The 57,671-nt window shown below is 63.0% G+C and carries 45 protein-coding genes (1 of these 45 only partly in view); 21 read left to right on the plus strand and 24 right to left on the minus strand.

Annotation, left to right across the window (positions count from 1 at the left end; genetic code table 11):
- The 3 genes in view from EA187_RS15610 to EA187_RS15620 are tightly spaced (at most 26 nt apart) and all read right to left on the minus strand, a layout consistent with a single transcriptional unit that may run on beyond the window.
- On the minus strand, positions 1–2,634 hold the 5' portion of the coding sequence (locus tag EA187_RS15610; RefSeq protein WP_127780860.1) for a lipoprotein N-acyltransferase Lnb domain-containing protein. Its footprint begins 159 nt before the window's first position; 2,634 of the gene's 2,793 nt are visible here — the first part of the coding sequence; the start codon lies at positions 2,632–2,634; the stop codon falls past the left edge of the window.
- Position 2,635: 1 nt separating this feature from the next.
- Entirely contained in the window at positions 2,636–4,876 is a 2,241-nt protein-coding gene (locus EA187_RS15615) for a 3-dehydroquinate synthase family protein (RefSeq protein WP_127780861.1), read from the minus strand.
- A 26-nt stretch (positions 4,877–4,902) separates the two neighbouring features.
- A complete protein-coding gene (locus tag EA187_RS15620) occupies positions 4,903–6,492 on the minus strand; it encodes a phospholipase D-like domain-containing protein (RefSeq protein WP_127780862.1) in 1,590 nt (529 codons plus the stop codon).
- A gap of 262 nt (positions 6,493–6,754) precedes the next feature.
- Between EA187_RS15620 and EA187_RS15625 the strand changes: the two genes are divergently transcribed.
- The 6 genes from EA187_RS15625 (at position 6,755) to frr (ending at position 12,107) form a co-directional block, all read left to right on the plus strand.
- Positions 6,755–7,219, plus strand: a complete 465-nt coding sequence (locus EA187_RS15625) for a hypothetical protein (protein ID WP_127780863.1) — start codon at positions 6,755–6,757, stop codon at positions 7,217–7,219.
- A gap of 6 nt (positions 7,220–7,225) precedes the next feature.
- Positions 7,226–8,575, plus strand: coding sequence for a hypothetical protein (locus EA187_RS15630; RefSeq protein ID WP_127780864.1), 1,350 nt, complete (start codon positions 7,226–7,228; stop codon positions 8,573–8,575).
- A gap of 201 nt (positions 8,576–8,776) precedes the next feature.
- The gene (gene rpsB, locus EA187_RS15635) at positions 8,777–9,613 is read left to right on the plus strand and encodes a 30S ribosomal protein S2 (protein WP_115603695.1); all 837 of its coding nucleotides are present in this window, start codon (positions 8,777–8,779) and stop codon (positions 9,611–9,613) included.
- A gap of 103 nt (positions 9,614–9,716) precedes the next feature.
- Positions 9,717–10,625, plus strand: coding sequence for a translation elongation factor Ts (gene tsf / locus EA187_RS15640; protein ID WP_127780865.1), 909 nt, complete (start codon positions 9,717–9,719; stop codon positions 10,623–10,625).
- Positions 10,626–10,727: 102 nt separating this feature from the next.
- A complete protein-coding gene (pyrH, locus tag EA187_RS15645) occupies positions 10,728–11,450 on the plus strand; it encodes a UMP kinase (protein ID WP_115603697.1) in 723 nt (240 codons plus the stop codon).
- Between the two features lie 99 nt (positions 11,451–11,549).
- Positions 11,550–12,107, plus strand: coding sequence for a ribosome recycling factor (gene frr, locus EA187_RS15650; protein ID WP_115603698.1), 558 nt, complete (start codon positions 11,550–11,552; stop codon positions 12,105–12,107).
- 100 nt (positions 12,108–12,207) lie between these two features.
- On the opposite strand, the gene EA187_RS15655 is transcribed toward frr, so the two are convergent.
- Positions 12,208–13,185, minus strand: a complete 978-nt coding sequence (locus EA187_RS15655; protein ID WP_127780866.1) for an FHA domain-containing protein — start codon at positions 13,183–13,185, stop codon at positions 12,208–12,210.
- A 32-nt stretch (positions 13,186–13,217) separates the two neighbouring features.
- Positions 13,218–13,712, minus strand: a complete 495-nt coding sequence (locus tag EA187_RS15660) for a hypothetical protein (RefSeq protein ID WP_127780867.1) — start codon at positions 13,710–13,712, stop codon at positions 13,218–13,220.
- Between the two features lie 153 nt (positions 13,713–13,865).
- Between EA187_RS15660 and mce the strand changes: the two genes are divergently transcribed.
- On the plus strand, positions 13,866–14,276 hold the full coding sequence (mce, locus tag EA187_RS15665; protein ID WP_115603701.1) for a methylmalonyl-CoA epimerase: 411 nt from the start codon (positions 13,866–13,868) through the stop codon (positions 14,274–14,276).
- Between the two features lies 1 nt (position 14,277).
- Here mce and EA187_RS15670 read toward each other — a convergent pair whose 3' ends face one another.
- Positions 14,278–14,964 carry an endonuclease III domain-containing protein gene (locus tag EA187_RS15670; RefSeq protein WP_241250207.1) on the minus strand — a complete coding sequence of 229 codons (687 nt, stop codon included), beginning with the start codon at positions 14,962–14,964 and terminating at the stop codon, positions 14,278–14,280.
- A 316-nt stretch (positions 14,965–15,280) separates the two neighbouring features.
- Between EA187_RS15670 and EA187_RS15675 the strand changes: the two genes are divergently transcribed.
- The 6 genes from EA187_RS15675 to EA187_RS15700 all read left to right on the plus strand — a co-directional run bounded on the left by EA187_RS15675 (position 15,281) and on the right by EA187_RS15700 (position 22,936).
- Positions 15,281–17,338 carry a PrkA family serine protein kinase gene (locus tag EA187_RS15675; protein WP_115603703.1) on the plus strand — a complete coding sequence of 686 codons (2,058 nt, stop codon included), beginning with the start codon at positions 15,281–15,283 and terminating at the stop codon, positions 17,336–17,338.
- A 114-nt stretch (positions 17,339–17,452) separates the two neighbouring features.
- On the plus strand, positions 17,453–18,568 hold the full coding sequence (locus EA187_RS15680; RefSeq protein WP_115603704.1) for a DUF444 family protein: 1,116 nt from the start codon (positions 17,453–17,455) through the stop codon (positions 18,566–18,568).
- A 36-nt stretch (positions 18,569–18,604) separates the two neighbouring features.
- Positions 18,605–20,101 carry a SpoVR family protein gene (locus EA187_RS15685; RefSeq protein ID WP_115603705.1) on the plus strand — a complete coding sequence of 499 codons (1,497 nt, stop codon included), beginning with the start codon at positions 18,605–18,607 and terminating at the stop codon, positions 20,099–20,101.
- Between the two features lie 20 nt (positions 20,102–20,121).
- The gene (locus EA187_RS15690) at positions 20,122–21,210 is read left to right on the plus strand and encodes a quinone-dependent dihydroorotate dehydrogenase (protein ID WP_206524402.1); all 1,089 of its coding nucleotides are present in this window, start codon (positions 20,122–20,124) and stop codon (positions 21,208–21,210) included.
- A gap of 49 nt (positions 21,211–21,259) precedes the next feature.
- Complete coding sequence (locus EA187_RS15695) at positions 21,260–21,703, plus strand: hypothetical protein (protein ID WP_127780869.1); 444 nt, start codon at positions 21,260–21,262, stop codon at positions 21,701–21,703.
- A gap of 54 nt (positions 21,704–21,757) precedes the next feature.
- Entirely contained in the window at positions 21,758–22,936 is a 1,179-nt protein-coding gene (locus tag EA187_RS15700) for a UTP--glucose-1-phosphate uridylyltransferase (RefSeq protein ID WP_127780870.1), read from the plus strand.
- Positions 22,937–23,076: 140 nt separating this feature from the next.
- On the opposite strand, the gene EA187_RS15705 is transcribed toward EA187_RS15700, so the two are convergent.
- Positions 23,077–23,490 carry a hypothetical protein gene (locus tag EA187_RS15705; protein WP_127780871.1) on the minus strand — a complete coding sequence of 138 codons (414 nt, stop codon included), beginning with the start codon at positions 23,488–23,490 and terminating at the stop codon, positions 23,077–23,079.
- A 233-nt stretch (positions 23,491–23,723) separates the two neighbouring features.
- On the opposite strand from EA187_RS15705, the gene EA187_RS15710 reads away from it, so the two are divergent.
- Both EA187_RS15710 and EA187_RS15715 read left to right on the plus strand, forming a co-directional pair.
- Complete coding sequence (locus EA187_RS15710; protein ID WP_127780872.1) at positions 23,724–24,329, plus strand: hypothetical protein; 606 nt, start codon at positions 23,724–23,726, stop codon at positions 24,327–24,329.
- Between the two features lie 155 nt (positions 24,330–24,484).
- Complete coding sequence (locus tag EA187_RS15715) at positions 24,485–25,387, plus strand: bile acid:sodium symporter family protein (RefSeq protein ID WP_127780873.1); 903 nt, start codon at positions 24,485–24,487, stop codon at positions 25,385–25,387.
- A gap of 20 nt (positions 25,388–25,407) precedes the next feature.
- Here the strand turns inward: EA187_RS15715 and EA187_RS15720 are convergent, their stop codons facing one another.
- From EA187_RS15720 to EA187_RS15765, 10 genes are all read right to left on the minus strand, one after another.
- Positions 25,408–26,238, minus strand: a complete 831-nt coding sequence (locus EA187_RS15720) for an AAC(3) family N-acetyltransferase (protein ID WP_127780874.1) — start codon at positions 26,236–26,238, stop codon at positions 25,408–25,410.
- A 24-nt stretch (positions 26,239–26,262) separates the two neighbouring features.
- Positions 26,263–28,737 carry a replication restart helicase PriA gene (priA, locus tag EA187_RS15725; protein ID WP_127780875.1) on the minus strand — a complete coding sequence of 825 codons (2,475 nt, stop codon included), beginning with the start codon at positions 28,735–28,737 and terminating at the stop codon, positions 26,263–26,265.
- Positions 28,734–30,809 carry an ATP-dependent DNA helicase RecG gene (locus EA187_RS15730; protein ID WP_127780876.1) on the minus strand — a complete coding sequence of 692 codons (2,076 nt, stop codon included), beginning with the start codon at positions 30,807–30,809 and terminating at the stop codon, positions 28,734–28,736. The genes priA and EA187_RS15730 overlap by 4 nt, the downstream gene beginning before the upstream one ends.
- A gap of 17 nt (positions 30,810–30,826) precedes the next feature.
- Entirely contained in the window at positions 30,827–31,903 is a 1,077-nt protein-coding gene (locus EA187_RS20465; RefSeq protein ID WP_164856324.1) for a hypothetical protein, read from the minus strand.
- 18 nt (positions 31,904–31,921) lie between these two features.
- Positions 31,922–32,752: a tetratricopeptide repeat protein gene (locus EA187_RS15740; protein ID WP_127780877.1), complete on the minus strand. Its 831-nt coding sequence runs from the start codon at positions 32,750–32,752 to the stop codon at positions 31,922–31,924.
- Positions 32,753–32,780: 28 nt separating this feature from the next.
- A complete protein-coding gene (locus EA187_RS15745) occupies positions 32,781–34,487 on the minus strand; it encodes a serine/threonine-protein kinase (protein WP_127780878.1) in 1,707 nt (568 codons plus the stop codon).
- Positions 34,488–34,648: 161 nt separating this feature from the next.
- Positions 34,649–35,377 carry a tRNA (adenosine(37)-N6)-threonylcarbamoyltransferase complex dimerization subunit type 1 TsaB gene (tsaB, locus tag EA187_RS15750; RefSeq protein ID WP_127780879.1) on the minus strand — a complete coding sequence of 243 codons (729 nt, stop codon included), beginning with the start codon at positions 35,375–35,377 and terminating at the stop codon, positions 34,649–34,651.
- Positions 35,378–35,386: 9 nt separating this feature from the next.
- Positions 35,387–37,105 carry an RIP metalloprotease RseP gene (rseP, locus tag EA187_RS15755; RefSeq protein ID WP_127780880.1) on the minus strand — a complete coding sequence of 573 codons (1,719 nt, stop codon included), beginning with the start codon at positions 37,103–37,105 and terminating at the stop codon, positions 35,387–35,389.
- A gap of 21 nt (positions 37,106–37,126) precedes the next feature.
- Positions 37,127–37,975 carry a phosphatidate cytidylyltransferase gene (locus EA187_RS15760; RefSeq protein ID WP_127780881.1) on the minus strand — a complete coding sequence of 283 codons (849 nt, stop codon included), beginning with the start codon at positions 37,973–37,975 and terminating at the stop codon, positions 37,127–37,129.
- Positions 37,976–38,287: 312 nt separating this feature from the next.
- Complete coding sequence (locus EA187_RS15765) at positions 38,288–39,169, minus strand: J domain-containing protein (RefSeq protein ID WP_127780882.1); 882 nt, start codon at positions 39,167–39,169, stop codon at positions 38,288–38,290.
- Positions 39,170–39,553: 384 nt separating this feature from the next.
- Here EA187_RS15765 and EA187_RS15770 point away from each other — a divergent pair, with 384 nt between their 5' ends.
- The 3 genes from EA187_RS15770 (at position 39,554) to EA187_RS15780 (ending at position 42,075) form a co-directional block, all read left to right on the plus strand.
- Positions 39,554–40,075 carry a hypothetical protein gene (locus EA187_RS15770; protein ID WP_127780883.1) on the plus strand — a complete coding sequence of 174 codons (522 nt, stop codon included), beginning with the start codon at positions 39,554–39,556 and terminating at the stop codon, positions 40,073–40,075.
- Between the two features lie 526 nt (positions 40,076–40,601).
- The gene (gene galU, locus EA187_RS15775; RefSeq protein WP_115604484.1) at positions 40,602–41,510 is read left to right on the plus strand and encodes a UTP--glucose-1-phosphate uridylyltransferase GalU; all 909 of its coding nucleotides are present in this window, start codon (positions 40,602–40,604) and stop codon (positions 41,508–41,510) included.
- Positions 41,511–41,652: 142 nt separating this feature from the next.
- On the plus strand, positions 41,653–42,075 hold the full coding sequence (locus EA187_RS15780) for a hypothetical protein (protein WP_127780884.1): 423 nt from the start codon (positions 41,653–41,655) through the stop codon (positions 42,073–42,075).
- On the opposite strand, the gene EA187_RS15785 is transcribed toward EA187_RS15780, so the two are convergent.
- From EA187_RS15785 to EA187_RS15800, 4 genes are all read right to left on the minus strand, one after another.
- Entirely contained in the window at positions 42,072–45,146 is a 3,075-nt protein-coding gene (locus EA187_RS15785; RefSeq protein ID WP_127780885.1) for a heavy metal translocating P-type ATPase, read from the minus strand. The two genes, EA187_RS15780 and EA187_RS15785, sit on opposite strands and share 4 nt — an antisense overlap.
- Before the next feature lie 30 nt (positions 45,147–45,176).
- Positions 45,177–46,085: a prolipoprotein diacylglyceryl transferase gene (locus EA187_RS15790; RefSeq protein ID WP_164856325.1), complete on the minus strand. Its 909-nt coding sequence runs from the start codon at positions 46,083–46,085 to the stop codon at positions 45,177–45,179.
- A gap of 271 nt (positions 46,086–46,356) precedes the next feature.
- Positions 46,357–47,397, minus strand: coding sequence for a chorismate synthase (aroC, locus tag EA187_RS15795; protein WP_127780886.1), 1,041 nt, complete (start codon positions 47,395–47,397; stop codon positions 46,357–46,359).
- Positions 47,397–49,280 (minus strand): shikimate kinase, encoded by a 1,884-nt coding sequence (locus EA187_RS15800; RefSeq protein ID WP_127780887.1) that lies wholly within the window; start codon positions 49,278–49,280, stop codon positions 47,397–47,399. The genes aroC and EA187_RS15800 overlap by 1 nt, the downstream gene beginning before the upstream one ends.
- 170 nt (positions 49,281–49,450) lie before the next feature.
- Here EA187_RS15800 and EA187_RS15805 point away from each other — a divergent pair, with 170 nt between their 5' ends.
- The gene (locus EA187_RS15805) at positions 49,451–51,634 is read left to right on the plus strand and encodes an OmpA family protein (RefSeq protein ID WP_164856326.1); all 2,184 of its coding nucleotides are present in this window, start codon (positions 49,451–49,453) and stop codon (positions 51,632–51,634) included.
- A 9-nt stretch (positions 51,635–51,643) separates the two neighbouring features.
- Complete coding sequence (gene radA, locus EA187_RS15810; protein WP_115603728.1) at positions 51,644–53,074, plus strand: DNA repair protein RadA; 1,431 nt, start codon at positions 51,644–51,646, stop codon at positions 53,072–53,074.
- A 27-nt stretch (positions 53,075–53,101) separates the two neighbouring features.
- On the opposite strand, the gene EA187_RS15815 is transcribed toward radA, so the two are convergent.
- The 3 genes from EA187_RS15815 to EA187_RS15825 all read right to left on the minus strand — a co-directional run bounded on the left by EA187_RS15815 (position 53,102) and on the right by EA187_RS15825 (position 55,477).
- On the minus strand, positions 53,102–53,485 hold the full coding sequence (locus EA187_RS15815) for a high-potential iron-sulfur protein (protein ID WP_115603729.1): 384 nt from the start codon (positions 53,483–53,485) through the stop codon (positions 53,102–53,104).
- Positions 53,486–53,599: 114 nt separating this feature from the next.
- Entirely contained in the window at positions 53,600–54,145 is a 546-nt protein-coding gene (locus tag EA187_RS15820) for a response regulator (RefSeq protein WP_206524403.1), read from the minus strand.
- Entirely contained in the window at positions 54,146–55,477 is a 1,332-nt protein-coding gene (locus EA187_RS15825) for an ATP-binding protein (RefSeq protein ID WP_115603730.1), read from the minus strand. It lies immediately after the preceding gene.
- A 203-nt stretch (positions 55,478–55,680) separates the two neighbouring features.
- On the opposite strand from EA187_RS15825, the gene EA187_RS15830 reads away from it, so the two are divergent.
- Entirely contained in the window at positions 55,681–57,663 is a 1,983-nt protein-coding gene (locus EA187_RS15830; protein ID WP_164856327.1) for an HD domain-containing phosphohydrolase, read from the plus strand.
- Positions 57,664–57,671: the final 8 nt, after the last annotated feature.

The following is a 57,671-nucleotide window of genomic DNA, read 5'->3' on the forward strand; positions in this document are numbered from 1 at the left end:
CGCGCTGAGATTACGCTCGGAGTGCAGATTGAGGATGTTGAAGAGCTCAGCGTGGCGAATACGCACATCGAGGGCGTTGGCGTAGTAGCCACCCAGGTGGACACGGCCCAGGAGGTAGGCCTGGCCGCCGGCCAGGCCCGCGGTTTCGGTGCGGCCGACGTTGAGGTCGAGCGCCGGGCCCAGCCCCAGCGCGAGCAGGGAGGTGCCGGAGTCGGATCGAAGAAGCGGCAAGACCAGCCCGAAGAAGCCGTGGGTGCGCAGCGGAAGTTCCCCGGCGATATGGCGAGCATCGAGTTCCAGCGCCCAGCCAAAGCGGTCGGTGAAGCCGCGTCGCGAGCCGGCCCGCGGGGTCGCGATGCTGATGTAACGAAAGAGGGTGACGTCGAGCTCCAGGCGCTGCATCGCCTCGGCGTTGAGCGGAGCGCTGGCACGCACTCCCAGCGCGGTAGCCTCCACTTCGGGACGATGGCCATGAAGTCGGCGCTCGCCAAGGCGATCGTCGAGCAACGCCCAGTCCAGGTGCAGTCTCAGGGCGCTCTGCGGGGGCAGGGCAAGGCCATCTGCGCTGAGCATCACCCCCCAGCGTCCGGCGTTGGAGGTGCGCAGGGAGCGTTCGCTGCGTTCAACCTGCGTGGTGGCATAGTGCGTTTCACGCGCGTTCAGAGCGGCGCGGGGGTCGTAAAGATCGCGAAGGACCAGCCAGTCGATAAGCTCACCCTGAGCCTGACTGGCGGCGCGATGGGCGTCGATTAAGAGGGCGTGCCAGTCCAGGGCGCGCTCCTCGGCCCGGGTGGGCTCCTCGCGCGGTGCGCGGCGCAGGTGCTCCTGGACCGCGTCGAGGAACTCGTTGCGCTGGCGCGCTCGCAATCTGGCGCGTTCATGGCGATAGAGCTCCCGACGTAGTGCCAGGATCTCCGCAGCGCTAAAGCGCAGAGGCTCAAGCTGGGCGCGCTCTTCAAACTCCATCAACGTCGCCTCCACCAGCTGCAACTCGGAGGTCTCCAGGGCGATAAAGGCGTCGTAAAGCCCGCTGGCTTCATCGGCCAGTTCGGGGGCCCGGGTGACCAGCTCTCGAAGCGGGCCGAGCAGGTCGTCGTAGCGGCCCGCACGAAGATCGGGAGGGCCACGGCGCAGCGCATCGATCACCTCCGCAAGCTCTGCGGGGGCGGCCGGATGCAGGACAAAGCGTTCGGTGAGTCGGTCGATGTGCTCGCTGGCCAGAATGGCACGCTCCTCAGCGCTGAGCACGTCGGCATCGGGTTTTCTTAAGAGCGGCTCACCGCTCTCGGTGGTGACACTGGCCAGGATGTCGAGGACCTCGGTGGGCATCGCAAAGACTTTGCGGGGCAAAGGCTCCTCGCGGTCGAGGGCCGGGCCGATCAGGTCGATCAAAAAGGAGGCGCAGTTATGCGTTGTGAAAAAGTAGGGGTAGGCAAAGCGCCGCTCCACTTCCCAGATGCGCTCTAAGAGCTGGCGGGTCTGTTGCTCGGTGAGCGCAAGGGGGTAGCGGCGCAGCGTGCGTTGCTCCAGCTGCAGGTAGGTGCGGTCGATGCCCCGAAAGGTCGAGAGATCGAAGACCGCCAGAAAGCCGCCGGCCATACCTTCAAGCACAAAACGTAGAGGGTGAATGTCAGAGTCGGTCACCGCGCCGAACTGGTAGACGTATTCAAACCCCTGACTTCGGAAGAGCTCGGCGGAGCGGTGTCTCACGTGGATCAGGAGATGGCCGAAGAGCGACTCGGGGCGATCGGTGCGCTCGGCGGCAAAGAGCACATCCACGCCCATCAGGTTGTCGATGTCGGCCCAGCGTTCAAAAGCCGGGCAATCGTACGTGGGCGGATCATCGGCTCGCAGCGTCCCGCGGCGCCAGTCGGGATCGATGCGGTTGAAGACGTCGGTGATCACACGATTGCGCGTGAACTCCTGGCAGCTGAAGGTCAAATCCGGGGAGTACACCTGCGTGCCCAGCCGCGGCGTGATGTCGATGAGATCTTCTTCGCGAAAGAAGAAGGCCTCGGCGCTGGTCACAAAATCGAGGTGGGCGGAGCTCTGGCCCATCGGGCGCAGGTAGCCGTGAAGATCGCGGTTCCGGGGGCGTGCACCGGCGCCGTCCCAGCCGTTGATGGAGCGCCAGCGGTAGCTCTGGCTCAGATCATGGATCGTGTCGGCGCGGGCGATGAGCGCGTGGGCGATAGCGCGCTGGCGCCAGAGCTGCTGGCGGGCCGGGCGAGTCAGCGCGCGCTGGCGATCCAACGGGCCGTCGGTCTCCATCAGAATCATGTCGTAGATGTAAAAGGATCGACCGTCCTCGGAGAAGGTGGGGCAGGCCTCGGTGTAGCGGCCCATGCCAAAGAGGCAGGGTCGGGCGCGGCGCTCCAGCAGCAGTGGAGAGGATGCATCGGGGCGCAGCGCCTCGGGCATCTTCGATGCGGCCTGTGCCAGCGTATCGAGTTCGCCGGGGAGCCAGGGGCCGGGCTCTACAAAGATATGGGACGCACGCAGAGCCTCGACCGCCGGTGGCACATCCTCCTGCCAGGCGGAGGGCTCCCGCGGCGCCGGCGAACTCGCGCACGCCGCGTGCAAGAGCGCGGCCAGCGCAAGCAGTGCCAGAAGCGGGAGGGGGAAGCGCGACATCTCAATCCAGCGTTGGGAGCGACATATGGGCCTGGGTGATGATGCCCGCTCGACGCGCCTGACGCCACAGCCCCGGATAGGACTTGGTGACACAGCCCGCCCTACTCAGCGTCAGGGGAGTTTCATGTGCGAGGGCCAGCGCGCACATCGCCAGGCGATGATCGCCGTAGGTCTCAAAGCGGGCGTTCGGGGCGGGCTGATGGGCCAGCGCTTCGACTTCAAAGCCGTCGTCGGTCGGCACGATCGTCAGGCCGACCTCGGCCATCGAGCGGGCCAGCGCGTCGATGCGATTGCTCTCTTTGTGGCGAAGATGTGCCGCACCGCGGATGCGTACGCCCACCGGCTGGCGAGCGGCCAGGGCTGCCAGCACCGGAGCGAGGTCGGGCGCGTCGCTCAGGTCGACCTCAAGGACCTCTCCGGCGCGATGGTTTTTAAGCGTGCGCGCCAGCGATGCAAAGCGCGCGTCAGGATGATCTTCACCGGCGGGTTCCGGTGGCGAGAACCCCGGGAAGAGCGCATGGAGTGCGTGCCAGACGACCGCCGCGCTGGCGTCTCGCTCAAGCTCCAGTCGCACCGGCTCTCCCAGGGTGGGACCGGGGCTAAGGCGAAGCTCGGTGGGGCTGAGCGCGTCGATCTGCACGCCCACCTGCCGCAACGCCACCTCCGTAAGTTCAAAGTAGGTCTGGCTGGGCCAGGGCCCGGGGCCTGTGCGCTCCAGCACAAAGGTGTGACCTGCGGCCGCCAGGAGTGCCAGCGCCGAGCCATACTGCGACGAGGGCGCCGCCGCCACACGCAGGCGCTCCGGGTGGGTCTGCCACCCGCGCACCTCAAAGCCATCGTCGGTGGGCTGGATGCTCGCGCCGCCCTCCACCAGCGCGTCGATCAGCGGCTGATGCGGGCGTCGCACAAGCCCCGGCGCAAACCTGAGGCGGGTGCGCCCGGGACGCGCCGCCGCCGCCGCCAGCGCAAAGCGACCGCCGGTGGCACCCTCGCCCAGGTAGAGGTCGAGCTCAGCGTGGGGGTCTTGGCCCATCGCTTCGAGTGCGGCCGAGGTCAATCGTACGTCATCCGGCGGTGTCTCATCCCCGGTGTCAAAATTCACCGGAGCCTGGCGCAAGGCCTTGATCACCGCAAAACGCTGTGCCCGGGACTTATCCACCGGCAGGCGCGGGGTATGCCCGGTGGGTGCGCCGCGCCAGATCGTAAGATCGCGTGTGCGCCAGATCTCGTGGACCTCGATCAGCGCCTCCCACCAGCGTTCGGCCTCCCAGGCGGTGGTGAGCTCGGGGAGCCCCGGGCCGCGCAGTCCGATGGAGATGAGGCGGCCATCGCGGCGCTTCTTGTCGGCACCGACCTTTGCCACGAAACGCGCGCGGGTGGCGTCGTCGAACGAAAAGGGGAGGGGACGCAGCAAGGGGTCGAGGTGCGTGAGCAAACGGGTGGCCTGGGCGCGCTCCAGCCCCAGGTCGCGGTAGCTTAAGAGGGCGCAGGCCGCCATCCCCCAGGCCACGGCCGGGCCGTGCCCCAGCCCGCCAAACGCTTCGATGCCATGACCGGCGGTATGTCCCAGGTTCAAGAAGGTGCGGATGCCCCGCTCTTCGCGAGGATCTTCGCTGACAATGCGCAGTTTGAGCGCGATCGCCTGCTCGATCACCTCATCGAGCATCGGGCCCGCTTCGCTCACCGGGGCCGCCAGGAGCTTCTGGAGGGTTGCGGGGTCATCAACATGTGCAAGCGCCGGCGCCCCGTCGAGCCATAGCGCTTTGAGGGCCTCAACCATCCCGGCCTCCCGCTCATCGAGGGGAAGCGAGGCCAGGAGCTCCCGGCAGATCACCACGCGCGAGGCCATATAAAAACTACCCAGCTGGTTTTTACGCTCGCCCAGATTCAGCGCCGTTTTGCCTCCGTGGGCCGAGTCCACCATCGCCAGCAGCGTGGTGGGCACATGCCAGAGTTCCACGCCGCGCCAGAGCACGCTGGCCAGAAATCCCACCGCGTCTCCCAGCGAGCCGCCCCCCACACCCACCAGGACCATCGGACGTGTGGCGCGCCGCGCAAGCACGGCTTCGGCAAGCTCCCCCAGGCGCGAAAGCGACTTCAGGCCCTCGCCGGCCTCCACCACGATGGGCTCGGGAAGGTGCGCAAGCACCGCCGACGGGAGGTTGGCGTCAGCAAGGACCACGCAGTGATCGGGAAAGGAAAGATCGCGCAGCGTGGGCACGACATCGAGGCTGGGAAGCATCGTGAAAATACCTGGGTAGAGACGACTTAAAGCAGCGGGCTGAGGAGGCGTGCAAAACCCTCCATGAGGCGAGTGCGGTAGGGACGTGCGCGGTGCGCGTCGAGCTCAATCTCGGTGGAGCGGCTCTGGGTTTCAAGGAAAAGTCGGCACATCTGACGGTTGAGCGGGTGGCTCTCCAGCACGCAGTTGGCCTCGAAGTTGAGCCGAAAACTACGGATGTCCATGTTGGCGCTTCCCATAAAGATGTGGTCGCGGTCGTGGACGATGAGTTTGGCGTGCAAGACCCGGTCGCGGTACTCGAAGATGCGCACGCCCACCTCCAGGAGCCCCTCCCAGTAGGAGCGACCGGCGTGCTGGGTGATGGGCACATCGCTCTGCTGAGGCACGATGATACGCACGTCGACCCCGCGCATCGAGGCGGTTTGAAGCGCAGCCATGATCGCGCTGTCGGGCACAAAGTAGGGTGTGATCAGGTAGAGACGCTCGGTGGCCGAGGTGATCGCCAGAAAGAACATCTTGTGGATCGTATCGAGGGTGTCGTCGGGGCCGCTCGCCACGATGCGGGCGACGGTGGGGATGGCGCGGGGCAGGTCGCCGCGCTCCCTCATGCTCTCTTCAGCCCTGGCGGTCTGGCCCGTGAGAGCGCCCGTGTCGTCGGCCTCAATGGCCGCAGGGGAGTGGTCCGAAAGTCCGCTGAAATAGCGCTCTTCAGCGAGGTCTTCGCCGGTCGCAAAGTGCCAGTCTTCGGCAAACACCTCCTGGAGCTGGTAGACGATCGGGCCGCGTAACTCGACGGCCATATCGAACCACTCCAGGTAGTCATCGGCGATGTTGACCCCGCCGGTAAATCCGACCTCTCCATCGATGATGAGCAGCTTGCGGTGGTTGCGGAAGTTGACGCGCAGGCGGCGCTCCAGAAGACGGACCGGGAGAAAGGGGGCAGCGCTGGCACCGGCGTCGAGAAGCGGCTTTATAAAGCGTTTGCGGATGCTCGAGGAGCCGATGGCATCGTAGAGGATGCGCACCTCCACGCCGGCGCGGGCGCGCTCGGCGAGGAGATCGCGAAAACGCTGGCCGGTGGCATCCTCGCGCCAGATGAAGAACTCAAAGTGGATATGATGTTTCGCATCGCGGATCGCCGCCTCAAAGGCGTCGAACGCCACCGCCGAGGAGGGGAGTGGGCGGGCGAGGTTGTCGCGGATGGGCGGGAAGATCCCGTGTTCATCGTGAAGGACCAGGTTGCGGGCTGGCGAGATCGCCGAGAGCGAATTGAGCGGGCTGAGTGGGCTGTCAGCGGCGACCGCCGCGTCGGCGTCTGAGCCGCGAGCCAGATCATGAAAAGAGCGGGAGATGCGCGCCTGAGCGCGCGAGCGTCGCCGCTTACGACGCCGCATATGGTTGCGACCGATGATCCACCAGAGCGCCGCGCCGATAAAAGGCATCGCCAGCAGGGTCAAGATCCACGCCAGCGCCGCCATCGGGCGAGTGCCCCGCTGAAGCAGGACTGTGGGAATGAGCGCGATGCCCAGCACTCGCCCGCTCCAGGCCACCGTCGTCCACCAGGTCCAGTTCCACTCGAAGGTTGCGGGATCAAAGCCGGGAAAAAATTCGAACATCGCTCGCCGCCGCTGGCAAGGGGTTAAGGTTCGGCCGGGACTGAGCGCGGGCTGAGAGGCGCTTTTGGCACGGCTGACCACGTCGCGCAACCTGATGAGCGGTGCTTAAAAGAGTTCTCGGCCGCTGTGGTTGCCGCTTGAGCGGGTGTCGCGTTAAGTTCGTGTGGTCGGACACAGCAGTGGCGGCGCAATCGGCTCGGGCGAGCGTCCCGGGATACGACCGCCGGCGCAGGTCAAGTCGATTCACGATGGTGAGGTGTTTATGTCAAAGCCCGGATACCACGACCGAACCAACGCGCCCATTGAGTGTCCGCTCAAAAAGAGTGTGATCGCCTGGGCGCGCTGCAAGGAGTACCGCAGCGACTACACATGTCTGTGCAAAGAAGCCCGCGACCGCTTGCGAATCAAGGGGGAGGGGAAAGAGGCATTTGAAGAGAAGTTGCGTGAGATTCGTCGACCCATTCCCGATGAGCCCGAAGGCTGGTCGGTGGAGCGGCAGACGCGTTTTTACCTGATTCATGACGAGCATGGCGAGCTTGTGCATCGCGCCACCAATCAGGCCGAATGCGCCCACTTTCTGGAACTTGCCGCCCGCGCCCGCGCCCTCGAAGAAGAGAACGAGAGGTTGTGGGCGCTGCTCGAAGAAGAACTACTGGGCCAGGACAACCCCTGGAACCAGGTCGATGAGATGCTGACCGAAGACTCGGCGGCGTATGAAGAGGAGTAGAGCAGTATGAAGATGGCTGGATGGACGATGAAGGCGGGTGGCGCGGCGGTCGGGCTGGGCGCGATGCTGGCGGCTTCGCTTGCGCTGACCACCTCGACCGGGTGTGAGGCGCTCAGTGCGAGCTGTACCCAGGTGGAGGGAGAGTACGAGCAGGCGGTACGCGCCGAAGGTGCACCGGGCGAGCTCGACCCGCAGGGAGCCCCGCAGATCGCGATGGCCCTGCGCATGGATATGGTCAACGACCTGGCCAACCGCGTGCTGGCCACGGCGCTCACCGAGACGCTGAATTTTCAGGGCACGATTCCGGTCAGCGGGACCCAGGGGCTGGATTTTAGCGTGCAGCGCCCCAGCCTGGCTCTGGAGCTGGAGGCGTCGAGCGCCTGTGAGACCTGCGTGCGTATGAAAGGGGACTGGGGTGGTGATTTTGGTGTGACCATTCCGGTGATCGGCCGTCAGTCCAGCGCGCTCAACGGCAGCGTGGACTGGACGGTGCCCTTGAGTGTGGAGCGCGACGCCAATGGTGAAGTCGCCATCTACTTTGACTCTCCGGCGGCGGTGCGTCTGGGGGCGCCGCGCATCACCGGTAGCATCGCTGCGCTGCCTTCAAGCTGGGCACGCACGTTGGAGCCGGCGTTGATGAACCTCGTCCAAGAACGGCTGGCCGATCAGGTGCCGCGGGTGCGCATCGCCGGCTACGCCATGCCCGACTTCGGGGTGGCGGGCCTGGAGTTTACGCCCTCGCTCTTTAAGCTCGACAGCCGCTCCAACGCGCTGATTCTGGGCATCCGAACCAACCTTGATGCTCCCGGCTCCGACGCCGCCGCGCTGGGCTCTGCGCTTCAGCTGAGCGAGGGGCAGAACGTGGCGTTGGGTGTGCAGCCTGGTCTCATTGTCGAGGGCGTGCGTCTGGCGATGCGCGAAGGCAAGGTCGCACGTCGTTATACGCTCACCGGCAATGAGTCCGAGAACGGACCGACCTACGCGACGATCGATAACCTGCAGGTGGGAAGCGCCGCGGGCAGTGCTGTGCCGCTGGGGCTGAACTTCCGCCTCTTTAACCACGGCGCCGACTGGGGCTGCTTCTCGATGGACGGGCGAGCCGTTTCTGCGCTCAAGGTTGAGGAGGGACGCGTCTCTCTTGACCTTGAAAAGGTTGAGTTCTCGGGCTCGCGCATCGCCGATGCGGCGAACTGGGGGGCGGCGCAGTTTGTGACCCGCACCCAGGGGCTTCTGAGCGCGGCGCTCAACGACGATGTGGTCGTGGGTTCCGATCTGGGAGTGAGCCTTCGCAGCGATCAGGTGAGCGCGGGCGCCGGCATGCTCGTGCTTAAAGGGCAGGGCGCAACGACCGACTAATGCGTCGCTGCGATCCCGGGCAGGCTCGGGTTTAACCCGGGCTTGCCCCCCTCAAAACCCTGTGTTAAGGGGGGCGACAAATCCGCACGCCTTCGGACGAAGGCCCCAGGTGCTCCGGTGCGCGAGGTCGCGCTAACCGGGGTGGGAGCCGACGGATGATGAAGGCGGAAGACCAACAAATTCCTCATCAGGAGCAACACCATGAACCAAGTTACGATGCGAGATCTGCTGGAGGCTGGCGTTCACTTCGGTCACCAGACCAACCGTTGGAACCCCAAAATGCGCCCCTTCATCTTCGGTGAGCGCAACGGCATCCACATCATCGACCTGAGCCAGACGGTTCGCATGTTCGCTGACGCCTACGACTTCGTGGCCAAAGTGGCTGCCAAGGGTGAGACGATCATGTTCGTCGGCACCAAGAAGCAGGCGCAGGATGCCATCCGCGAGCAGGCCGAGCGCGCCGGTCAGTTCTACGTGATCAACCGCTGGCTCGGCGGCACGATGACCAACTTCCAGACGATCCGCAACAGCATCAACCGCCTCAAAGAGCTCGACAAGATGTCGCGCGACGGCTCCTACGCCAAATACACCAAGAAAGAAGTCTTGATGTTTGAGCGTGAGAAAGAGCGCCTTGAGAACAACGTTGGCGGTATCCGTGACATGAACGGCGTGCCCGGCGCCCTCTTCATCATCGATCCGAAGAAAGAAGAGAACGCCGTTAAGGAAGCCAAGAAGCTGGGTATCCCGGTTGTGGCCGTCTGCGATAGCAACTGCGACCCGCGCGAGATCGACTACCCGATCCCCGGCAACGATGACGCCATCCGCGCCATCCGCCTCTTCGCCAGCGCGATCGCGGAAGCATGCCTGGAAGGCTCCAAGTCCGCCAGCCAGCGTCGCGAGCAGAGCGCGCGTGAAGCGGCCAAAGAGTCGGCCGATTTCAACGCTCCGCAGAAAGGCAAGGCTGCCGAAGTTGAAGTTCAGCGCGTGAGCCGCCCCGAGAAGTCCGAAGGCGACAGCGGCGAAGCCAAAGCCGAGTAAGACCTCAGGTCACACGCATAACGCGCACTGAAGTTCGGGATTGTTTGGGCTAAGTGCGCGTTTTTTATACGAAGTTAGTACCTATACGAGCGAAGGAGCGAAGATGTCGATTTCTGCCCAGGAAGTCAAAAAGCTGCGCGAGATGAGCGGCGCCGGCATGATGGACTGCAAAAAAGCCCTCCAGGAGACCAACGGTGACCTGGACGAAGCCCTGCTTTACCTGCAGAAGAAGGGCTCTGCGGCTGCCGCCAAGAAGGCCTCGCGCACCGCGGCCGAAGGCCGGGTTCAGATCTGGACCAACGACGACTCCACCGAAGCGGTGATGGTCGAAGTCAACTGCGAGACCGACTTTGTGTCGCGCAACGAGAACTTCCACGCGTTTGTTGAGCGCATCGCCACGACCATTGGTGAGTCCGGTGTGGAGTCGGTCGAAGCCCTTCAGGACGTCACCATCGCCGGTGGCGAGAAGACCGTGGCTGACTACACCGGCGAGCAGATCGCCACGATTGGCGAGAACATCAAGGTTCGCCGTTTTGTGCGTTACAAGACCGACGCTGGCGTGGTCGGTCCCTACACCCACGCTGGCGACCAGCTCGGCGTGCTCGTGCAGCTGGATGCGGCTGAAGGTGCCGACAAAGAGGCCGTCCTCGATGTGGCACGCGACGTGGCCATGCATATCGCCGCGATGAAGCCGGGTTACCTCAACGACTCGGACATCCCGGCCGAAGACGAAGCGGCCCACAAAGAGATCCTGGCTGCCCGTGCTGCCGAGACTGGCAAGCCGGCCGAGATCGTCGAGCGCATGCTCAGCGGTCAGATCAAGAAGTGGCGTGCCGAGTCGGTGCTTGTCAGCCAGGCCTTCGTGAAGGACTCCGACACCACCGTGGGCGCGTTCGTGAAGAAGGCCGGTGCCTCGATCGCCGCGTTCGTGCGCTTTGAGGTGGGTGAGGGTATCACCAAAGAAGAGAAGAGTCTGAGCGAAGAAGTCGCCGAGCAGTTGCGCGGCTCCTGATGCGAAGAGGGCGCCCGCCGGGCGCCCTTTTTTTTGCCCGCAAAGCGCCCATAACTCGGGGGCTGTACCATCCGCGCAACCAGGCGCACGAGAGGAGCACGTATGTCCGCCAACTACAAAAGGGTTCTGATCAAACTCAGCGGGGAGGCCTTGCAGGGCGATCAGGGCTACGGGATTTCACCATCAACTCTGGAGACTTTTGCCGGCGAGATCGCCGAGCTCCAGCGCATGGGCGTGGAGGTGGCCATTGTCATCGGGGGAGGTAATATCTTCCGTGGCGTGGCCGGGAGTACCGCCGGGATGGACCGGACCTCGGCCGACTACATGGGGATGCTGGCCACGGTGATGAATGGCATCGCGCTCCAGGATGCCATTGAGCGTCTGGGCGTGGCCACGCGCCTGCAGACGGCTCTGGAGATCAAAGAGATCGCCGAGCCCTATATTCGTCGCCGCGCGACGCGCCACCTGGAGAAGGGGCGTGTTGTGATCTTCGGGGCCGGCACCGGTAACCCCTATTTCACCACGGACACTGCCGCGGCACTGCGCGCGATGGAGGTGCAGGCCGAGGTGATTCTTAAAGCTACCAACGTCGATGGTGTGTACGACTGTGACCCGCGCACAAACCCCAACGCGAAGCGCTTTGAGCGGTTGACTTACCTTGATGTCTTGTCGAAGAATCTGCGTGTGATGGACTCCACCGCGATCAGCCTGTGCATGGAGAACGACCTGCCGATCATCGTCTTTGATCTGAATCAGGCCGGGAACATCAAGCGGGTGATCGAGGGTGAAGACCTGGGTACGCTGATTTGCCCCAACCCTAAATAAACTCAGACCGAGGACGTGGGCTTGCCGTGAAGCGATGCGGGCTTAGCCTGTGTCGGGTCTTCGGCAATGTTGCTCACGTTTTGTGATAGAGAGGAAGAGATGGTTCAGGAAGTCATCGAGGGTTTGCGCAGCGACTATGAAGAGACGCTCAATAAGCTGCGCCGTGAGCTGACCAAAATTCGTACCGGACGTGCCAACGTGAACATGCTTGATGGCGTGCGCGTGGAGTACTACGGCAGCCCCACGCCGCTGAGCCAGTTGGCTACGCTGCGCGTTCCGGAGCCGCGCCTGATTACGATTCAGCCCTGGGAGAAAAACATCATCTCTGACATCGAGAAGGCCATTCAGATGTCGGATCTGGGTCTGAACCCGTCGAATGACGGTACCTTGATTCGCGTGCCGATTCCCGCGCTTACCGGTGAGCGCCGCCAGGAGCTTGTGAAGGTGGCGCGTCGTGCCGGCGAAGACCATAAGATCGCGCTTCGTAACCAACGCCGCGATGCCAACGATATGGTCAAGCAGATGGAGAAGGACTCCGAGATCACCGAAGATGAGATGCATAAGGGCTTCGAGAAGATCAACAGCATCACCGAAGAGTTCACCTCGAAGATTGACGCGATGCTCGACAAGAAAGAAGCCGAGATCGTGGAAGTCTGAGGCGACGTCTTGGGATGAGGTTCCGGTGAGATGAAAAAGCCCGGCAGCGACGCTGCCGGGCTTTTTTTGTGTGTGGGCGATGCCGCTCGCCGCGGGAGCCTTAAAGAAAGGTCCAGAGTAGTGCGCCTGTGAGGCCGAAGAGCACGATAGCCGCCAGGAGGAGGGCGTACTCCCCTGAGGGGCGTTGGCGGAGCGTTGCGGCTGAGCGGTGGTGAGAGGTCGCCGGAGCCCGAGGTGCTTCTGAGCTGACGTTGGGCGTCTCTTCGTGTTCGGCTGCATCATCGACCGGCGGCGGTGTGGCCAGAAGATCGTCAGTGTCGGGATCGGCGAGTTTGACAGTTGCGCGGTGAATGGGCGTGGGGGGGGAGAGTGGCTCGACGAGCTCTTCGAGCGGGTCAACGAAGACCAACTCGCAGCTTCCCACCTGCAGACGCGCGCCGCATATGAGCGCGGTGGGCCGGGAGATCGGTACGTGGTCGAGCATCAGCGCATTCGCGGCCAGGGGCTCCACCACATACACCGCGTCTTCAACGAAAATCCGGGCTGCTTCGCTCGGGATTGACGGGTCGGGTAGTGGGAGAGCGACATGATCGCCGGAGCCCAGAAGATAGCGTGTGGGGCTGTTAAGCGCGTAGCGTCGACCGCTTCCCGGGCCGCTTAGAATTTCGAAGAAGGCATGCAGCTGCGTCTGGTCGCTGTGGTCGAGCGCGTTGTGAACGATCTCGTGCAGCGAGGTCGACGATTGTGCCATGGTGAAGGCGTCGCCGTCGTTTTCGACACGTTGCAGGATAAGGTTGAGGTCGCCCAGGCGGAGCGGGTTGTGCAGAGAGACGACGGTGGGATGGTGTGAACTCAGACGATGCGTCCCGATGAAGGTCCCGTTCGTACTTCCAAGGTCGGTGATCAGAATCTGCTCGCCGAGCATATCAATGCTCAGATGGCGGCCGGAGATGCTGGTGAAGGGGATGGGAAGATCGTTGTCGAGCTGTCTCCCCAGGGTGAAGGGGAAGTGGTCGGCGATGGCATGGCGAGCGCGGGTGCCATCGGCGGTTTCAAGGGTCAGGTGAAGACGGCGCATGCATACCTCCGCAGGTGGTATGCCAAACTGCGCTAGGCGTGTACGAGCCCTAGTTGGCTAAGTAAGAAGTAGAGAGCAGTTACGATGATAAACGCGGCGATAGCCGCACCCATCCCCGTGCGGCGCATACGCTGCCGAGCGATGCGGGCGCGGGTGGCCTCCTGATCACGGAGATCGACCAGGTGGTCGGGGTCGGGCGATTCCAGATACGACTGTGCGATGCGTGCCTCCCGGCGCCAGAAGCCACGCTCGGCGTCGTTGAGGCGCTGTCCTCGGATGTCAATGACGTAGTGCGCAACAACGTCGTTGTTTTGAAGGCGGAGGGTCAGAGTGGTGCCCAGTCCACTCATCTCACTGGTGCGCCAGCCGGCTCCGGGGGTTCCGCGGGTCAGCGTGAGGGCATCATCGTCGTCGGCCGCACGCGGCATATAGCCGTTGTGCACAAAGAAGTCGGCGAGCAGGTCGAGCGGCGCGGCGGGGTGCTCGTCGGGCAACGCGATGGTATGGGTGGTCTCGAAAGTCGACACGGGAGAGTGCCCGGGTTGAGGGAGATGCGTCAGAATACGGCGCTGGAATGACGTGAACTTTAGCACCCGCTACCACGGGTCGCAACGGCGTGACGTCCGGTGAGCCCGGGGTCGGAGCGTCGCCGATGGTGCGAGCACTATAAGGGAGAAAAGATGCTGGAGAAGATCGACCATATTGGAATCGCGGTGCGTTCGGTGGAGGCAAGCTCGGTACTCTACCGCGATGTTCTGGGCCTGGCCTACGAGGGAACCGAAGAGGTGGAGAGCCAGGGGGTAAAAGTGGCTTTTTTCCGGCTTGGTGAGGCCAAGATCGAGCTGTTGGAGCCCCTGCACGACGAGAGCCCGATCGCACGCTTTTTAGAGAAGAACGGGGAAGGGATTCACCATATCGCGCTGGGATGCGACGATCTCGACGCCTGGCGAGCGCGCATGGAAGAGGCCGGTGTGCGCCTCCTGAGTGAGGAGCCGATTGACGGAGCCCATGGAAAACTCATCACTTTTATGCACCCACGCGATACGGGGCGAGTGCTGCTGGAGCTGACGCAGCGTCGCCCTCAGGGGTGAGTCAGGCGGGAACCACTGGGGGGGGGCTGCCGGTGGGGCAGTCCCTGAGAATGGGGCAGCGCTCGCATAAAGGAGATCGGGCTCGGCACAGAGTGCGTCCGTGTTCGACCAACGCCATATGTGCCGGGAGGCGATCGTCGGGGGGAATGAGGGCCTGCATCTGCTGGTGGGCCACTTCATCGCTGAGTGAGGGGTCAAGCCAGCCCAGACGCTCGAAGATGCGGAAGATGTGTGTGTCCATCGGGAAGAGGGGCATGGCACAGGCTGCCATCAGCGTAAAGGCCGCAGTCTTTGGTCCAACACCTTTGAACTCTAAAAGGTAGGTGCGCGCCTTTTCAGGCTCCATCTGGTGCAGATGCTCCAGATCGTAGCGGTGACACTCATCGTGGACCCGGATGAGCAGCGCCTGAATGCGTTGTGCTTTCTGTCTGGCAAGCCCCGCCGGGCGGATAAGGTCTTCCACGGTCGGCGTGGGGGCATATGCAATGCGGTGCCAGTCGGCGTTGAACGACTCCAAAAGCTCGCCGAAGGCCTGGTCGGTGGCCGCACGGGTGGTTTGTTGGCTGAGGATCGTGCGCACCAGCGTGCCCAGCACGTCATCGCCGTCAGCGCGGCGCGGAGGGTCGTAGCGGTGGTAGAGGCGATCCAAAACGCGTCGCAGAGTGGCGAAGTCGGGGATGGTGTACATGCTCACGGGGGGCTCCGAGGAAGGGGACCCGTTTGAAATAGAGTTGTCGGGGCGGCCGGTTTTAACCCTGGGCGAGTTTTGAAGGTGTCGAGGTTCAAAAGGGGGTTTCGCCCACGGGCGATGTCTCGTAATCTGCGACCATCGCATTCAAGGCTGAGTCGGGGCGAGAAGCCCTGCTGAGAGGCATCGTCCGAAGGATCGGCACAGAAGTTGCTCCGTTCATCGTTTGTCGCTTACCAGAGGCGGTCATCGTGTCATGAGGGCCAGCTTTTACGATCATTGAAGCGCAAATCCAGACGTCAGGAGAATACCATCTATGAGCGCCAAAGAGAGCTTGCTGCATAAGATTGGCCGTCACCACGATATCGATGAGTACCGCGAACTGCACTGGGAAGGGAGCTTCGAGGAGTACCTGGACCTTGTGCGTGAGGACGTTCGGGTGACCCGTAACGCCTACCAGCGCATCTACGATATGGTGATGTCGTACGGGACCGAAGAGTACATCGATAACAAGAAGAAGATCGTCCGCTACAACTTCTTCAAAGATGAGATCACGGGTGGTGCCGACGCGATCTACGGGTTGGACATTCCGCTGATGCGTCTGGTCAACGTCTTTAAAGCGGCGGCCAATGAGTACGGGACTGAGAAGCGAATCATCCTCTTGCACGGCCCGGTAGGCTCATCCAAGTCTACCATCGCGCGTCTGCTCAAGAAGGGGCTGGAAGAGTACACTCGCACCGAGGATGGTCGGCTTTATACCTTTTCGTGGGTGATGCCCAAGGAGCTTCAGCACCTCACCGGCGGACAAGAGGTGCTCCATGATCCGATGAATGAGGAGCCGCTCAAGCTGATTCCTCAGGAGTGGCGTGCCGGCGCGCTGGAGGAGCTGGGTATTGAGAACGTCTCATCGATTCGGGTACGCGGTGACCTGAACCCGGCGAGCCGCTTCATCTTCAAAGAGCTGATGCGGCATTACGGCGGGGACTGGAGCCGGGCGATGGAGCATGTGCGTGTGCGGCGGATGCTCTTCAGTGAGAAGGATCGTGTGGGAATCGGGACCTTCCAGCCGAAGGACGAGAAGAACCAGGATTCCACCGAGCTCACCGGCGATATTAACTACCGTAAGATCGCCATCTACGGCTCAGACAGCGACCCGCGCGCGTTCAACTTCGATGGCGAGTTCTGCGTGGCCAACCGGGGGATCATCGAGTTTGTAGAGATCCTGAAGTTGGATGTGGCCTTCCTCTACGATCTTCTGGGCGCGACGCAGGAGCGTAAGATCAAGCCCAAGAAGTTCGCGCAGACCGATATCGATGAAGTGATCATCGGTCATACCAACGAGCCGGAGTACCGCAAGCTGCTCGGTAACGAGTATATGGAGGCGCTCCGTGACCGTACGGTGAAGATCGATATCCCCTACATCACGAAGTATCAGGAAGAGATCCGCATCTATAAAAAGGACTTCAATAATCAGCGTGTCAAAGGCAAGCACATCGCGCCGCATACCATCGAGATGGCGGCGATGTGGGCCGTGCTCACGCGTCTCGAAGATCCGAAGAAGCACGATCTGACGCTTTTGCAGAAGCTCAAGCTCTATGACGGGAAGTCACTCACCGGCTACACTCAGGACAACGTCAAGGAGTTGCGCAAAGAGACGCTTCGCGAAGGTCTGACGGGGGTAAGCCCCCGGTATATCCAGGACAAGCTGTCCAACGCGCTGGTGAGCGATAAGACCGAGAGCAGTATCAACCCCTTCCTGGTACTCAACGAGCTTGAGGGCGGGCTGAAGAACCACAGTCTGATCAGCAACGAGGAGGAGCGCGGGCGCTATCGGGAGCTTTTAGCGGTGGTTAAGCAGGAGTACGAAGACATCGTTAAGAACGAGGTGCAGCGAGCGATCTCGGCCGACGAGGACGCCATCTCCAAGCTGTGTGCGAACTACATCGATAACGTCAAAGCGTACACGCAGAAGGAGAAGGTGCGGAACAAGTACACCGGTCAGTATGAGGAGCCCGATGAGCGTTTGATGCGCTCGATCGAGGAGAAGATCGATATCCCGGATAGTCGCAAAGACGACTTCCGTCGCGAGATCATGAATTACATCGGTGCGTTGGCGATCGACGGCAAGCAGTTCACCTACCAGACCAATGAACGGCTTCGGAAGGCGTTGGAACTCAAGCTCTTCGAAGATCAGAAAGACTCGATCAAGCTGGCGAGCGTGGTCTCCAATGTGGTGGACCGCGATACCCAGGAGAAGATCGACATCGTGAAGCAGCGGCTTATTCGCGATTATGGCTACAATGAGGAGTCGGCCACCGACGTCCTGAACTTCGTGGCCAGCATCTTTGCGCGAGGCGACTCCAAGCAGCAATGAACGCGGCGCGCAGGTAGGTGAAGATGCCGGCGCCGCCCCCGAATGGGAGCGTGCGCCGGCTCAGTTTAGGCAGGTTGCGCAGGGGCGATGAGGGCTCGACGAGGGAATCAGGTCATGACGGAACTCAACAAGATCAAGCAAGATCATCGGCGCTTCAAACAGATCGTGCGCGGCAAGATTAAGCGCAACCTGCGCAAGTATATGAGCCAGGGCGAGATCACCGGTCGGCAGGGCAAAGATATTGTGAAGGTGCCCTTGCCGCGCATCGACATCCCGCGCTTTCGTTTTAGCCAAAAGCAGCAGGGAGGCGTGGGGCAGGGCGAAGGACAGCCGGGCGATAGTCTGGGTCAGGGCGAGGAGTCGCCCGGGCAGGCCGGACCGGCCGGAAACCAGGAAGGCGAGCACGGTGTTGAGGTCGACGTCTCGCTCGAAGAACTCGCCGAAATCATGGGCGAGGAGTTGGAACTGCCGCATATCGAGCCCAAAGGGGTGAAGAGGCTCGAGACGGTCAAAGATAAGTACTCCGGGATTCGTACGACGGGACCGGAGAGCCTTCGTCACTTTAAGCGCACGTACAAGGCGGCGTTGCAGCGGATGATCGCCAGCGGGGAGTACGACCCGGATAACCCGATCATCGTGCCGACCAAAGAAGATATGCGCTACCGCTCCTGGAAGCAGACGTCATTGCCGGAGTCCAATGCGCTGATCCTCTACATGATGGATGTGTCCGGCTCGATGGGCGATGAGCAGAAAGAGATCGTGCGCATCGAGTCGTTCTGGATCGATACCTGGCTGCGCAGTCAGTACGAAGGCATTGAGAGCCGCTACATCATTCACGATGCGACGGCCAAAGAGGTCGATCGCGACACGTTCTTTCGCACCCGGGAGTCGGGCGGCACGATGATCTCCAGCGCGTACAAGCTGGCGCTGCAGATTCTGGAGGAGGAGTACGCGGTCGATGAGTGGAACGTGTATCTCTTTCACTTCTCCGATGGTGATAACTGGTCTGTGGACGATACCGGCGATTGCATGAAGTTGATGCGTGACGGGCTTTTGCCCAAGGCGAATCTCTTTTGCTACGGGCAGGTGGAGTCGCCCTACGGGTCCGGGCAGTTCATCAAAGATATCAATGAGCACTTCTCGGGCCACGAGCGGGTGATCGTCTCGGAGATCAAGAACCGCGACGGCATTTACGATTCGATTAAAGAATTTTTGGGGCGGGGCCTCTAATCACAGGGCTGAGATCCTGCGAAGGGAAGGGACTTCATGAAGGCATTATCGCCACAGATTCAAGAAATCATCGCGCAGATTCGTGAGGTCGCCGAGGAGTTCGGGTTGGACTTCTTCGAGACGATCTTCGAGCCGGTGGATTATAAGCAGATGAACGAGATCGCCTCGTATGGCGGTTTTCCGACGCGCTATCCGCACTGGCGCTTCGGCATGGAGTACGAACAGCTCTCGAAGAGCTATGAGTATGGGCTCTCGAAGATTTACGAGATGGTCATCAATAACGACCCGGCCTACGCGTATCTTCTGGAGGGCAATAACCTCGTAGATCAGAAGACGGTGATTGCGCACGTGTATGCGCACGTCGATTTCTTTAAGAACAATTATTACTTCTCGAAGACCAATCGACGGATGGTCGATGAGATGGCGAACCACGGCGCGCGGATTCGCCGTTATGTGGATCGTCAGGGGATTGAGGCGGTGGAGAACTTTATCGACACCTGCCTCTCGATCGACAACCTGATCGACTACTACAGCCCCTTTATTGAGCGGCGCGGGGAGGCGGTGGATCCGGAGGAGCTCCGGCAACGGGAGGTGCCGAAGTTTCAAGCCAAAGACTATATGGATGAGTTCATCAATCCGCAGTCTTTCATCGATCAGCAGAAGGAGCGGATGGCCCAGGAGGCCGAGGAGGCCAGGCATTTCCCGCAGCGTCCGGAGCGCGACGTGATGCTCTTTCTGCTGGAGCACGCGCCGCTGGAGGGGTGGGAGGCCGACATTTTGTCGATCATGCGCGAGGAGGCGTACTACTTCGCACCCCAGGGTCAGACGAAGATCATGAACGAGGGGTGGGCCTCCTACTGGCACTCTAAGATTTTGACGACGCGGATTCTGGACGACTCGGAGATCATCGACTTTGCAGACATCAACAGTCGGGTGATGTCGAGCGCCCCCGGGCAACTTAATCCCTATAAGCTGGGCGTGGCGCTTTTTCGGGATATCGAAGAGCGTTGGAATAAGGGCAAGTTTGGCAAGGAGTGGGAGGAGGTCGATGATCTGGAGCGGCGCGACTCCTGGGATAAAGAGCTGGGACTTGGACGCGAGCAGATCTTCCGGGTGCGCAAGCTCTACAACGACGTGACCTTCATTGATGAGTTCTTAACCGAAGAGTTCGCCTCTCAGAGCAATATGTTCACGTACGGGTACAACCGTAAGAGCGGGCATTGGGAGATCGAGAGTCGGGAGTTTGAGGAGATCAAGTCACGCTTGCTCGACTCGCTGACGAACTTCGGGCAGCCCTTTATTTACGTGCGGGACGGAAACTTCCGAAATCGCCGCGAGCTTTTATTGCACCATAAGTTTGAGGGGACGGAGCTTCGGGCGGACTACGCTCATGAGGTGTTGGAGTCGATCTATCGGATCTGGAAGCGTCCTGTGAGTCTGGAGACGATGCGTGAAGAGAAGGGGCTTTTGATGTCGTATGATGGGGTGGAGCATAAGGAGCAAAACATCCCGTATGAGCGGCTCGGGGTGTGAGTCGGACGGAGGTAGGGCTGATGTATCGAGCGCTGCGCGGGGCGTTGTTCAGGCTGGATCCCGAGCGGGTCCACTACCTGGCAATGGGGGTGTTGTCGGCGGTAATGAAGCCGAGGGTCGTACGAGCGCCGCTGGGCCGGGCGCTGCGTGTGGACGATGCGCGCTTGAAGCAGGAGGTGTGGGGGGTGGCGTTTGAGACGCCGGTAGGCCTTGCGGCGGGGTTTGATAAGGATGCGCGCTGGGTCAACGCGCTGGGGGCGCTGGGGTTTGGGCATGTGGAAGTAGGTACGGTGACCGCGCTGGGGCAGGCCGGGAACCCCGGGCCACGTCTTTTTCGTCTGAGTGAGGATCAGGCGCTGCTGAATCGGATGGGGTTTAATAACGCGGGGAGTGAGGCGGTGGCGGGTCGCTTGAGGGGCACGAGGATCGAGCCCGTGCTGGGGGTGAATCTCGGGAAGTCGAAGGTGACAGCGCTGGAGGATGCGGCCGAGGACTACGCGACGACGCTGCGGCGTCTGCATCCTTTCGCAGATTATATCGTCGTTAACGTCAGTTCGCCGAATACCCCGGGGCTGCGGTCTTTGCAGGGACGGGAGCCGTTGGAGGCCTTGCTGAAGCGGTTGAAGGCGCTGAACTCAGCATTGAGCAAAGGAAGCCGTCGGCGGCCGCTGCTTGTGAAGGTGTCGCCAGACCTGGGGGATGAGGCTCTGGATGAGGTTGTGGAGGTTGTGGAGGGGGTGGGGCTGGACGGGATCGTGGCGACGAATACGACGGTGTCGCGCCAGGGGTTGAGGAGCGCGGGCGTGCAGGCGATGGGCGCAGGCGGGGTGTCCGGGAGGCCTGTGAAGTCGCGTAGTGTAGAGGTGATCGGCCGGATCTATGCGCGAACGGAGGGGCGTGTGCCGATCGTGGGTGTGGGTGGGATCTTCGGGGCGGCGGATGCATTGGCGGCGATGGAGGCTGGCGCGTCGCTTGTGCAGGTGTGGACGGGATTTGTGTATGAGGGGCCGCTGATGGTGCGGCGGATGAACCAGGGGCTGTTGAGGTTGATGGAGGCGCGGGGGTACGCGAATGTAAGTGAGGTAGTGGGGGCTGCGCATCGGCGGTGAGGATGCGGTCTTTGCGTGAGGGGGGAGGTCGGGCGTATGATGAGGGTGGATGTTGAGATTGAGTGGCGGGCGTGTGGAGTCGGAGGTTGCGATGGGACGACGCATCAAAAGGATGGTCGGGGTCGGGGTAATCGGCGGTGTGCTTGTGACGGCGACGTTTGCGATGGCACAGGGGCGCGATGCTGACGGCACCCGCATGCAAGCTCGCCAGGTCGCCGTGGGTTCCACTCATAGCGATCGGCTCTCGCCGCCGCAGGACCGGGAAGACTGGTATTTTGTGAGGGTGGATGAGGCCGTGGAGCTCAAGGTAAGTGTGCGGTCGCGTCCGGCGAGCGTGGCGCTGCGGCTGGAGTTGCAGGGAGCCACCGGCGATCGGCTTGCGGTCGCAGCCACCGAGCAGGGGAGTGCGCAGGTGGCGAAGCGAGTCAATCCGGGGATTTATTATATGCAGGTGAGCGGGGGAGACGCTCGTTACGAATTGAGCGTGCGCTGAGACGGGCTGAGTCGATGATGGATATCGAAGTCTGGGGACGTAGGATTCCGGGGGATGCGCGCGGGTGTGGGCGGCAATGATGCGATGAATGACGAGGACGCGATGGGAACGAGCGTGTTTGGCGCGCTGACGGATGGTGAAGTGGCGCTCTTGCGAGCGCACGGATTTGATGAAGAAGCTTTTGAGTGGTTGAGGACGCGGTTGCGCTCCGGGACGTGGACGGAGCGTCATAATGAGGTTGAGGGGCTGGTGGAGGCACCTGCCGAGGGAGATGTGGAGGGCTTGCCGGAGGAGGGGAGCGCGCGAGAGCGCGAACTTCGTGAGCGCGGTATGGAGGCGTTACGAGGCGGCGAGGTTGGCGCACTGGTGCTCAACGGGGGGATGGCCACGCGATTTGGCGGGGGCGTGAAAGGGTGCGTGGAGGTGCTGGAGGGGCGATCATTTCTGGGGATGAAGTTCGGCGATGCGCGGGCGTGGGGACAAGTGCCGGTGCTTTTGATGAATAGCTTTGCGACCGATGTTCTGACGAAGGAGCATCTGGCCGCTGAGGGGTACTTCGGGTTGGACCCGGAGCAGGTGATCCCGTTTACGCAATATGTGAGTGTGCGCTTGCTGCCGGATGGTGAGGTGTTTCGAGCCGGTGAGCCAGGAGGTACGCTGTATGCGCCGGGGCATGGGGATTTACCGGAGGCGCTGGGACGCGGTGCCTTGCATGCGTTTCGGGAGCGCGGCGGTCGCTATCTGATGATGTCGAATGTCGACAACGTGCTCGCCGATCTCGATCCGGTGATCGTGGGGATGCATGTGGAGGCGGCCGAGGCACGCGGCGTGGAGATGAGCGTGGAGGTCGTGCAGAAGTTGGAGGGCGACCAGGGGGGGATGCCAGCGCGGGTTGACGGGGCGTTGCAGATCCTGGAGGCGTTTCGTTTTCCGCAGGGCTTTGATGTCGATTCGATCCCGGTGTTTAACACCAATACGTTTATGTTCACGGCAGCGGCCCTGGATCGTGCATTTGATCTGACGTGGTTTCTGGTTCGCAAGCAGGTGGAGGGGCGGCAGGTGGTGCAGTTTGAGCGGCTGGCCGGGGAGTTGTCGGCTCATTTGAAGACGCGTTTTGTGGAGGTTGCGCGAAGCGGGGCGCGCTCGCGTTTCTTGCCGATCAAGCGTCGTGAGGATTTGCTGGACCATCGGCGCTTTCTGGCCGAGGTTGTTGGCGCTCGCGGGGCGGAGTGAGGTTGCAAAAGATGCTGTGAGGCGCGCATTGGCCTCAAGGGGAGCGTCTGACAAAAAAGGCCCACCGCGACGGATGCGCGGTGGGCCTTTTTTGCGAGCCGTGCGTCAGACTTCGGCGCACGGAGGCTCTGGTGCGAGTATCAGTGAGCGTGGTCGTGGCCCGCGTGGTCGTGGTTATGACCATGGCCAGCAGCGGCACCAGCGGCGCTCTTTTTGGTGAGCATCATGTTGCAGAGGGTGCAGCGGGTGGAGCCGTCGTTGGCGATGGCGTAGTGCACCGTGCCCATGTCGCAGTAATAGACGCCTTCGGGGATTTGCTCCGGCTGAACGGGGGGATCGAATTTAGTGCCTTCGGCGCTGACTTCGACCATGGGAAGTTCTTCGGCTTCTGCGGGGGCTGCTGCCTCTTCGGCGGCTTCTTCAGCTTCTGCGGGGGCTTCGGCTTCGGCCTGGGCGGGAGCTTCGCCTTCGGTCTCGGCGGGAGCGTCGGTTTTGCTGTCGCAGGCGACGAGCGTGAGGCAGAGGAGGGTGAAGAGAATGAGGTGTTTGAACATCGTATGGGTCCTGGTGGTGAGAGGTGACATGGTTCGTACGCCGTGTGGCGTGTGTAAGGGGGCGGAGTTTAGCATGTTATGCGTTGTAGGGGGAGAGGACTCAGGCCGGTGCGGTGCGGGGATGGAGAGATGTGTTAAAACGCGTTTCGTAGCCTGTTTAGGGTAGGGAGCTGGCAACCTAATTTTACGCGCGCTGAACGTGATGGGATGCGACGCAAATTTCAGGAGATACGATGAAGAAGATGATGATGGGTGTGTTGATGTGCGGTGTGGTTTCGGGATGTGGGTTGGATGGGACTGAGCCCGGAAACGACATGGCGGAGCCTGTGGACTGTAACTACTCCGAGACCGCTGTTGCGTGGTCGGACGAGGCGCCCAACGGTGTTGTGCCGGGAGAGGTGTTTGATGGGCTGAGCACCACGGCGACGGTGGAGGCGGATGAGTCGCCGAGCGCCGGTGAGGAGCTCTCGGTGATGATTGAGCGCGACGGTGATGACGCGTTCTATCTGGAGAGTGATGTGTGTGAGTCGCGTTTGGAGCTCCCGCTGATCTTCAGTGTGGCGACTGTGGATGGCGATGCGTTGGACGAGGCGTTTGCGGTGCGGGCTATGGTGAGGGAGGAAGGGCGTGTGGATGTGGATCACAGGTTTGAGGTGAGCGAGCTCAACGGGACATATGCTCCGAGTGTGGATGAGGCGGATACGACCGTGCTCGGGATGGTGTTGAGCGCGGACGTGGGGCCGACGGAGAGTGAGGCGATGATCCTGGTGGATCTGGAGCAAAGCAGCGGCGATGCGGTGTCGAATTTCCTGCAGCGGGACTGGGTCTGGAGTTGGTGAAGTGATGCGAGTCGGCCGGCCGGGGGGGCTGGCGGGCCGGGGGGGCGGGTTGGGGGGAGTTGCGTAAGAAAGGGGGGGAGGGGATACTTCGGGCTCACTGTTAACAGAATGCGGCCGGTGGGATTCGACGGTGCGCAGATGAGCTCGGAGAGATCATGGAAGAGAGTGTCCTGACGTCGGTGGTGCTGCCTCTGTCGCTCTTTATCATCATGCTGGGGATGGGGTTGTCGTTGGTGGTGGACGATTTCCGGCGAGTGGTGGTGTATCCGAAGGCGGTCGCGGTGGGGTTGACCAATCAGCTGGTGCTATTGCCGCTGGTGGGGCTGGGTTTGGCGGTAGCGTTCGGATTGAGCGCAGAGATGGCGGTGGGGTTGATGATCATCGCGGCGTGTCCGGGAGGGGTGACGTCCAACCTCATTACGCATGTGTCGCGAGGGGATACGGCGTTGTCGATCACCCTGACGGCCATCAGCGGATTTGTGACCGTGGTGACGATTCCGCTGATCATTGTGTTTTCGCTGGGGTTCTTTATGGGGGAGGCGACGACGGTGCAGCTGCCGCTGGCCCAGACCATCGGGCAGATCGTGGGGATAACGGTGTTGCCGGTGAGTCTGGGGATGCTGTTGCGGTGGCGTAAGCCTGCGCTTGCAGATCGGTTGGAGCGACCGGCGCGGGTGGGGTCGGTGGTGGTGTTTGTGGTGCTACTGATCGGGATCATTGCGGCGAATATTGAGGTGTTGCGCAATCATTTTGGGGAGCTTGCGGCGGTGACGATCGGGTTGAACGTGGCGATGCTGCTCATCGGGTTCTGGTCGTCGAAGCTACTGAAGCTGGAGTTAGCGCAGGCGCTGGCGATCTCGATTGAGTCGGGGATGCAGAACGGGACGCTCGCGATTGTGATTGCGACCTCGATCTTGATGCAGGGGCAGATGGCGGTGCCCGGCGGGATTTATAGCCTGGTTATGTTTGCAACGGGCGGAGCGATGATGGCGTACTTCGGGCGGAAGGGGGCGGAGCTGGCGGCGGAAGATGAGGTGGTCGCGGTGGAAGCGGCCTGAGGGGGCAGGGGGGATGGGGCTCAGTCGTCGGGGTGGCGGTGGAGCTCCATCCAGTTGGTGGCGAAGTCGACCAGGGTGGGCTGGTGAATGAGGCGTGAGGTGGCGTTGCCGACTTTCGCCAGGCGGACGTCGGGGGCGGAGTGGGAGGCTTCAAAGTCGCGGCCGAGCGCGGGGAAGTCGTCGGTGTCGAGGGCTAGCATGGGGTAGGTGAGCCAGGTGCGCCGGCCGTCGACAAGCATGGCGCAGCCTTCGGTGATGGTGGATTTTGCGGGGAAGTCGGCGCGGTGTTCGGCCAGGTGAAGTGAGGTGTTGCGCTCGTGGCCGACGCCGAGGAGGAGGATGTAACCGTCGAGGTCGTAAAGGCGCGCCAGGGGTGAGGATTCGCCGAATTCGTTGAGGAGAGGGTGGTTGTCGACGAGCTTTGAGGCGGCGGGTCCGAGGGCGGCGAAGGAGCCGACAGGGTGTGGGCTGCGGCGGGAGCCGGGCCAGGTGCGCAGGAGTTCGGCAAGTTGGCCCATGAGGTGGGAGGGGGTGCGTAGGGGGTCGAAAGCGGGGGAGGCGTCGCGGAGGGTTTGGACCCATTCGGCGGGGACGGGAGGGTTTTCCCAGCGGGCTGGATCGGTGTTGAGGGAGGTGTGGGTGGGGACCATCAGGGTGCCGTGGGGGCCGATGGTGTCGAGGAGAGCCTGGAGCAAAGTCTGGGCGCCGCCGGCGATGAAGCCGATGCGGCGCATGGAGCAGTGAACAAGGAGGTTGATGCCGGGGGAGATGCCCAGCGCGCGAAGCTCGCGGGTGAGGGTGGCGAGGGTGTGTGGGGCGTGGGTGCGGCGGATGAGGTCGGCGTGGGACATCGCGCGGCTCGGGGTGAGGAGGGGCTAGAGCATGTTGAGGGGATCGACGTCGACGATGATGCGGACGTTACGGTGGTGGGGCTGTCCGGCTTCGAAATGTCCGGCCAACTCGAGGGTGCGAATGGCGAAGCGTCGCAGGAGGGCGCGGTCGGGCGCTTTGAGGAGGAGCTGCCAGCGCGAGCGGTTGTTGATGCGGGCGATGGGGGCCATAGCCGGGCCGAGCATGGCGATGTGGTCGCCGAAGGACGCGTCGGAGCGAAGGAGGCGGCGCGCGGCGGTGGCGTAGTTGCGAGTGGCCTGGACGGTGGCGCCTTCGTTGGTGCCTTCGAATTTGAGGGCGATAAGGTGGCCGAAGGGGGGGTAACCCATGGCCTGGCGCTGGGCGAGTTCCCGGGTGGCGAAGGTGGAGAAGTCGTGATTCTGCGCGGTGAGGAGGCTGTAATGGTCGGGGGTGTAGGTCTGAATGATGACGCGTCCGGGGCTGTCGGCGCGTCCGGCGCGTCCGGCGACCTGGGTGAGGAGTTGGAAGGTGCGTTCGGCGGCGCGAAAGTCGGGGAAGTTGAGGCTCATGTCGGCCAGGACGACGCCGACGAGGGTAACGTCGGGGAAGTCGTGGCCTTTGGTGACCATTTGTGTGCCGACGAGGATGTCGATTTCACGGCGGCGGAAGCTGGAGAGAAGCTGTTGAAGGCGGGGGCCGGCGCCGGTGTCGCGATCAAGGCGGGCGACGCGGGCGCGGGGGTAGAGTTCGTGGAGGTGGTTTTCGAGTTGTTCGGTGCCGACGCCTTTGCGCTCGATGCCTGTGTGCTGGCATTGGGGGCAGGATTCGGGCATGCGCAGGGAGTAGTCGCAGTGGTGGCAGCGCAGGGCTTCCATGCGGCGGTGGTAGGTCAGGGAGACGTCGCAGTTGGGGCATTGGAAGATGTGACCGCAGGATTCGCAGAGGACGCAGGGGGAGAAGCCGCGGCGGTTGAGAAAGAGGATGGCCTGCTTCTGGTCGTGGAGGGTGTTGTCGAGCTCGGAGAGCAGGCGCGCGGAGAGGAGGTTGGAAGGGCCTGCGGTGGGGTTGTGGGGGCCACGTCGCATGTCGACGATATCGACGGGGGGCATGGCGCGGGCGGCGACGCGCTCGGGCATGGGGAGGTAGGTAAGGCGGCCGAGTTGTGCGTTGTGAAAGGATTCGAGGATGGGGGTGGCGCTGCCGAGGATGACCTGGGCGCCGGCGAGTTTTGCCCGGACCAGGGCCATGTCTCGGGCGTTGTAGCGGGTGCCTTCTTCTTGTTTGAAGCTGGAGTCGTGTTCTTCATCGACGACGATGACGCCGAGGTTGTTGATGGGTGCGAAGAGAGCGGATCTGGCGCCGATGACGATGTCGACTTCGTCGCGGCGGATCTGGCGCCACTGGTCGAACTTCTGGGCGGGGGTAAGCCCGGAGTGAAGGACTGCGATGCGTTCGCCAAAGTGGGAGCGGAAGACGCCAACAAACTGGGGGGTGAGGGCGATCTCGGGTAGGAGGACGAGTGCGCGCCGCCCGTCGGCGAGGGTGTCGCGGATGATGCGGACGTAGGTTTCGGTCTTGCCGCTGCCGGTGACGCCGTGGAGAACGAAGCCTTCAAAACGGCCGGCGTGGCGGGCGTCTGCGACAGCGTTGACGGCGTGGAGCTGGCGTTGGGTTAGGTCGAACTCGGGAGGGGCTTCGACGGGGGCGTTTTCGAAGGGGTCGCGGTAGACCTCTTCTTCCCAGGAAGTGATGAGGCCGCGGTCTTCGAGGGCACTGAGGCTGGAGTAAGGGCTGGAGATGTGCTCTCGGATCTCGGGGAGTGAGAGGGAGGGCATGCCGTCGAGAAGTTTGAGGATTTTGAGTTGGTTGGTGCCGAGGCGTCCGGTCAGAGTGCCTTTAGGACGGGGGAGGAGCTTGAAGTAACGCTCGGTTTTGGGTTTGAGAGAAGCGCTCTCCTGGTAGGTAACTTCGACCAGGCCGCGGCGCTCAAGCTCGGAGAGTCGGTGGTAGGTGAGGTCTGGGAACGCTTCGCGCAGAGCAGCGACGGGGGAAGGGTCATCGGAGCTCAGGGAGGCGAGGGCCTCTGCGAGGTCGAGGGGCAGCGGTGTGTCTGCAGAAGGGAGCTGGTGGTCGGGGAGGCGGCGGTAGTGTTTGATGCCCTCGACACGCACAGCGGAGGGTATGGCCAGGCGGACGACCTCGCCTATCGGAGAGAGGTAGTAGTCGGCGACGAAAGAGAGGAATTTGAGGTCGTTGGTCGAGAGGAGGGGCTCGGCGTCGACGAGGTCGTAGAGGTCGCGGATTTTAGGGGCGAGGGTGGGATCATCGAGTTCCCGGGAGAGCGCTGTGATGAGCCCCGTCTTGGAGCGGTTGCGGAAGGGGACCTGGACGAGCTGGCCCAGGGCGATGTCGTCGCGCAGGTGGTCGGGGACGCGGTAGGAGAGCGCGGTGAAGAGGGGGACGTCGAGGGCGACCTGGGCGTAGAGGGGAGAGTTCATCGGGAAGCGTCTCCCAGGAGGATACGGCGTGCGTCGTGGCGGGCGGTCTGGAGCCAGTGGGCGTCGCGGAGGACGTCACCGAAGCGGAACTCGGGGAGGCCGGCTTGTTTGACGCCGAGGAAGAGGCCGGGACCGCGGATGGCGAGGTCGGTTTCGGCCAGTTTAAATCCGTCGTCGGTGGTGGTGAAGGCCTGCAGGCGGAGCTCGGCGTCTTCGGTGAGGGTGAAGCCTGTGATGAGGATGCACATGGAGTCGACGGAGCCGCGGCCGACACGACCGCGGAGCTGATGAAGTTGGCTGAGACCGAAGACTTCGGGGTTTTCGATGACCATGATGGTGGCGTTGGGGACGTCGACGCCGACTTCGACGACGGTGGTGGCACAGAGGACGTCGATGTCGCCGTTGGAGAAGCGTTGCATGACGGCGTCTTTGGCGGTGCCGTCCATGCGGCCGTGGAGGATGCCCAGGCGCAGACCTTTGAGGGGGCCGTTGGCGAGGCGTTCGGCTTCTTCTGTGACGGAGCGGCGGTTGGAGACGGCGTCGCTGGCTTCGACCAGGGGGTAGACGAAGTAGGCCTGTTCACCGGTCTCGAGGATGCGTTTTTTTACGTAGTCGTAGATTTTGGGAGCGCGGGTGCGGTCGCGGAGCTCGGTGCGAACGGGTTTACGACCGGGGGGCTTTTCGCGGATGAGGGTGAGGTCGAGGTCGCCGAAGACGGCGTGGGCTAAGGAGCGGGGGATGGGGGTTGCGGTCATGGCCAGGAGGTGGGGATCCTGGCCTTTGGCGAGGAGGGCGTCGCGTTGGTCGACGCCGAATTTGTGCTGTTCGTCGATGATGACGAGCGCGAGGTTTTTGAAGGCGACGTCATCCTGGACGAGGGCATGGGTGCCGACGATGAGGCCGATGTCGCCGTTTGCGAGGGCCTGGAGGGTGTCACGGCGTTCGGCTGTGCCCTGCGCGCCAACAAGGAGGGCGTGGGGGATGTTGAGGGCGGTGAAGAGGGCGTGTGCGTTGCGGCTGTGTTGGCGGGCGAGGATCTCGGTGGGGGCGAGGATCGCGACCTGGTGGCCGTTGGCAATGGCGATAGCAGCGGCGAGGAGTGCGACGACGGTCTTGCCGCTGCCGACGTCACCCTGGAGGAGTCGGCGCATGGGGATGCGGGTGGCGAGGTCGTCGGCGATGGTGGCGATAGCGGACTTCTGATCGCCAGTGAGATCGAAGGGGATCTTTTTGAGGAGCTCGCGGCCGAGTTCGCGTTCGGTGAGGCGCGAGGCGTTGGCGGCGCGACGCTGGGCGACGTAGCGGCGCGTGAGTGCAAGTTGGAGGTCGAAGAACTCTTGATAGATCAGGCGGTTACGGGCGGTAGAGAGATCTTCGCGGAAACGGTCCAGATCGTCGTAGGGGGTGAGGACGTGGATCGTTTTGAGTGCTTCGGCCAGGGTGGGGAGCTCGTGCTGGCGGAGGAGGTTGAGAGGGACGCTTTCTTCGAGGTCGGCGTGCAGCAGAGAAAAGCTCTCGGTGATGGCGGGATGGATCAGCGAGTCGCGCACCTCTTCCATGGAGCTGTAGATGGGGACGACTTCGGTTTGAGGGGGGCGCGCTTCCCGGGATTTGAGAATGTCGAAGGCCGGATGGACCATTTGTGCGGGGGCACGGTCGTGGTCGAGCTTGCCTTCGACGCGCATCCAGTCGCCGGGTTGGAACTTTTTGACGAAGCCGGGGAAGGCGAGGTTAAACCAGATGAGTTTGAACTCGGCGTCGTCGACCTGGAGGCGGACTTCGAGGGGGGCGCGGCTGTGGCGAGCGGGGGGTAGGACGTGGGTGATCTGGCCGATGACTTCGACGAAGGAGGCGCGGCGTTCGACGAGCTCATGACCGGGCCAGAAGCGATAGGTGGGGCGGTATTTGCGCGGCATGTGCAGCAGGAGATGCAGCTGGTCCAGGATGCCGCGCTCGCGCATGCGGGCTGCAGTTTTAGGGCCGATGCCGCGCAGGCGCTCCAGCCCCAGGGGGTGGGGCTGGAGGAGGCGCAGGGTGAGGCGGCCCGGGATGTTGGGGGAGGCGTCGGCCATGAGAGAGGGGGGAGCGCTCAGGATGCCTGGCAGAAGCGCAGGTGTGCGAAGGGGGCGGGAGCCGGTTCGCAGGCGCGGCCGTCACAGTCGGCGAGGGTGTCGCAGGGTTTGAGGCAGCGCTGGTTGTCGTTGGTGTCGCGCATGCAGCGGAGGTCGGTGGGGCAGCCGTTGGTGTGGAGGTTGCTAACGGAGCAGGGGGAGAACTCGGCTTTCTGGGAGAAGCCGCCGTTCTGGAGGCAACGTGCCGAGGGCTGGCAGCTTAAGTCGGGGAAGTCTTTGTTGGGGGCGCAGGCCTGACCTGCAGGGCAGGCGCCAGCGGTGAGGAGGTCGCAGGATTTGGTGCAGAAACCCACGCCGTTGTAGTCGGCTTCGGAGTCGTCGAGGGTGCAGAACTCGTCTTCAGCGCAGCCAGCGCCTGTAGTGAGTTCGCACATTTTGGCGCAGGCGGCGAGTCGGGTGTCTGGCGGGTCAAAGCTGTGGCAGTGGAGGCCGGGGCCGCAGACAGTGCCGGTGCCAGGCTCGCAGCTATCGCCGAGTTGGCCGTCTCCGAGGTTGTTGAGGGCCTGGCAAGAGGGGCGGAATTCGAGGGTCGGGGCCGGGATAAAGCGGAGTTCGCAGGCGTCGCTGCCCGCGCAGCCGGTCTGGTTGACCGGATCGCAGTTGCCGGTGAGGGGGGCGACGTCACCGGGGCAGGTGACGGGCTGGCAATTGCTGGCGATGCAAGCCTCTGTGATGTCACAGGCGTTGTTGCACGTACCGCAGTTGTCGGGATCGATGTTGGTGTCTACGCAGCGCTCGCCGCAGCTGAGGAGGCCAGCTTCTGAGCAGGTGCCTGTGTCGGTATCTGCGTCGGTATCGCCGGCGCCGTCGGCGTCGTCGGTGTCGTTGTCTTCAACATCCGGGATGTCGGCGTCGCCTGTGTCGGCGTCGTCGGTGTCGTTGTCTTCGACGTCGGGCTCACCGGTGTCGAGGCCGTCGGTGTCGGCCTGAACCGGTGCAGTAACGGAGTCGAGGTCGAAGTGGAGGTTGCAGCCGGCAAGGGTCAGGGAGACGACGAGGAGCGCGGCGATGAGTGAGCGCGAAAAGGAGATCATGGTGGAGGTCACGATGAATTAGAAGGTGGTAGAGAAGCGAACCAGGCCGGAGGATCCGTCGGGAGCGAAGGCGACGTCGATGTTGGAGTCAGCGGCGGAGGTTACGCCGAAGATCCACATACCGAGGCCGAGGGCTGCAGCACCGGCGCCGGAGTAGAGGAGGATTTTACCGGTGTTGGCGCGGCTCTCGATGTCGGCGCGAAGCTCGTTGTAGTCGCTGAGGCGGCCCTGATCGGAAGCCTGCTGGTACGCTTCGATGTCGCTGGCCAGGCTGCGGTCGACGAGGAGGGCGCCGGTGAGGAGTCCGGCACCGACTACAGTGGTGCCCACGCCAGCCCAGCCTACAAGGCCCATGCCTTCAGGTTGCCTGTCGAGATCGAGCGGGGGCGCGATGGAGAGGCCCGGCTGAGAGGATTGGGCGGAGGTCCGCTCCGCGGATTTTTCAGCGGCGGTGATGGCGGCGATGCGTGGGGCGAGCTCTTCGGCGTTGACGACGACGAAGAGGGCGTTGGCGCGGGCATCGACACGGACTTTTGCCTGTTCGGGCAGGCCTTCCATGCGCTGCGTCGCGAGGGTGGTCTCGTAGGCCTCGCGATGGTTGCCCAGGCGCGAGTGTGCCAGGGACATGTTGTAGAGGATCATGGGGTCGGGGCGTTGATCGAAGGCGCGACGAAAGGAGAGGATCGCGCGAGCGTAGTTGCCCTCGATAAAGAAGCTAGCGCCCTCGTCGAAGTATTGCTGGGCGAGTTCGTCGGCGGTGGGCTCATCCTGGGCGAAGGCCGAGGTGGCGAGCATGGAGAAGGCCAGGAGCGTGCAGAGCGCGGCGATGGGGTGGCGTGGCGAAGACATGTTGCGATCCATCGTAGGCAGATGTTGATCAGAAGAGGGTGTCGAGAGCCGGGAAGCTGGGCTCGGGTTCGGCTTTCTTTTTGGCGTCGGTGGTCGGGCGTCTTTCGGATTCGGTCTGAGTCTCAGGAGCGGTCCGAGGTTCAGATTCGGGTGCCTGCTGCGTCCTGGTGGTTTCGGGTTCGGTGCGGCGTGGAGACGTAGACCGGGGGCGTTCGATGCGTCGGGGGCGGTGTTTCGCTTCGGGCTCGGGTGCGGGCGCTGGGTCGGGCAGAGTGAGCGAGACGGTCTCTGAGGGGGCGTCGACCAGGAGCGAGGTTTCGCGGCCGTCATTATGGCGAGCTATGAGGGTGAGGGGGTATTGAAGGTCGTCGGAGGGGAGCGTTAAGGGGGATGTTCCGACGGGCTCGTCGTTGATGAAGAGTTCAAGGCCTGAGGGCTCGGTTTCGACGATCAGGGGGGCGATGGCTTCATGTTCGGCGGTAGGAGCGAGCTCTTCGGGGGCCTCGACGGGCTCCGAGGTAGGTGAAGGCCGGGGGACGGGCGTGGGGGATGCTGCGAGCTCGACGTGCGGGTCGGGCGTGGGTGTGGGGGATTGTTGGCGCATCATCCAGAAGAGACCTGCGCCGATGAGGAGAAGCACCAGGATAATGGCGATAACGGGCGCAGCGATGCCACTTTTTCGAGGGGCATCGCGTTCGCCGGAGAGTTCGCCTGCATGGGGGGGGGCCGCCGGGAGCTCTGGGGGCGGAGGGGTGATGTGGGCCTCGGGAGGCGGGCTTCGGAGATCGGCAGTGATGGCGGCAGGGGCAGGCATTGGCGCGGGTGTCTGTTCGCCCACCAGGGGAGTCTCGGAGTCCCAGTTTTCCAGGAGTGCGGCGACGTCGCCGGCGGTCTTAAAGCGGGTTTCGAGGTTCTTGGCCAGCATGCAATTGATGATGGAGCGGAGTCCGGCGGGGACGTCGAGCTCGGCAGGGACTTTGAAGACCTCGGGGCTGAGCTGTTTGCTGATGATGGTCATGGTGGTGGGACCCGCGGCGGCTTTGCTGCCGGTCAAAAGCTCGAAGGCCACCAGGCCCATGCTGTAGATGTCGCTTGCCGGGCCGATGCCTTCGCCGGTGAGCTGCTCGGGGGCCATGTAGCTGGGTGTGCCGACGATCATGCCGGCCTGGGTGAGATCGCTGGAGGTGAGGTCGGTCTCATCGGCAAGTGGTTTGGCGATACCGAAGTCGAGGACTTTGACGCGGTCGGTCTTGCCGAGGTGTTCGTAGACGAGGATGTTGGCGGGTTTGATGTCGCGGTGGAGGACGCCGTACTGGTGGGCCTCGGCGAGGCTTTCGAGCGCCTGGGTGAGGATGGCGGCGACGCGTTTGGCGGAGAGTGGGCCGGACTCTTTGAGGACGACATCGAGACTTTTTCCGGAGACGAACTCGAAAGCCATGTAGGACATGCCGTTGTCGGCCTGCCCATACTCGTACATTGTGATGGTATGGGGATCGCGCAGTTGAGCGACGAGCTGGGCCTCACGGCGAAAGCGTTTGATCCAGACATCTTCGGCGGCATCGGCGTCGCCAGAACGCGGGGGGGAGAAGGGTTTGAGCACCTTCAAGGCGACGGGGCGACCGAGGTCGAGCTGGGTGGCGCGGTAGACGTGAGCGAAACCACCTACTCCGAGGACGGACTCGATACGGTACTTGCCTTCGAAGATGTCGCCGGGTTGTGGCGGGTTCCAGTCCATGTGACGAGTTCCAAACAGCGGGGCGCCAGCAAAGACGCGACGATCAATGATGTGGGCATATAGAAAACAGTTATCAACCTAACAGGAGGTTGAGGGAGGGGGCAATTTAAGTCTGGCCGGTGAGGCAGGGGTTCGCCGAGGGGAAGGGCGAAGTACGTGCCTCAGGGTTTTGAGGGGAGGCGTGCGTCGGAGGGGCGGATGTAGTTGGGTTCAAGGGTGACCAGGTCGTCGGGGCCGTGGGCCGCGAGGTGTTCGCTGGCGAGACGGGCGACGCCGAGTGCTGAGGGGGTATTGAGAAAGGTTGGGGGGATGTGAAAGGTGGAGAGGTCGCCGAGGTTGCGGAGTGCCGGGTAGGGGGCGATGCCGTCTCCCAGGATCGTGATGGGTGTGGGGAGGTTCAGGGCGCTGAGTTGAGCGGCGAGCTCGTGGGGGGCGTAGGTGTTTTCGGGCAAGAGAGTTGCGAGGGCGTTGTTGCGGGCGATGAAGAGCGCTGCGTAAACCTCGTTTCGTCGTGCGTCGAAGGCGACACAGACGGGGCGCTCAGGGGAGCTGAGGGCGAGGGGGAGCGCAGCGGCGGCGAGGCTGGAGACACCGACGATGGGTTTGTTGTGTGCGCGAGCCAGGGCTTTTGCGCTGGCGAGGGCGACGCGCAGACCTGTGAAACTTCCCGGGCCGAGGCCGACGGCGAAGAGGTCGACCTGGTTGAGGGAGAGTGCCTGGGCTTCGAAGAGGGCTTCGATATTGGCGAGCAGGGCACTGCCGTGGTTGTAGCGTACGCGCTGGGTACGGTTCTCCAGGAGTTGATCGCCGTCGAGGAGGGCAAGGGCCTGAATGCGGGTAGCGGCGTCGATGGCGAGGACGCGTGTCGAAGAAAGTAAAGGGGAAGTCATGGATGCAGCTCAGCGGGATTCGAAGTATTCGACGGCGCGGTGCCAGTTGCGTTCGATGTCGTTCTTGAAGGCCAGGATCATGAGCATGAGGATCATGGTGAAGCCGATGTAAGCGGCGATCTGGCGTGTACGGAAGCTCAAGGGGCCGCGTTTGATAGCCTCAAGTGCGAAGAGCAGGAGTTGACCGCCGTCGAGGACGGGAATGGGGAGGAGGTTGAGGATGGCGAGGTTGATGCTGATGAGGGCCATCATTTCGAGGAAAGGTTCCCATCCTGCGCGCCCGGCTTCTGCGGCGAGTTCGCCGATCATGATGGGCCCGCCGATGGACTTGGTGGAGACGCGGCCTTCTGCGAGGCGGACGAGTCCCAGGGTCATCATGCGGGTGAACTTCCAGGTTTGTGAGAAGGCTTCGGAGGTGCTGTAGACGACGCGGCTGAAGAAGGGGTGTGGGATGTTTTCGGGCTCAACGGAGTTACGGAAGGAGTCCCAGCCGTTGAAGATGCGGTAGCGGACCTGTTCGGTCTGGTCCTGATAGGAGTCGACGTCGGTGGTGAGGGTTGTTTTGAGCTGTTCACCGTCGCGCAGGAAGGCGACCTGGAAGTTTGTGTCGAGGGGGGGCGGATCGTCTCCGGCGTTGTCGCGGTCGACGATGCGCTGGTTGATGGTGTTGTGGATGTGGCTGACCATGAGCGACCAGCTGGAGAACTTGCGGTCGTCGACGGCGAGGATGCGGTCGCCGGGTTTGAGTCCGGCGCGTGCGACGGGACTGTCGGGGTCGACCTGAGCGATGACCATCTCGGAAGGGGTCACGCCGATGTCGTAGGATCCGTCGATGTGTTCGGGTGTAACGGTGACGTTGATAAGGCGTTGCTTGTAGAAGGTGCCGTAATCGACGTGGAGGGGGAAAGGGCGCAGGGCCTGGATCTCAACGGGCTTACCGGCGCTCTCCTGGATGCGTGCTTCGAGTTCGTGGAAGCGTTGTACGGGGTGGCCGTCGACGGCGATAATGTGATCGAAGTAGGCCAGTCCAGCGCGTGCGGCAGGGCCGTCGTGTTCGGTGAGGGCGATGGTCGAGCCAGCGGTGCCCAGGTGCATTCCGATGAGGCCATAGGTGCGCTGGTCGAGGCCGAGGTAGTCGGTGGCCTGGAAGCGTGCCGGAGTGACGGTGACGGTATGGCGTTGACCGTTGCGCTCGTAGACGATTTCGAGGGGCTGGTCGTACGCAGGTCGGGTGTAGCGGGCGACATCGTGGAAGAAGCGGACGGGTTTGCCCTCGATCTCGACGATGACGTCGCCGGCCTGCATTCCTGCCTGGGCAGCGGGAGCTTCGGGGTAGGCCTGTCCGACGACGGCCGGGGGGGCGGTGGTCTGCATCATGCCGAAGATGAAGTAGATGAAGATCGGCAGGATGAAGTTTGCCAGGGGGCCGGCGAGGATGATGAGCGAACGTTGCCAGATGGGCTTGGCCATCAGGGCGCGGCTGCGGTCTTCTTCCGGGAGTTCCTCAACGGATTCGAGGTCTCCGCCGAGCATCTGGACGTAACCGCCCAGAGGTAGGGCGCAGAGGGCGTATTCGGTTTCACCACGCTGGTAGGTCGCGATGGTGGGACCGAAGCCCAGGGCAAAGCGCAGGACTTTGACGTCGAAGAGTCGGGCTACGAGGAAGTGTCCCAACTCGTGCACGAAGACGAGGACGCCGATGAGGATGATGAAGTAGAGGAAGCTCATGGGTGCCTGAGAGCAGGGAGTTCAGAAGCCCCCGGAGGTGAACTTCATGAAGTAGTAGACCCAGGGGGAGGCAAAGAACAACGCGTCGATGCGGTCGAGGATTCCGCCGTGGCCGTAGATGATGGTTCCGCTGTCCTTGACGTCGTGGGCGCGCTTCACGAGGGATTCGGCGAGGTCGCCGGTTTGCCCGAGGATGTTAGCCGGAATGGCGAGCGCGAGGATTTGGAAGAAGGATAAGGTGTTCCAGGCGTCGGGAGCCAGGGCGTTGTAGAGGGCCTGGAAGGCGAGGGCGAAGATCACGCTGGCGAGGATGCCACCGAGGGCGCCTTCGACGGATTTATTGGGGCTGACCGAGGGGTAGAGCTTGTGTTTTCCGAAGGCTCGGCCGCTGAAGTAAGCGCCGGTATCGGAGGCCCAGACGATGGCCAGGGTCATGAGGATCCACATGGGGCCAGCGTCGCCGCCGTCGCGTCCCAGGAGGGCGATGAAGGTGATGAGGACACCGCCGTAGAGGATGGCCGTGAGAGCGGAGCCGATCTGGTGTGTGACGCGGGCTTGCTCTTTGAAGGCAAAGAGGAAGTAGAGGAAGATCGTCAGAGTGGTGGCGGCCAGTGCCGGGATGAAGAAGGGTTCGGCAAAGTAGAGGACGTTCATCAGGCCGACGCCGAGGAGCATGGCGATGATGCGTCCGCCGGGATGTTCGGCGCTGAACGTGATGCCGCAGAACTCCCAGATGGAGATCGCACCGACCAGGGCGATGAAGGCGAAGAAGAGCCATGCCGGGGCGTAGACGATCAGGGAGATGAGCAGGGGTAGCGCCACGATCGCGGTGATGAGGCGGGGGATGAGGTCGGACTTTTTCTTGGACATCGTCAGGGGGTGGGGTGCGGGCCAGTTCAAGTCGGCAGACGTGCGGACGTGGTGGAGTTCGACGCGAGGATGTGTGTCGCCAAGGTTGAGACGTTGGTGCGGTGAGGGGTATGGCGAGCGATCGTGGGGCGTCGTTTGCCGAGAGGCGTCAAGAGCTTGGATGCGCCGTGAGCTATCGTTGGTGTTGTGTTTGCGGTGTTGAAAGCCATTTAAGCCATATTGCAAGGCATCGACAATGCTGAGGCATCGCCCGGCATGATGTGCCTCGCCGCTATCACTTTTAGCGTCGCATTGGTCTACATCAACATGTGCTCAAGGCGTAGTGAGGGAGGCGATCTTTTGTTCGATGGCCTTGTTATCTGGCTCCATGCTCAGGGCGAATTGAAGGTTTTGGAGAGCCGCGTCGGGGTTGCCGATGGCGAGGTCGCGTTGTGCGAGCTTGAGGAAGCGTTTTGCCTGGGGGTTGTTCGAGAGTTCGTCGAGCGAGCGAGGGCCGCGTTCGGAGGGGTTTGATGTTTCGGAGTCGAGGCGGAGTTCGCCGCGCGCGAGAGCCTGCTCGTAGAGGGAGCGGAGGCGTCGATCGGAGATGACGGCATACGCTTCGGTAAGGAGTTTGTAAAAGGCGTTCACGTGATCGTAGAGGGCCTGTCCCCAGCGTTCTGATTTGTACTGGTCGTAGCGGTCGGGGTGAAAGCGAAGGCTGAGGGCGTCGAAGGCTTTGACGATTTTGTGGTGGGGCGCGCCGTTGTTGAGTCCCATGAGTTGGAAGTAGCTCTGGGAGGGGGCGCGCTGCAGGCGCAGTTTGGTTTCGTTGTAGAAGGCGCGCCACTGCTCAAGGTCAGCCTGTGAGTGGTGTCTGGGGAGCAGGGCGTTGAGTGCGTTTCGGAAAACGGGGCCCGGCACCGGGTAGCGAAGAGAGCGTGAGACGGGGGCGTTTGCGGGGGCCTGGTCCTGGTAGAGCAGGAGGATGGGGAGTTCGGGGAGGTGCGAACGAAGCTCGGAGAGCAGTTGGGCCGTTGCCTGGTCAGCCAGGTGCGCGTGTACGATGGCTGCGGCTACGGGACGCCCCACGAGTTTAGGCGCGATGCCGGTGCCCTTGCGGGTTGCGACGGGTTTGAATCGGCCGGCGGGCAGGTCGGCCAGGATTCGCTTGAGGAGATCGACATCGCCGCAGGCCACGAGGAGTTCGTTCATGGTGCACTCAAGCAGGGGAGAGGTAAGAGGGGTCGCGGGGAGAGTCCGGGGGAAGACGCTGTAGATGCAGTGCAGAGAGTGAGTACAAGATTTTGGGGGAAACGGAAAGGAGTGCGGGTGGGGAAGCTCGGATGGATACGTCTGGCTGCATGCTGAGAGCCACCGTGGATGTCACGTCTGCTGCGTTGAGAGGGCCTGGGTCAGCGTTGGCAAGCATCGACGATGCCTGAAGTATCTCCTTTCGTTTTGCGCCTTGCGCGGGGCGCTTCCGGCTTCGCTGCCATCGCCAGCAACATCTGCTCACGGCATTGTAAGGTGTCGGGCGAGGTTTGGCAGGCGAGGGGGATCTCGTGAAAGGCTCGGCCAGGGGGGGGGAATGGGATCGTGGGAGCGACAAACTCGGTGGCGGGGGATGTGGACCGGGTCAGGGGCGCGAAAGTCTCGGTTGCCGGGGTTGTGAACAGAGTGAGCACCTCGAAAGTCTCGGTTGCCGAGGTTGTGAACAGAGTGAGCACCTCGAAAGCCTCGGTTGCCGAGGTTGTGAACAGAGTGAGCACCTCGAAAGTCTCGGTTGCCGAGATTGTGAACAGAGTGAGCGCCTCGAAAGTCTCGGTTGCCGAGATTGTGAACAGAGTGAGCACCTCGAAAGTCTCGGTTGCCGAGATTGTGAACAGAGTGAGCGCCTTGAAAGTCTCGGTCGCCGAGGTTGTGAACAGAGTGAGCACCTCGAAAGTCTCGGTTGCCGAGGTTGCGGATAGGCCAGGGGCCGCGAACGTCTCGGTCTTCGGGAGTGTGACGAGGTATTCGCAAACGAAAGCGTTGGTTGTTGAGGGGGGGAAGGTGAAGGGGGGCGCGAAAGTCTCGCTTTCCGAGGCTCGGCTCTGGGCGACGGCCCTCAGGCCATGAGAGGCTGATGTTGTGGCGGGGTTGCATTGGAACGCTGTGAGCAGAGGTTGATGGCGCGTCTGATGCGTTGGAGAGCCTCCATCGACATCCCTATCAGGTCAGGGCGTCATGCGGAGAGGTCAGGGATCTGGTGGGGATGGCGGGTTTGATCGGTTCGCGGTTCGGTGGGCCCGATATGTCGGGTTGCGGGTGTCGTGGACGGCAAAGGGGGAGGATGATGAAGGTGAGGACGTTGCAGGTGCCGGGAACCGAACGACGTGAGGAGGTCGGGTGCCGGGTGTTGGGCGAAGATGAGAGTAGGCGCTGGCCGGGGGGATGTTGCTGTCGAAAGGGATTGCTTGATGTGGCGCGGAAAAAGGTGAAGCAGTGCAGAGGAAGGTGCGAGTTATGTGCGACGACGTCGGGGTGAAGTTGACACCTGCGGGCGCTGCGCGATAATCGCGGGCTGCTCGAACGTGGCGATGCGCGGGGAGTTTGTGGAGCGTTCGCCGATGATGACATGACCCAAGACTTGAGGCGAAACGAGATGGTTCCGAACCCCGAAAAGAAGACGGTTCGCAAGGCAGTGATTCCGGTAGCGGGTTTTGGGACGCGGCTATTGCCGGTGACCAAGTCGGTACCGAAGGAGTTGTTGCCGGTGGTCGATGTGCCGGCGATTCAGGTGGTGGTTGAGGAGTGTGTGCAGGCGGGGATCGAGGAGGTTATTCTCATCACGGGGCGGGGCAAAGGAGGGGTTGAAGATCACTTCGACTACAACTTTGAGTTGGAGAATATCCTGGAGGTGAGGGGAAAGGTTGAAGAGTTGGAGCGTGTGCGCTCGATCAGCCAGATGATTCGTACAGTGGCGATTCGCCAGAAGAAGCCGCTGGGGCTGGGGCATGCGATCTTGTGCGCGCGGGAGGTTGTGGGGGACGAACCTTTTGTGGTGGTGCTTCCCGACGATTTGATCGGCTCGAGTCCGTCGGTGACGCGGCAGTTGATCGAGGTGTATGAGCGCTACGGGCAGGCGGTGGTGAGTGTGATGCCGGTGGGGCGAGAGGAGGTTTCGCGTTACGGGATCATCACCGGGGAGAACTGGGCGCCGGGGTTGCACCGCGTGAGAGGCATCGTAGAGAAGCCGGAGATGGATGTGGCGCCTTCGAACCTTGCGGTGATCGGGCGCTATCTACTGCCGCCGGTGATATTTGATATGCTGGCGGAGGTGGAGCCGGACAGCTCCGGGGAGATTCAGCTCACGGATGCTCTGAGTCGATTGAGTCGGGAGCGTGCGTTGGTGGGGTACGAGTTTAAGGGGCGCCGTCATGATATCGGGGATAAGCTGGGCTTCTTGACGGCGAACATCTCGTATGGTCTTCGGCATCCAGAGTTGGGACCGAAGTTGTTGGAGTATCTGCGTCGGAAGGTACGCGAGGCCGATGAGGCCGATGGGAAGTAAGGGCGCGTTCCGGGTTGCGATGTGGGCGGTGGTGGCGGTTGTGTTTGCTTCGGAGCAGACGCAGGCGTCACCGCCGCCTTTTTTGTTCGGGGTAGAGGCTTCGGAGCCGCGGTCTGTGACGCGGGGAGCGAAGACCTGGGTGATGCGTACAGTGGAGGGGGAACTGCGCGAGTATTGTGGTCGAGGGGTGCTGCGAGATGAGCGAGGGCGTGTGGTGACGTTGAGTGCGCGCTCGGATTGGCCGTGGGGGGCGGTGTGGGCGCTGTGGTGGTCGGGAGATGTGGCGGCGAGTCTGAGAGGGCTGGGATTCGGGTTGGATGGGGATCGGGCGTGGGTGGATGTGGTGGAGGGGGAGCTTGCGTATTGTTACGGGGGTGGGGCGGTGGAGATGTGTGTGGATGAAGGGTTGCAGGAGGTTGTGTATGCGCGAGTTGTGCGAGGGAGGGAGCGCTGGGAGTTCTGGATGGATGGAGGAGGGGAGCGGGGGAGAGTTAGCCGTGATGGGGTAGTGTGGGTGCAGATGGAGGCCGCGTCCTGTGGGGGCGATGAATCGGGTGAACGTTAAGGTTTGGTGAAGTCACGGCGTTTGAGAAGGAGAGCGTTTGTGACGACGCTGACACTGGAGAGGGCCATGGCCAGTGCGGCGAAGGCGGGGCGTAGCAGGCCGAGGGCGGCGACGGGGATGAGAACGGTGTTGTAGACAAAAGCCCAGAAGAGGTTCTGGCGGATTTTGTTGTAGGTAGCTGCGGAGAGTGAGATTGCGCGGCGCACACCATCGAGGGAGGAGGTCATCAGGGTGATGTCGGCGGATTCGATGGCGACGTCAGTGCCGGAGCCGATGGCGATGCCGAGGTCGGATTGGGCCAGAGCAGGGGCGTCGTTGACGCCGTCGCCGATCATGGCGACGACTTTGTTTCCCTGGTTCTGAATGTCTTTGACGGCCGCGGCTTTATCGCCGGGGCGTACACCGGCTTTGACGCGCTCGGGGGGGATTCCGACGCGTTCGGCGATGATGCGGGCGGTCTGGAGGTTGTCGCCTGTGATGAGCCAGGTTTCGGTGCCACGCGTGTGGAGCCATTCGATGAGCGCGGGGGCATCTTGGTGGGGAGCGTCTTCGACGGCGAAGAGGGCCAGAGGGGTGTTTGGGGAGGCCATAGCGACGACGGTTTTTCCCTGGTGTTGCAGGCGCTCGATGTCGTCGGAAGGTAAGGGGGCGCCTGTGAAGTCCTGGACCCAGGAGGGTTTGCCGATGGCGATGGTTTTCCCGTTGTGGGAGGCGGTGACACCGTCGCCGGCGATGGTTTTGAAGTTGGAGATGGAAGGTAGGGAGAGGGCGCGCTGCTGAGCAGCGCGTAGGATGGCGGTGCCGATGGGGTGTTGTCCGCCTTCTTCGATGGCGGCGGCCAGCGCGAGGTGTGCGTCGTCGGTTGCGTTGAGGGCGATGACGTCGGTCACGGTCATGTTGCCGGTTGTGAGGGTGCCGGTTTTGTCGAAGACCACAGCGTGGAGGGCTCGCGCGCGCTCCAGGGCCTGTGCGTTGCGGATGAGGACGCCGAGGGAGGCGCCCTTGCCAGATCCGACCATCATGGCGGTGGGGGTGGCCAGGCCGAGTGCGCAGGGACAGGCGATGACCAGGACGGCGACAGCGGGGAGGATGGCCGCGGAAGGGGTGTCGAGGACAGCCCAGGCGATGAAGGTGGCGATGGCGATGAGGATAACGGCGGGGACAAAGATGGCGGAGATGCGGTCGACGAGGCGCTGGATGTTGGCTTTTGATTCCTGAGCTTCTTCGACCTGACGGGCGATCTGGGCCAGAGCGGTGTCTTTGCCGACGCGGGTGGCGCGAAGGATGAGTTGTCCGTCGGTGGAGATGGTGCCGCCGATGACGGTGTCGCCGGGGCCACGGGTGACAGGGACGGACTCACCGGTGACCATGGCTTCGTTGACGTCGCTTTGTCCCTCGATGACTTCCGCGTCGGTGGGGATTTTCTCGCCAGCGCGCACACGCAGGAGGTCACCGGGTTGGAGTTCGGCGACGTCGACGGCGGTCCACTGGTCGTCACGTTGGACGAACGCCTGTTTTGCGCCGAGGTCGAGGAGAGCTTCGATGGCTTCGCCCGCTTTTCCTTTGGCGCGAGCTTCGAGCCATTTTCCCAGGCCGATGAGGGTGAGGATCATCGCGGCGCTTTCGAAGTAGGGGTGGGCGTGTGCGACGGCGCCTGCGATGTAGAGGACGCTGATGATCGTGGAGAAGACGTAGGCGGTGCCAGCTCCCAGGGCGACGAGGGTGTCCATGTTGACGGCGCCGTGACGGGCGGCAGCGAAGGCGCCTTTGAAGAAGCCTTGCCCGACGTAAGCGATGACGACACCGGTGAGGTAGATGAGGGTGATGAGGCGTGTGGCTTCGGCGGCGAAGTTTGCCTGCCAGTCGAGCCACATCGGCCCCATATCGAGGAGCATGATGGGGATGGTGAGGATGACGCCGGCGATCCAGCGCTTTTTCCAGAAGTCGGCTTCGGCTTTGCGGCGCTCGCTGATGCGGGATGCGCGTGGAGGAGTGGAAGATGCGGCGTGGAGGTCGGTCACAGGCGCGGGTTCTTCGACGTCGTAGCCAGCGGCGTGGACGGCGTCGATGAGGTGCTGGTGAGAGGGTTCGACGCCGGGTTTCCAGCGCACGCGGGCCTGCTCGGTGGCGAAGTTGACGCGGGCCTCGGCGACGCCTTCGACTCTGGAGAGGGCCTCTTCGACGCGCGTGACGCAGGAAGCGCAGGTCATGCCGCGGACTTCGAGCAGATCTGCGGGAAGGTCGATGGGGGCGATCGAGGCCGAGGTGCTCTTCTCGGAGGGCAGCGGCGTCGGGGAAGGCTCAGAGGCGTCAGGTTCGTCGGTGGGGCCGTCCTCCATGAGCGTCCGGGGGGAGAGGGAGGGTTGAGGTTCGGCGTTGGAGGGGGTGGCGGGGTAGCCGGCCTCAGAGATGGCAAGGGCGATGCCGTCGGACGTGAGGTTGGCGTCGGGTGTGATGGTGACGGTGGCGCTGTTGCGCTCGCGGTCGACGTTGTGTTCAAGGACGCCGGGGAGGTCATTGAGGGCGTGCCGGACGCGTGCGACGCATTTGCCGCAGGTCATGCCTTCAACGTGGAAGTTGAGGGTCGTGTTTGGGGCCGAGGGGGAAGCGTTGTCGAGCAGCGTGGTGGGGTAGCCGGCCTCGGAGATGGCGCGGGCGATCTCTTCGCTGGATGGGGCCTCGGAGCTGGCCAGGGTGATGTTGGCGAGGTTTTCGTCGCGGTCGACGTCGTGCTGGAGGATGCCGGGGAGGTTGTCGAGGGCGTTTTGGACGCGTGCGACGCATTTGCCGCAGGTCATGCCTTCGATGCGGAAGGTCAGAACCCGAGGGGGCGAGGCATCTGAGCCTGCGGGGGGCTCAATGAAGGAGGCAGGGTAGCCAGCGTCGGAGAGGGCTTGTGTGATCGCCGAGACCGATGGGGCATCGAGCTCCGCCAGAGTGATCCTGGCGCGTCCGGTGTGGCGGTCGACGCTGTGATCGATGACGCCGGGGAGGTTGTTGAGGGCGCTTTGGACGCGTGCGACGCATTTGCCGCAGGTCATGCCCTCCACGTTAAAGGTTAGCGTAGGCATGGTGCACCTCCCCGGCGCATGGGGTGTGAGTTACTCTGAGGACGACTCGGGCTCTTCGTCGTCTGAGGTTGATTTCTCGAGACCTTTCCAGGTTTCGAGGGGTTCGTTTCGGAGTTTCGACCAGAGGAAGAGGCCGAGGATGAACATGCCGATGGCGACCCATTGGGCGGGGGTGAGCATCAGGTAACGCGTGTCGCCGTGGAGGCCCGCCTCACCAGGGGTGACACGGAGGAAGTCGAAGAGGAAGCGGAAGGGCGCGTAGAGAAGGGGAAGCGTCCAGAGGTAGTAGCCCCGGCGCTGAGGTTTTCGGCCTTTGTAGAGGACGAAGAGGGTGAGGAAGAAGAAGATGATGGCTTCGTAGAAGCCCAGGTCATGGCGAGGCACGCCATCGGGGTATTGGAGTGCCAGGGGCCAGACTTCGGGGAGGGAATCACCGAAGATCGAACGGATCCACTCCCAGACGACGAAGTTGGTGGCATCGGCTCCGGGGTGATCGTGGACCAGGGCGCAGCCAATGCGGCCGAAGAAGAAGGCGATGGGCAGGGTAAAGGCGGCGACGTTGGACCAGCCGATGTGATCTTCGTAGGGGTTGCGTACGCGCCAGATGAGGAAGGCGATGACCCCGCCGATCAAGCCGCCGACGCTGGAGATGGAGCCCCAGACTTTGAAGAGGACGAGGGGATCTTCGAGGATGATGTGGGGTTGGTAGGCGACGACTTCGAAGACGTGGCTGAAGCACCAGCCGAAGATGAGGAGCCACATGCCGAAGTTCTGCATGCGGTCGCCGGAGACGCCCAGGATCTTCTGGCCGCGGCTTCCGAGGATGGAGAGGGCCAGTGCGACGCCGATGGCGACGGAAAGGCCGAAGGAGTGGAGGGTGAGCGGACCCAGCTCCCAGGGGCCGAGCTGCCAGTAGGGAAGGACCCCGAGCAGGTTCATGGTGAAGCTCCAGTCAAAAGTGGCGGGCTGTGGAGGCCGTCCACGTGGATAAAAGCGCTGAACATCAGCAACATCGAAGCGTGAGATTGGGTCGGAGCGCGAAAGCAGGCCGACCGGGCGGCATGCGTACCGCATTCATGGCGAGGGTTCAATTCGCACGGGCGGTGGCTCATTCCCGTGATTGGAGGTGGTAGGGACGTTGTTGAAGGGGAAAGGTAGGCGGGGCGGTGGCAGGTAAGGGACGGGCTGGTTGTGGGGGGAGGCGTCGGACTCAGGGGATGAGGTGTTGGTTGAGACGGCTGGCGAGTAGTAGGTCCGCGAGCACCAGGTTGGCCATGGCTTCGACGACGGGGACAGCGCGGGGGACGATGCAGGGGTCGTGGCGTCCTTCGCGGGCCATGGAGCCGATGGTGGAGGCGGGTTTGAAGACGACACGGAGGGTGATTCTTTGACCGTTGGAGATGCCCCCCTGGATGCCGCTGGCAGCGGGGCTGATGCCGGCAGCGGGGCCGTCGCCGGGGATGCCGGTGTGGAAGTCAACGCCGCGTGCGGAAGCGGCGGCGGGGGCGTCGCCCAGGGAGACACCGACGACCGCGCCGATGCCCATCATAGCGTCGGCCAGTCGGGCTTTTAGTTTGGCGAAGACGGGTTCGCCGAGACCGATGGGGCAGCGGTCGATGCGAAGCTCAATGACGCCACCGCGGGAGTCGCCCTGAGCTTTGCACTCGACGAGCTCTCGGGAGATTCGATCGGCGACGTTGAGATCGGGGCAGCGAGTGGGGTGCTGGTCGACGAACTCGGAGGTGAGGTCTTCGGGGATGGATTGGGCGATGTGCTGGCCGATTTGATGGGTAAAGGCGACGACGCGAGTTTGCGAGGGGAGGAGGCGAGCGGCGAAGGCGCCGCCGATGACGCGGCAGAGTGTTTCTCGGCCGGAGGCGCGGCCTCCGCCGCGGTGGTCGCGGTGTCCGAACTTCTCCTGCCAGGTGCGATCGGCGTGGCCGGGGCGGAAGTAGTTGGGGTCGTAGTCGCGGGAGCGCTGGTCGGTGTTGTGGACGACAACGCAGATGGGGGTTCCGAGGGTTTTGCCGTCGAAGACGCCGCTGAGAAGTTCGGCGCGATCGGCTTCGGAGCGTGCGGTGGTGATGTTGGACTGGCCGGGACGTCGGCGATCAAGGTGGGGTTGAAGGTGCGTGGCGAGGTCGAAGTCGACACCGGCGGGCATGCCGTCGATGACGGCGCCCATGGCGGGGCCGTGGGATTCGCCGAAGGTGGTCAGTCGAAGGTAGGTGCCGAAAGTGTTTGCAAACATCAGCTGCTCCAGAAGAGACGTTGGGCCAGGGCCTGGGCGTCAAAGAACGCGTCGCCGCCGAGGTGCATGGTGGCGTATGGGGGAGGTTGCACGTTGGCGTAGTGGAGGTCCAGCCAGGCCGTGGTGGGGGGAGGGGGGCCGGGCGCCTTGTGAGCGAAGGAAGCGGCGGCATTGATGATGAGAGCAAGGTGCGGGAGGTCAGCCGGGGCGCTCTTCCAGCCGGCGCGGGCGGAGATGTGTGCGACGAGCTGGAAGTCGGAGTCTTCGAGAGCGCGGAGCAGTGCGGGGCTGACCCCTCCCTGGCCGAAGATCAAGGTGGGGCCCGGTGTGACGCCAGCGTCGATGAGGGCCTGCAAGGATGCGCGCATGCCGATGTGGTCGGTGTCGGTGCCGATCCAGCCGTGAGATGTGCGACGCAGGGTGTTGAGGGCATCGTCGTCGGCGGCGATATGGTGAGCGACGTGGCGTTTGAGAGGGGATGTCACGGAGATTCCGCGGATGTTGAGGTGATGGAGGAGCGCAAGGGTGTCAGGGAGAGCCTCGGTCGGAGTGGGAATTTTGAGGTAGCCCCTGGGGTGGTCCTCGTTGCAGTCGGAGCGCAGCGCGGCGCGGCGGTGCCAGAGGTCGCCCTGGCTCTGCGCGACGGGTTCGCCGATGAGGGCGTCGAAGGATGTGGGGGTGGGGGTTGTAAGGGTGGGCAGCAGGTTTTGGAGATCAAGGGCGGAGGGATGCGCGGGGTTGCGTTCGGCGAGTCCGACGGGGAGGTAGTGAAGCGCGTTGGTTGAGGCTAAGAGGTGGCGGACCCAGGCAGCGCGGAGGCCCTGGGGGATGATCGCGAAAGGGTGTGGGCAGGCGTCGAACGTGGCGCGAGCGTCTAGAGCGGCGCGGATGGAGGCAGTGTCGGGAGCCTGCGGCGCGTATTTGAGGGTCACGCGCTCCGGGGAGACGTTGAAAGCGGTCATCAGCGCGTCGGCGCCGTCGATGAGGGAGGAGATGTCGGCCGGAGCGGGGTGGGCGGGATGCGCGGAGAGGATGATTGAGGCGGGGAGGTGGGGGCGAAGCGCATCGATCTGGCGCAATGTTTGCGGAAGGAAGCGCAGGTCGATGTCCCAGGCAGCGGCTCGGGGGATGTTGAGGAGCCAGAGCGGGTCGGGAGTTCGGAGGGAGAGCAGGAGCTCGGTGGTGTGTTGGTTTAAGTCGAGGCGGTCTGTCGGAGTGGGGAGCGTGGGGAAGATATCGCTACGCAACTCGACGTTTGCCAGGCGCAGCAGGGCGCGATCGTGGAGGGAGCGGGAGAGCTCGCCGGCGTTGAGGGGGACGATGGCAGTGCGCGCGGCGATCGGGGAGTCGGGGACCTGTGAGATCCAGTCGATGAGGGTCGCGAGGTCGTCGGCGGCCCGCTCGATCGTGCGGGTGAGGGGGATGCTCAGTTTGAGGTGTGCGGCGTCGCGCCAACGGGGTTCGCGGGTGTGACTCATCCAGCGGTGTTCGTCATCAAGCGAGAGGTCGGGGCGGACGCGGGGGCGAGTGCTCTCGGCGACGGTGGCCTGCCAGCCGTCGCGGTTGATCCAGATGACGATGGCACCGGGAGGGAAGGCGTTGAGGCCAGCACCAGCGGCGATGATCGGAGCGTTTGGCCGGGCGACCAGGGTGCGAGCGGTGCTCGCCTCGACGGTACGGAAGTTCTGGATGTGCCGGAAGATAAGGTCAGCGATAGCTGTGTGTGTCTCCCGGGCGATGACGTCGTCAAGGTCGAAGAAGGGGCGTCCGAGCTGCGAAGCAGCGAGGCGTCCAAGGGTGGATTTCCCCACACCGCGGTGGCCGACAAGGAGGACAGGGGGGGCGGATAGGGTTTTGGGACGGGTGGGGCGTGAGGGGCACATAGGGGCTCAAAAAAGTGGGAAACTTGCAGGTCGGGCGCTGGTGGGCGATGGTGAGCGCGCAACCTGATTCGCAAAACAGGCCCGGCGTGCCATACTTCGCCCACTTAGAACAACCGAGAAGTCCGTCGAAACGGCGCCGGCTGCGCCACCAACGGGGTATCCCAGTGAAAATGACAACGAAAGAACGCGCGCTCGGCGCGCTTATTGCGATCGCGATGATGACCTCCTCCTCGGCTTCTGCTCAAGGGCTCCCGAGTGCGGAGGATATGTGGAATGAAGCGCCGCCGGCGGAGTCGTCTGAGGAGGTTGATGAGCGGGTGGGGCAGGAGGCTCCCGTGGAAGAGGAGGCCGGTTCGGCGGCGGCGTCGGGCGAGGTTGAAGCCGAGGAGGTCGGTGCTGAGGCTGAGGTCGAGGCTGCCGAAGGCGTCTCGGACGATGCGAGCGCGGAAGGGGAGTCCGGGGAGACGGACGAGGTTTTGGGGGAGAAGAGCGAGACGGCGTTTGTCGAGCGCGAGCGCATTTCTCCGGTCATGAATCTGGAGGGGGCGCCGGGCTTTCATGGGGTCGCGTCGGCGATTAGTCCCGGGGCGTTGATGTTCCAGGTGGGTTTTCTGGGGGAGGCGTCTGGCGGATCGAACGTGATCCGGTTGAATGATGAGAACCGTACGCTGAGCGGGAACGTGGCGGTGAGCGGTCAGATCGTGGAGAACTTCGGATTTAACTTCCGGATGCAGGCGCGCAACAACATCAATACGTTTGGGCGGCCGCAGGCGATGCTCTCGCAGGGGGATTTGAGCGCGGGTGTGATCGGGCGCTACGAGGTGTCGCCGGGGGTGTGGCTTGGCGGTGATTTGAACCTCTTTATGCCCGCGGGCTTTGGTGGGGTGGGGCTGTCGGCTTCCTCGCTGAGCCTGCGTCCGCGCTTTCTGGCGAGCTTCGATATCGGACAGATGAGCCAGCAGCAAGGTGGGGGCGATGTTCCGGTGGTGGGGCATTTCAACGTGGGCTATCGCTTTGACCAGAGCGAGAACCTTGTGCCGGAGGGCGTGCAACTCGATCGGGTAGAGCGCTTCGCGTACGGGATCTCGGCGTATGATCTGGTGGAGTTTGGGATTGGTGCGGAGGTTCCGCTGCCTTACGTGACTCCCTTTGTGGGGTATCAGCTGGCAGTACCGGTTAACGGGCGTGGCGGGGTGTGCGAAGCGGACCGGGCGCTTGCGTGCGTGTCGGATATTGGTGGCGGGGCGTTCCCCCAGAAGATCAGCGTGGGCTTGAAAGCGGAGCCGCTGGAGAATCTCGGTTTGCACGCCGGGGTGGATCTGGGGCTGACGAGTTCGGATGCGGAAGGGCTTCCGGTGACGCTGCCTTATAACGTGATCTTCGGGATGAGCTGGAACATCGATACGAGCGGTCCCACGATCATCATTGAAGAGCGCGAGGTTGAGAAGGTTGTCGAGGTGGAGCCGACCCTGGGCTACGTGATCGGCAGTGTGGTCAACGCCGAGAGTGGGGAGGCGGTTGGTGACGCGCGCATTTATTACACCAACCGGGAGCTCGCCGGTCAGCTCAGCGGGACGGAGAGCGGTGTGTTCCGCTCCTACGGTTTTGAGCCCGGAGAGGCGCTGGAGCTGCGCGTGGTGCACCCGCACTACGAGGAGGCGTCCGCGAGCTATACGGTGGTCGAGGGTGAGGGAGAGCTGGAGGTGAAGCTGACTCCGCTTCCGCGTCAGGCGTGGGTGCGCGGGCAGGTGACGGATGCCGAGGGGGGCCCGCTGGCGAATGCCACGGTACGTTTGAGCGGTGAGGATGAGCCCATTCAGGTTACGACGGATGAGGAGGGGCGCTTTGAGGCGGAGCTTCAATCCGGGGCGTATACCGTAGCCGCGCAGGCGGAAGGGTATCTGACCGCGGGTCAGGACGTGAGCCTTGAGCCGGATGCGGAATTGCAGATGGTGCTTTCGCTTTCGGAAGCTGGTGAGCAGCTGGTTGAGCTGAGTGAGGAAGAGATTCGCATCAACGAGCGGATCTATTTTGAGACCGGGGCGGCGACGATTCTGGAGCGTTCGTTCAACGTGCTTAATCAGGTTGCGGCGGTGTTGTTAGAGAACCCGCAGATCGAGCGAGTTCAGATTGAGGGCCACACCGACGATGTGGGAGACAGTGAGTTCAACATGGAGCTGTCGCAGGCCCGTGCTGAAGAAGTACGAAACTACCTGTTGGCGCGGGGGATTCGTGTGGAGCGTCTCGGGGCGAAAGGGTTCGGCTCGGAGCGTCCGCTGGTTCCGAACACGTCCAACCGTAACCGCAGTTTGAATCGCCGGGTTGAGTTCAAGATCCCGAGCACCCAGGAGTAAGGAGAGTCAATGGCGAAAGCGCGCACCCTGTATGTCTGTAGCAGCTGTGGGTATGAGTCGCCCAAGTGGATGGGAAAGTGCCCGGGTTGTGAAGACTGGAACACGTTGGAAGAAGAGGTGCGCGAGCGGCCATCGGCCAGCGAGCAGGCCGCAGCCGGTAAGCGGGCGGGGTACGGAGCGGAGGGGGGCTCAAAACCGGTGCGTCTTTCGGATGTTGTGACCGAGAAGGGCGAGCGAATCTTCAGCGGTGTTGAGGAGCTGGATCGGGTGCTGGGCGGGGGCTTTGTGCGTGGGGGTGTGGTGCTTCTGGGGGGGGATCCGGGTATCGGGAAGTCGACGCTGTCGCTGCAGGTCGCCGGGATTTTGGCGGAGCAGGGGCTTGATGTGCTTTATGTCTCCGGAGAGGAGAGCATGGGGCAGATTAAGATGCGGGGGGCGCGTCTGAGTGTGGAGGTGGGCCAGGTTCAAGTGGTGGGGGAGACGAGTCTGGAGAGGGTGGAAGCGTTACTGGAGGAGCATAAGCCAGACTTGCTGGTGCTTGATTCGATTCAGACGCTGGCAACGGAGAGGTTGACGTCGTCGCCCGGGAGTGTGGCGCAGCTACGGGAGGTGACCGGCACATTGACGCAGCTGGCGAAGGGGTTGCAGATGCCCACGATCCTGGTGGGGCATGTGACTAAGGAGGGGGCGATCGCCGGGCCGAAGGTCCTTGAGCATATGGTGGATACGGTGCTCTATTTTGAGGGTCAGGCCGGGTCAAATTTTCGGATCTTAAGGGCAGTGAAGAACCGCTATGGCTCGACCAACGAGATCGGCGTGTTCGAGATGCGGGGGGACGGGTTGCATGGGGTGGAGAACCCGTCGGCGATGTTTCTGGCGGAGCGACCGCTCGGAGCGCCGGGGAGCGCGGTGGTGCCGGTTGTGGAGGGCACGCGGCCCTTGCTGGTGGAGGTGCAGGCGCTGGTCAGTTCCAACACCTACGGGCCGCCGCGGATCACAGCGATCGGGGTGGATCAGGGGCGAGTGATGCTCTTGCTCAATATCATTGAGAAGCGCGCCGGGCTGAAGGTGGGGGGACACGATGTGTTTGTGAATGTGGCCGGGGGTGTGAAGGTGGTGGAGCCGGCGGCGGACCTCGGGATCGCGTTGGCGATCGTGTCGAGCTTTCGCAACCGCGCGTTGCCGCAGGATACGGTGACGTTTGGAGAGTTGGGGTTGACCGGGGAGGTCCGGGCGGTGAGCCAGGCGGTAGGGCGTCTGGTGGAGGCGAAGAAGCTGGGGTTCAAACGCGCGCTGAGCCCCCGGGGCAACGCCCCGGGGATCGAGACTTTTGTGGATGCGCATGCCGGGGCGTTGGGCGAGCTTAAGGTGGAGACTGCCCGGACTCTTGGTGATGCGCTGCGTTCGGCGCGTCTTGTGGAGAGCGTCGAAGAGGGGTGAGGTGAAGGTCTCAGCGCGGGGGAGGGATCAGGCTGCGGGGGCCCAGATACGGCACCAACCGCCGGGGTTGATCGGTCCGGCGACGACGGTGCAGCCGCCGCAGTCGGCGCCAGCTTCGGGTTTGGTGTAGAGGGCGCAGTTGTCGCAGCGCTGGTCGGGTTTGGAGGTCTTCTCGACGTAGCCGTTGGTGGTACGCGTGGCGATCTGTGCCTCGTTGAGACCGGAGGTGTCGTCGCAGCTGACGGCTGAAGCCTCGGTGCCGGCCTGTCCCTTGCGGGTGGAGCCGGTGGCCTGGGATTGTCCGGAAGGTTCGCAGGCAGCGAGGAAGGTGCCGGCCCCGGTGGCGAGGGCACCGAGGATGGCGGCGCGTTCGAGGAACTGGCGGCGATTCAACAGGGTCTTCTCACTCATTAGACACTCCTTAGGTTACGAATTGATGGTTGGCGTGACCGCAGCGGTCACACACAACGTCAATAATAAGCACCAGGCCCCATGAGTAATGCGGCAGAATGTCGCGGGTGCGGATTATTCTCGGGGCGGGTACTTGTCGAGTTTACGCTGCAAGGTGCGGCGGTGGATGTCGAGGCGGCGTGCAGCTTCGGAGATGTTGCCGCCGCAGTCTGCGAGGACACGTTGGATGTGTTCCCACTCGGCGCGGGCCAGGGAGGGGGCCTGATAGTCGTGGTCTGCACCGCTCATGGGAGGTTGCTCACCGCGCTCGAAGGCGGCGATGATGTCATCGGCGTCGGCGGGCTTCTGGAGGTAGTTGATGGCGCCCAGGCGAACCGCATCGATGGCGGTGGCGATGGAGCCATAGCCGGTGAGGACGACGATTTTGGTCTGGGGGTCGATGGATTTAAGGTCGCGGACGACTTCGAGGCCGCTTTTTCCGGGCATCTTCATATCGACGACGGCCCATTCGGGGCTTTCTTCACCGGCGAGGGTAATGGCCTGGGCGTGTCCGTCGGCCACGCGGACCTCAAAGGTGCGGTCCCGAAAGGCGCGAGCGAGGCGCTCGCGAAAGATCTCGTTGTCGTCGACGATCAGGAGAGTGCGCTCTTCGCTCATCATTCAGTCTCGCGGAAGTGGGGGTGGGTAGGGTGCCAGGGTCTCGGTGGCGCTGGCGGGCAGGAGGACGGTGATGGATGTGCCACGGTTGAGATGGGAGTCGATATGGAGGTTGCCACCGATTTTCTCGACGAGCGTGCGCGCGAGGAAGACGCCCAGGCCCATGCCACGACCGGTGGGTTTGGTGGTAAAGAAGGGTTCGCCTACGCGTGCCAGAACATGAGGCGGCATGCCGCTGCCGTGGTCTTCGATGCTCAGTCGGATGTGGTCGCCGTCATCAAAGACACTCAGGTGAACGGGTTGGTCGGGGGAGCTGGCGTCGATGGCGTTGTTGATAAGTCCGCGAAGGGCCTGGGCCAGGGCGCTGATGGGCGCGCTGATGGAGGCGGCGCGTTCGGTGTGAAGGTTGACTCGGACGCGGGTCGGGTCACGGCAGTCGCGAAGCATCTGCGCGACAAGCTCCTCGATGCGAGCGGGGCGCGCCAGCTCCCCCATCGACTCGCCGGCATCGGCGGAGAGCTGTTGGAGGATCTCGCGGCATCGCTCGACCTGCTCACGGATGAGGCGAGCGTCTTCGAGGAAGTAGTCGGGGACGTCCTGGGACTCCAGGCCGCGGTGGAGCTCGCTGGCGACCAGGGCGATGGTGGAGAGGGGGGTGGAGAACTCGTGGGCGGCGCCGGCGGCCAGGGTGGCCAGAGAGGCCAGGCGCTCGTTGCGCATCTTCGCCTCGCGGGCGCGGTGGAGTTCCTCCTCACGGCGGTTGAGGGTCTGCTGGATCATGTTGATGAAGAAGGCCAGCACGGCTGAAGAGACGACAAAGGCGGCCCATTTTCCCTGGACTTCCATGGAGGCAACGTTCGGCCGGAGTGCCCAGGGAAGGTGGTGGGAGGCATAGACGAAGTAGAGGCCGATGTAGCAGCTGATGCATACAGCGGTCACGGCCCATGTCCACAGGGGGCGAAGCAGGAGGGCTGCCAGCGCGATGTGTATGAAGTAGAGGAGGCTAAAGGGGTTGTAGGCTCCGCCGGTCAGGAAGAGCAGGCCGGTGAGGAAGGCGATGTCTGCCAGGAGCACCAGGGCTACCAGGGCTTTGTGGCGGGGGCGGCCGGTTTTTGCCCAGGCTATGAGGGCGAGGTTGGAGAGGACCTCAAAGAAGAGGACCAGGGAGAGCATGGGGTAGGGGAATTCAACGTCGAGGAAGGCGTTGGAGACCATGACCACAGCGGTCTGACCGATGATAGCGACCCAACGCAGGCGAATCAGCCAGGCAAAGTTGAGGCGATGGACGTCTTCAACGGCGGCGTGACGCGAGGTTTGTGGGGCGGGTGTGCTCATGGGTTGGACGGCTCGGTTTGCAGGAGAGGTCAGGCTGGATACAGCGCAGTTCCGTGGGCTATTCCGGATGTTGCAAACGTGTACATTGAGCTTGAGCTATGAAACAATGCGGCAACGCGTCGCGGGCGTATCCCGGAGACGTGGATGCTGCCGGGGAGGAGGAAGCGCCAGCTCAAGCGCATCATCGACTTTGTAGGACAGCGATGCAGCCAGTTACAGACGCCATGAACCCACATATTCTCAGCCTGACGGTACTGAGCGGTCCGGATGCCGGGCTCACGCGGAGCTTTCAGCAGGAGCGTGTGCAGTTGGGGCGGGATCGTCGCAATGATTTTGTGCTCAGCGATGGGTTCGTATCGAACCGTCATGGTGAGTTTTCGTTGGAGGGGAGCACGCTGGTCTATCGGGACCTGTGTAGCAGGCATGGCTCGACGGTGATGATCGAGCAGGTTTCGATGCGTCTGCACGACAAAGATAAGGAGACGCAGGTTCGGCTGCAGAACGGGGCGGAGGTGCAGCTCGGGTCGAGTTTGATCCGGGTGGATCTGGCACGTGCGCCCGGGGGAGCTCAGGATGATACCGGGTTGCATCCAGAGCCGGAACTCACGGAGGCTGCGAGCGCCAGCGGGGAGAGGTTTATCACGACCGCGCACCAGCCGGTGCAGACGATTCATCGTCGATTGCAGAGCTCTGACCAGCGTATGGCAGTGCTCTTCAGGCTTGCGGGGCAGCTCAACGGGCTGACGGCGCTGGATGAGGTGCTGAATCTGATTGTGGACGCGGTCTTCGACGCGTTTCCGGCGGCGAACTTCTTTGCGGTGACGTTGGCCAGCGATCCTGAGACGGTGGTAGAGACGGCGCCGATGATGACCCGGGTGCGGGGGGATAAGCCGCTGCCAGGGGATGAAGAAGCGCCGATTTTGAGCAGCAGCATTCTCAAGCGGGTGGCGCAGACGCGGGAGAGCGTGCTCTTTGTTAAGGATTCGCTGGGGGCGGATATCTCGCAGAGCATCATCGATGCGCAGATCACCGCGTGTTTATGTGCGCCTCTGGTCGGTCAGCAGTCGTTGCTGGGGGTGATGCAGGTCGATACGCGGGGGCGAGGTAGTCTGTTTTCGAAGCATGACCTGGAGCTCTTTAATATTCTGGCGTCGAATGCGGCGTTTGCGATTGAGCGGGCGCGGCTGACCGAGAGCATCGTGGAGATGTTCGAGGGATTTGTAGCCGCGAGCGTGGACGCGATTGAGGCGCGCGACCCGATTACGGCCGGTCACTCCGAGCGGGTGGCGAGCTATACGCTGGCGTTGGCCGAAACGGTCAATGAGATTGAGACGGGGCGGTTGGGGGAGATTCATTTTCAGCATGGTGAGTTGACCGAGCTGCGTTATGCGGCGCTGCTTCATGATTTTGGGAAGATCGCGGTCAGCGAGTCGGTGCTGCAGAAGGGGGCCAGGCTGCCGCCGGAGCAGATGCGCCTGATCGGGCAGCGTTTTGCGACGGTTCGGGAGCTTGCCTATCGCCAGTGGCTGCGTGCATATGCCGAAGAGTTAGAGCGGGGCGACGCGAGGCCAGATGGTCGCGGGCTGGCGCGGATTGACGGGAGGTTTGAGGCGTTCAGCGCGGAACTTGAGGAGACCTTTGAGTGGCTGGGGTATGTCGCCACGAAAGGGTTTGTGGAGAAGGAAGAGATCGCGCGGGTTCGGGAGGTTGCGGCGCGCACCTACGTGGACCATCACGGGCGGGTTCAGCCTTATCTGACGACTTTTGAGGCGGAGAACCTCTGCATTCAGCGCGGGACGCTCAACGAGGCGGAGTGGGTGGAGATGCGTAGCCACGCCGCGCTCAGTGAGAAGTATCTTTCGAGGATTCCGTGGAGTTCGGAGTTGAGCCGGGTGCCATGCATCGCCGGGGCGCACCATGAGAAGCTCGATGGGACGGGTTACCCCCGAGGGTTGGGGGCGGAGAAGATCTTGCCTCAGGTTCGGATGCTGACGATCGCGGATATTTTTGATGCGCTCACCGCCAGTGACAGGCCGTATCGCAAGGCGGCGACGGTGGAGCGAGCGTTGCAGATTCTGGGGATGGAAGCCGGGGATGAGAAGCTGGACAGGGATCTGGTGGATCTGTTCGGGGCGCGGGTGATCCCGCGGATTTCGCATATCATCCCGGGCGGCGGGCGAAGTTAGGCCCGATC

Origin of the sequence: Lujinxingia sediminis, from assembly GCF_004005565.1 — a bacterium.
In the GTDB taxonomy this organism is placed as follows: domain Bacteria; phylum Myxococcota_A; class Bradymonadia; order Bradymonadales; family Bradymonadaceae; genus Lujinxingia; species Lujinxingia sediminis.

Coding starts and splice junctions, on each gene's coding strand:
- EA187_RS15615 (WP_127780861.1), bottom strand. CDS start 4,876: ATGCTTCCCAGCCTCGATGTCGTGCCCACGCTGCGCGATCTTTCCTTT.
- EA187_RS15620 (WP_127780862.1), bottom strand. CDS start 6,492: ATGTTCGAATTTTTTCCCGGCTTTGATCCCGCAACCTTCGAGTGGAAC.
- EA187_RS15625 (WP_127780863.1), top strand. CDS start 6,755: ATGTCAAAGCCCGGATACCACGACCGAACCAACGCGCCCATTGAGTGT.
- EA187_RS15630 (WP_127780864.1), top strand. CDS start 7,226: ATGAAGATGGCTGGATGGACGATGAAGGCGGGTGGCGCGGCGGTCGGG.
- rpsB (WP_115603695.1), top strand. CDS start 8,777: ATGAACCAAGTTACGATGCGAGATCTGCTGGAGGCTGGCGTTCACTTC.
- tsf (WP_127780865.1), top strand. CDS start 9,717: ATGTCGATTTCTGCCCAGGAAGTCAAAAAGCTGCGCGAGATGAGCGGC.
- pyrH (WP_115603697.1), top strand. CDS start 10,728: ATGTCCGCCAACTACAAAAGGGTTCTGATCAAACTCAGCGGGGAGGCC.
- frr (WP_115603698.1), top strand. CDS start 11,550: ATGGTTCAGGAAGTCATCGAGGGTTTGCGCAGCGACTATGAAGAGACG.
- EA187_RS15655 (WP_127780866.1), bottom strand. CDS start 13,185: ATGCGCCGTCTTCACCTGACCCTTGAAACCGCCGATGGCACCCGCGCT.
- mce (WP_115603701.1), top strand. CDS start 13,866: ATGCTGGAGAAGATCGACCATATTGGAATCGCGGTGCGTTCGGTGGAG.
- EA187_RS15670 (WP_241250207.1), bottom strand. CDS start 14,964: ATGTACACCATCCCCGACTTCGCCACTCTGCGACGCGTTTTGGATCGC.
- EA187_RS15675 (WP_115603703.1), top strand. CDS start 15,281: ATGAGCGCCAAAGAGAGCTTGCTGCATAAGATTGGCCGTCACCACGAT.
- EA187_RS15680 (WP_115603704.1), top strand. CDS start 17,453: ATGACGGAACTCAACAAGATCAAGCAAGATCATCGGCGCTTCAAACAG.
- EA187_RS15685 (WP_115603705.1), top strand. CDS start 18,605: ATGAAGGCATTATCGCCACAGATTCAAGAAATCATCGCGCAGATTCGT.
- EA187_RS15690 (WP_206524402.1), top strand. CDS start 20,122: ATGTATCGAGCGCTGCGCGGGGCGTTGTTCAGGCTGGATCCCGAGCGG.
- EA187_RS15695 (WP_127780869.1), top strand. CDS start 21,260: ATGTTGAGATTGAGTGGCGGGCGTGTGGAGTCGGAGGTTGCGATGGGA.
- EA187_RS15700 (WP_127780870.1), top strand. CDS start 21,758: ATGCGCGCGGGTGTGGGCGGCAATGATGCGATGAATGACGAGGACGCG.
- EA187_RS15705 (WP_127780871.1), bottom strand. CDS start 23,490: ATGTTCAAACACCTCATTCTCTTCACCCTCCTCTGCCTCACGCTCGTC.
- EA187_RS15710 (WP_127780872.1), top strand. CDS start 23,724: ATGAAGAAGATGATGATGGGTGTGTTGATGTGCGGTGTGGTTTCGGGA.
- EA187_RS15715 (WP_127780873.1), top strand. CDS start 24,485: ATGGAAGAGAGTGTCCTGACGTCGGTGGTGCTGCCTCTGTCGCTCTTT.
- EA187_RS15720 (WP_127780874.1), bottom strand. CDS start 26,238: ATGTCCCACGCCGACCTCATCCGCCGCACCCACGCCCCACACACCCTC.
- priA (WP_127780875.1), bottom strand. CDS start 28,737: ATGAACTCTCCCCTCTACGCCCAGGTCGCCCTCGACGTCCCCCTCTTC.
- EA187_RS15730 (WP_127780876.1), bottom strand. CDS start 30,809: ATGGCCGACGCCTCCCCCAACATCCCGGGCCGCCTCACCCTGCGCCTC.
- EA187_RS20465 (WP_164856324.1), bottom strand. CDS start 31,903: ATGATCTCCTTTTCGCGCTCACTCATCGCCGCGCTCCTCGTCGTCTCC.
- EA187_RS15740 (WP_127780877.1), bottom strand. CDS start 32,752: ATGTCTTCGCCACGCCACCCCATCGCCGCGCTCTGCACGCTCCTGGCC.
- EA187_RS15745 (WP_127780878.1), bottom strand. CDS start 34,487: ATGGACTGGAACCCGCCACAACCCGGCGACATCTTCGAAGGCAAGTAC.
- tsaB (WP_127780879.1), bottom strand. CDS start 35,377: ATGACTTCCCCTTTACTTTCTTCGACACGCGTCCTCGCCATCGACGCC.
- rseP (WP_127780880.1), bottom strand. CDS start 37,105: ATGAGCTTCCTCTACTTCATCATCCTCATCGGCGTCCTCGTCTTCGTG.
- EA187_RS15760 (WP_127780881.1), bottom strand. CDS start 37,975: ATGTCCAAGAAAAAGTCCGACCTCATCCCCCGCCTCATCACCGCGATC.
- EA187_RS15765 (WP_127780882.1), bottom strand. CDS start 39,169: ATGAACGAACTCCTCGTGGCCTGCGGCGATGTCGATCTCCTCAAGCGA.
- galU (WP_115604484.1), top strand. CDS start 40,602: ATGGTTCCGAACCCCGAAAAGAAGACGGTTCGCAAGGCAGTGATTCCG.
- EA187_RS15780 (WP_127780884.1), top strand. CDS start 41,653: ATGCGTACAGTGGAGGGGGAACTGCGCGAGTATTGTGGTCGAGGGGTG.
- EA187_RS15785 (WP_127780885.1), bottom strand. CDS start 45,146: ATGCCTACGCTAACCTTTAACGTGGAGGGCATGACCTGCGGCAAATGC.
- EA187_RS15790 (WP_164856325.1), bottom strand. CDS start 46,085: ATGAACCTGCTCGGGGTCCTTCCCTACTGGCAGCTCGGCCCCTGGGAG.
- aroC (WP_127780886.1), bottom strand. CDS start 47,397: ATGTTTGCAAACACTTTCGGCACCTACCTTCGACTGACCACCTTCGGC.
- EA187_RS15800 (WP_127780887.1), bottom strand. CDS start 49,280: ATGTGCCCCTCACGCCCCACCCGTCCCAAAACCCTATCCGCCCCCCCT.
- EA187_RS15805 (WP_164856326.1), top strand. CDS start 49,451: ATGACAACGAAAGAACGCGCGCTCGGCGCGCTTATTGCGATCGCGATG.
- radA (WP_115603728.1), top strand. CDS start 51,644: ATGGCGAAAGCGCGCACCCTGTATGTCTGTAGCAGCTGTGGGTATGAG.
- EA187_RS15815 (WP_115603729.1), bottom strand. CDS start 53,485: ATGAGTGAGAAGACCCTGTTGAATCGCCGCCAGTTCCTCGAACGCGCC.
- EA187_RS15820 (WP_206524403.1), bottom strand. CDS start 54,145: ATGATGAGCGAAGAGCGCACTCTCCTGATCGTCGACGACAACGAGATC.
- EA187_RS15825 (WP_115603730.1), bottom strand. CDS start 55,477: ATGAGCACACCCGCCCCACAAACCTCGCGTCACGCCGCCGTTGAAGAC.
- EA187_RS15830 (WP_164856327.1), top strand. CDS start 55,681: ATGCAGCCAGTTACAGACGCCATGAACCCACATATTCTCAGCCTGACG.